The organism is Streptomyces sp. NPDC058773 (assembly GCF_042746015.1).
Taxonomy (GTDB): Bacteria; Actinomycetota; Actinomycetes; order Streptomycetales; family Streptomycetaceae; genus Streptomyces.
The window spans coordinates 110666-168168 of sequence record NZ_JBHYPE010000005.1; the positions used below are offsets into that span (position 1 = coordinate 110666).

The following is a 57503-nucleotide window of genomic DNA, read 5'->3' on the forward strand; positions in this document are numbered from 1 at the left end:
GGCGAAGCGCAGGACGAGCTGCGGGGCGCCGGAGAGGGCGATGCCGAGGACGGCGGCGAGGCCGATGGCGGTGGCGAGGGGGGCCGGGATCGCGGCGCGGGACGGCCGCTGTTCCGCTTCGGCGGCGTCGGTCCCCTCAGGCGCCGCTTCGGCGGCCTCGGCTCCCCGGAAGAGGACCGCGGTCCACTGCAGGTAGTAGTAGAGCGCGATCACGACGTTCACGGCCATGATCACCGCAAGCCAGGCCAGGCCCGCGTCGACGGCCACGGAGAAGACCGTGACCTTGGCGAACAGGCCGATGACGCCCGGCGGCAGCCCGGCCAGGCACAGCAGGAAGAAGCCCAGGGCGAGCGCGGCCAGGGGGCGGCGGGCGTACAGCCCCCGGTAGTCGGTGAGGCGGTTGGCGGGGCGCGTACGGGCCACCAGGGCGGCGACGGCGAAGGCGCCGAGGTTCACGGCCGCGTACATCAGCGCGTAGGCGACGGTGGAGCCGATGGCGTGCGCCGGGTCCCGGGTGTAGCCGGCCGCCGCGAGCGGCACCAGGAGGTAGCCGGCCTGGCCGACCGACGACCAGGCGAGCAGGCGTACGGCGCTGTGCGCGCGGCGTGGGTCCTGGCGGAGGGCCGCGACGTTGCCGACGGTCATGGTGAGCCCGGCGAGGACGGCCAGCGCCGGGCCCCAAACGTCCGCGTACGACGGGAAGCCCTGGACGGTGACGAGGATCAGGCCGGAGAAGCCGACCGCCTTGCCGACCACGGAGAGGTAGCCGGCAATGGGGAGCGGCGCGCCGACGTAGGTGTCCGGCACCCAGAAGTGGAACGGGGCGGCGGCCGTCTTGAAGGCGAAGCCGACGAGGGTGAGCGCGACGCCGGCGCTCGCCAGAGTGGCCAGCCGCGGATCGGGGAGCGCGGTGAGGGCGTGCGCCACCCGGGAGAGGTACAGGCTGCCGGTGGTCGCGTACAGGAAGCTCACGCCGAGCAGCATCACGGCGGTGGCGGCCACCGAGGACAGGAAGAATTTCAGCGCCGCCTCGGAGGAGAGCCGGTCGCCGCGCCGCAGCCCGACGAGCGCGAAGGCGGGCAGCGAGGCCACTTCGAGGGCGATGACCAGGGTGGCGAGGTCCCGGGAGGCGGGCAGCAGGGCGGCGCCGGCCGCCGAGGACAGCAGCAGGAACCAGTACTCGCCCGTGGGCAGGTCCTGGTCCCTGATGGTGTCGATGGACAGCAGGGCGGTCAGCAGCGCCCCGCCGAGCACCAGGAACTGGATGACCAGGGTGAACGGGTCGGCCACATAGCTGCACACGTCCGGGTGGGCGGGCAGGCAGAAGGTTTTCCTGCCGCCCCCCAGGAGGGGCAGCAGGAGAAGCGCGGAGGCCGCGAGTCCCGCCGTGGCGATCCAGCCCAGCAGCGGCTTGCGGGCCGCCGGGAGGAAGAGGTCGGCGACGAGCACCACCAGGGCGACGGCCGCGGTGAGGGTGGGCGGCGCGAGGGCGAGCCAGTCGACGGACTGGACCAGAGGGGTGATCGAGCTCATCACTTACCGCCTCCGAGGAGCTGCTGGACGGCCGGGTCGGAGAGGCCGAGGAGGGCCGCGGGCCACAGTCCGGCGAGGACGGTGAGGAAGGCCAGGGGGGTCCAGGCCGCGTATTCGTAGCGGGCGATGTCGGGGATCGCGGGGACCGGTGCGGGCTGTCCGGACGGGTCCTCACCGTCCGGGTCGGCGGCGCCGAGGGGTGCGGTCGGGGCGAGGTGCGGGGTGCCGCCCATACAGACGCGGCGGACGACGAGCAGCAGATAGGCCGCCGTCAGCAGGGTGCCGAGACCGGCCAGCACCATGAACGTCAGGAAGGCGGGGCGGCTGAGGCCGTCGGCCGGCCGGAAGGCGCCGAACATCGCCAGCATCTCGCCCCAGAACCCGGCGAGTCCGGGGATGCCCAGTGAGGCGACGGCGCCGAAGGCGAGCAGCCCGCCGAAGCGCGGCGCCCGGCCGTAGAGGGCGGCGCCGGTGCTGCCCGCGAGGGCGTCGAGGTCGGTGCTGCCGTAGCGGTCCTTGAGCGCGCCGACCATGAAGAAGAGCAGGCCGGTGATCAGGCCGTGGGCGATGTTGGCGAACAGCGCGCCGTTGACGCCGGTGGGGGTCATGCTGGCGATGCCGAGCAGGACGAAGCCCATGTGGCCGACGGAGCTGTACGCGATCAGGCGCTTGAGGTCGCCCTTGGCGCCCTTGCGGACGAGGGCGAGGCAGGCGAGCGATCCGTAGACGATGCCGACGGCGGCCAGCGCGGCGAGGTACGGCGCGATGGTCTGCATGCCCTCGGGCGTGATGGGCAGCGCGATCCGCACAAAGCCGTAGGTGCCCATCTTCAGCAGCACGCCGGCCAGCAGCACCGAGCCGACGGTGGGGGCGGCGGTGTGCGCGTCGGGCAGCCAGCTGTGCAGCGGCCACAGCGGCGACTTGACGGCCAGTCCGATGCCGACGGCGAGCACCGCCAGCACCTGAACCGTGTGGCTGAGCTGGGCATTCGGGCCGTTGTCAGTGGCGAGTGCCACCATGTCGAAGGTGCCGGATTTCACGCCGATGAGGAGGAGGCCGAGCAGCATCACGACGGAGCCGAGCAGCGTGTAGAGGATGAACTTCCAGGCCGCCGCCTGCTTCCCCGCCCCGCCCCAGCGGGCGATGAGGAAGTACATCGGGATGAGGACCGTCTCGAAGGCGAGGAAGAAGAGCATCAGGTCGAGGACGGCGAAGGTGGCGAGGGTGCCGGCCTCAAGGGTGAGCAACAGGGCCACAAATGCCTTGGGGGACGGGCCCGTTGGCATGTGGAAGTAGGAGTAGAGCGCGCAGAGGAAGGTCAGGAGCGCGGTCAGGACGACGAGGGGGAGCGAGATGCCGTCGATGCCGAGGTGGACGCGGATGTCGAGCGCCGGGATCCAGCTGAGGTCGGTGGTGGCCTGCATACGGGCCGGGTGGGCGCGGTCGAAGCCCACGGCCAGCGCGATCGCCGCGGCGAGCACGACGCCGGTGACGGTCACTCCGTGGCGCAGCACGGCCTGGTCGGGGTTCTTGCCGCGCAGGCCGGGCGGGGCCGGGAGCAGTGCGGCGAGCGCGCCGACCAGGGGGAGGACGACGACGGCCGCGAGGAGAAGCTGCATGGCGGTGTGATTCACGGGTCAGGCCCTCCTGCGGGGTTCGGCTCCGGCGAGGCAGGCCACGAGGGCTGTCGGCTGGGGGTACGGGGGGCGGCCCCCGGGGGATGGCAGCACGGTCAGGCTCCCGTGCCCGTGGCGACCAGGACGGCGGCGACGGCCAGGACGAGCGAGCCCGCGAGCAGCGCGCCCAGGTAGGTCTGCACGTTCCCGGTCTGGGCCCGGCGGACGGCGGCGCCCAGCCAGCCCGGCGCGGCGCCGGCGCCGCGGACGTAGGTGTCGACGACCTCGCGGTCCAGGAAGCGGACGAGCGTGGCGGCGGCGCGTACGGGCCGGACGAACAGCGCGGAGTAGACGGCGTCGAGGTGGAAGCCAACGGCGGCGTGCGGCTGCAGCGGGCCGAGGAGGAGGCGGCCGGGGTCGGCCGGGTCCGGGGCGCCGGCGACGCTTCCGTAGACCGGGGCGTGGGTGGCGATGGCCGTCTCCTCGGCGAGGCCGGGCGGGGCGTCCGGGTCGGTGACGACCGCGCCGAGGGGGGTGCGGGCGGCCAGGGCCGTGGTGTGGCGCCAGGTCGCGTAGGTGACCAGGCCGCCGACGAGGGCGATGCCGGTGCCCAGGACGGAGGTGGTAAGGGTCGGCGCGAGCGAACGCCCGTCGAACCAGTCGGGCAGCAGGGGGGCGGCGAGGCCGAGCGCGACGGTCGGGGCGAAGAGCACCCACAGGACGGCGTTCATGACGACCGGCTGCGGGCCGTGGTCGGGAACCTCGACGCCCTTGCCCCGGAAGGCCAGCAGCCACAGCCGGGTGGCGTAGGCCGCGGTGAGGAGGGCGGTGAGCAGTCCGGAGACCAGGACGGTCCAGCCGGCCGCGCCGGGGATGCCGTGCGCCGCACCGGTCGCGGCGTGCTCGGCGGCGCCCAGGACGGCTTCCTTGGAGAAGAAGCCGGCGAACGGCGGGATCGCGGCGAGCGCGAGCAGCGCGACGGTCACGGTCCAGTAGGCATCCGGGATGCGCCGGGGCAGGCCGCTCATCCGGGACATCGCGGCCAGCGAGTTGGTGCCCGCGGCGTGGATGATCACGCCCGCGCCGAGGAAGAGGAGGGCCTTGAAGGCACCGTGCGAGATGAGGTGGAAGACGGCGGCGCCGCGGTCGCCGACGGCCAGCGCGCCGAGCATGTAGCCGAGCTGGCCGACCGTCGAATAGGCCAGGACGCGCTTGATGTCGTCCTGGGCCAGCGCGGCGAGACCGGAGCCGACCATGGTGATCGCGGCCATGACGGCCATCACCACCAGCGCTGTCGCGGAGGCGGCGAAGACGGGGAGGAGACGCGCCACGACATAGATACCGGCCGCCACCATCGTCGCGGCGTGGATCAGCGCCGAGACGGGCGTCGGGCCGGCCATCGCGTCCGGGAGCCAGGTGTGCAGCGGGAACTGCGCCGACTTGCCCGCGACACCGGCCAGCAGCAGCAGCGCGATCAGTGTCGGGTGGTCCAGGCCGCCGCTGGTGACGGTGCCGAGGATTCCGGTGATGCGGAAGGTTCCGGCGTCGGCGGCCAGCGCGAAGATGCCGAAGAGGAAGGGGACGTCACCGAGCTTGGTGACGAGGAAGGCCTTGAGGGAGGCGGCGCGGGCGGCCTCGGTCTCCCAGTAGTGGCCGACGAGGAAGTAGGAGCACAGGCCCATGACTTCCCAGCCGACCAGCAGCAGCATCAGGTCGCCGGTGTAGACGACCAGCAGCATCGCGGAGGTGAAGAGCGAGACCAGCGCGGCATAGGAGGGGTAGCGCGGATCGTCGCGCAGATAGGCCGTGGAGTAGAGCTGCACACAGGACGCCACGACCCCGACCAGGACGGCCAGCAGCGCGGCGAAGCCGTCGATGTGCAGGGCCAGGTCGATGGGGATCGAGCCGGTCGGGGTGAGCTGAGTGGCGATGTCGGTGGCCGGGCCGGTGCCCTGTCCGATCGCGACGGTCACCGCCAGCGCGGCCGTGGCCAGCGTCGGCAGCACGGCCAGCGGCCGGACGAAGCCGGGCGCCCGGCGGCCCAGGAGGAGACCGGCGACGGCCCCGAGGAAGGGCAGGAGGGGAACGAGAACGGCAGTGGTCGTGAGGGTCACGCGGCGGCCTCCGCCGTGGTGTCCGGCCGCGGCTCCCCGTCCCCGGCGTCCGCCTTCTCGGCGAGGTCGCGGAGCCGGTCGATGTCGGAGCTGCCGCGGTTGCGGTAGACGAGCAGCACGATCGCCAGCCCGATGCCGATCTCCGCGGCGGCGATGGCGATGGTGAAGAGGGTGAGCGCCTGTCCGCTGTGCAGGGTGTCGCGCAGCCAGACGTCGAAGGCGACGAGGTTGAGGTTGACGGCGTTGAGCATCAGCTCGACGGACATCAGCACCAGGATCGCGTTGCGGCGGGCGAGCACGCCGTACAGGCCGGTGCAGAAGAGGAGGACGGCGAGGACGGCCGGATAGGCGAGATGCATCAGCGCTGGTCCTCTCGTGGGGCGGGGGCGGACGGAGCGCGGGAGGCGGTGTGCGGGAGGTCCGCCGCCGCGGCCCTGCCCTCCCCCGTCCTGCGGGACAGCACGATCGCCCCGACGAGCGCGGCGAGCAGCAGTACGGACAGCGCCTCGAAGGGCAGCACCCAGTACTGGAAGAGGCTGCGCCCGGAGGCTTCCGTGGAGCCCTGTGCGGCGCCGCCGAAGCTGATCCAGGTGGCGCGGAAGGCGTCCACGACGACCCAGACCAGTGCGGCGGCCGAGGCGAGGGCCACCGCGAGCGCGGCCCAGCGGTTGCCCGAATCGGCGTCCGGGGAACGGCCGATGGGCGCCTTGGTGAGCATCAGCCCGAAGAGCAGCAGCACGACGACCGAGCCGACGTAGATCAGCACCTGTACCCAGGCGATGAACTCGGCCGTGAGGAGGAGGTATTCGACGGCGATCCCGCCGAGCGCGACGACCAGCCAGAGGGCGGCGTGCACCAGCTGCCGGGTGGTGACGGTGATGACGGCCGCGCCGAGGGTGGCGATGCCGACGAGGACGAAGGCGATCTCGACACCGGTGGGCGACAGGAAGCCCTGGCCGGCTGCGGTGGCGGCGAGCGTCACGTGCCCTCCCCTGGGGTGTCCGGTCGGTCCTGGTCCCCGGCCGCGGCCTCGGCCCGTGCCTCGGCCTCCGCGGCCTGCTGGGCGGCGAGCTTGTCGGCGGCCTTACGGGCGGCACCGAGCTCCTTGGGCTCCTCGGCCGCCGGGTCGAGCGCCGGCGGTTCGGGCACCGTCCACATCCACTCGCGGAGCTTGTCCCGCTCGTGGGTCAGCTCGCGGATGTCCGTCTCGGCGTACTCGAACTCCGGTGACCAGAAGAGCGCGTCGAAGGGGCAGACCTCGATGCAGATGCCGCAGTACATGCACAGCGCGAAGTCGATCGCGAAGCGGTCCAGGACGTTGCGGCTGCGCTCGCGGCCTCCGGGGGCGGCCGGCGGCACCGTCTCCTTGTGGGAGTCGATGTAGATGCACCAGTCCGGGCACTCGCGGGCGCACAGCATGCAGACCGTGCAGTTCTCCTCGAACAGCCCGATGACGCCACGGGTCCGCGGCGGGAGGTCGGGCTGGACGTCCGGGTACTGCGCGGTGACCGATCGTTTCGTCATCGTCCGGAGGGTGACGGCCAGCCCCTTGGCGAGGCCGGAACCGGGGAAGCTCATGACGAGATCACCACCTTGACGACGCCGGTGAGGGCGATCTGGGCGAGGGCGAGCGGGATGAGGACCGTCCAGGCGAGCTTCTGCAGCTGGTCCTCGCGCAGCCGCGGATAGGTCACCCGCAGCCAGATGACGCCGAAGGCGAGGATCACGGTCTTCAGCAGCGTCCACAGCCAGCCCAGGCCGTCGGCGCCGAACGGGCCGTGCCAGCCGCCCAGGAAGAGGACCGAGGTCAGGGCGCAGAGGACGACGATGCCCGCGTACTCGGCGAGGAGGAAGAGCGCGAAGCGCAGTCCGGTGTACTCGGTGTACGCGCCGAAGATGATCTCCGAGTCGGCGACCGGCATGTCGAACGGCGGCCGCTGGAGCTCGGCGAGCCCCGCGGTGAAGAAGACCACGCCGCCGACGATCTGCCACGGCACCCACCACCAGTGGAAGGCCTCGATGATGCCGGGCAGCGAGAGCGTGCCCGCCGCCATCGCGACGGAGGCCGCGGCGAGCAGCATCGGCAGCTCGTACGCCAGCAGCTGTGCGGCCGTCCGCAGACCGCCGAGCAGCGAGAACTTGTTCGCCGAGGCCCAGCCCGCCATCAGCGAGCCGAGCACCCCGACGCCCATGACGGCGAGCACGAAGAAGATCCCGGCATCCAGGGCCTGGCCCACGGCGTTGTGCGGGCCTATCGGGATGGCCACCAGGACCAGGAGGTACGGCAGCAGCGCGACGGCGGGCGCGAGCTGGAAGATCCGCCGGTCGGCACCGGCCGGCACGATGTCTTCCTTCTGCGCGAACTTCACACCGTCGGCGACGAGCTGGGCCCAGCCGTGGAACCCGCCCGCGTACATCGGCCCGAGCCGGCCCTGCATATGGGCCATGACCTTGTGCTCGGTCTGCCCGATGACCAGGGGGAAGACCAGGAACACGACGAAGACGGCGAGCAGGCGCAGCGCGATGTCGAGTGCGTCGCTCATGGGGTGTCGCCTCCTGCCGGGTCCTGGGGGGTGGGGTCGGGCTCAGGGGTGGCGGCCGGTTCGGACTCCGGCTCCGTGGTGGGCGCCGGTTTCGGCTCCGGCTTCCGCTCGGGCGCCGCCTTCGGCTCGGAATCCGGCTTCGGCTCCGGCTTTGCCTCCGGCTCCGTCTTTGCCTCCGGCTCCGGCTTTGCCTCCGGCTCCGGCTCCGGCTTCCGTTCCGGCTCGTCGAAGGCCGGGCGGGCGTGATGCCAGGGCGCGTCGGAGGAGCGCGGGGGCGCCGCCTTCGCGGGGGTCTCCGTGGGGGACGTCTCGGGGGTCGCCGCGGCCGCTTCCGGCGCCGCTTCGGCGGTCGTTTCCGCGGCCTGCTGCTGACTGGCCGACCCCTGGCTCGCCGAACGGGTACGCCGTGCCGGACGCTCCGGGCGCTCGGCACGGGCCGGGGCCGCCGGGGCCGCCGGAGTTCCGGCTGCCTCCCCCGCCGCCTGCTGACTGGCCGAGCCCGCGCCCGCCGTGCGGGTACGCCGTGCCGGGCGCTCGCCCGCCGCGCCGCCGGCCGCCCGCGCACCCCGTGCCGGACGTGCGGGTGCGGGCGGCAGCTGGCCCTTCAGCGGGCCCCACTCGTTCGGGTCCGGGACGCCCGGGGGCAGCATCTGCCGCCGCTTGGGCCCGCCGTGCTCAGGCTCCCCCGGCTCCTTGGCTCCGGGCCATGCCTTGGCAACGCGCGCCGCCAGCACGAAGTCCTTGCGCAGCGGGTGGCCTTCGAAGTTCTCCGGGAGCAGCAGCGGAGCGAGGTGCGGATGGCCGGTGAAGTCGACCCCGAACATCTCGTGGGTCTCCCGCTCGTGCCAGCCCGCGCCCGCGTACACACCGACGGCGGTGGGCAGCGCGGCCGCATCATGCGGCACGGTCGTCCGTACGATCAGCCGCCGCACGGTGCCGGGGCGCGCCACGTCGGCGAGGTGGGCGCAGATCCGGAAGCCGGTGCCGGGCTCGTCGACGGCGCTCAGCCAGTCGAAGTAGCGGCAGGCCAGGGCGTCCCGGGCGGCGGTCAGCGCGGTGAGCCAGCTGTTCACGGGGACGTCGACGGTCAGCAGGTCGTACGCCAGCTCCGCGGTGGCTCCGGGGCCGAAGATCTCACTCGCCGGGCCCGGCAGCCAGCCGACGACCGGCTCGGCGGGGGTCTGCTCGGCGGGGGCCTGCTCGGCCGCCGTCGGCTCGGGCTGCACGCTCGCCGCGTCCCGCTGCTCAGGGGTGTGCGGCGGCTGCTCGGGCTGCTGCTCGCTCATCGGGGTTCCTCCCCCGCGGGCTTCGGTGCGTCCGCGGACGGCGACGCGTCCGCCGGCTTCGGCGCGGGCGGCGTGACCAGCCCGCTGCGCAGCGCGGCGGCCGAGGGCCGGGCGGCGCCGCCCTTCGCGTACCGCTCGCCCAGCGACTCGCGCGCGATCTTCTCCTGGAGCTTGAGGATGCCCTGCAGCAGCGCCTCCGGCCGCGGCGGGCAGCCCGGGACGTACACGTCCACCGGGATGATCTGGTCGACACCCTTGGTGACGGAGTACGAGTCCCAGTAGGGGCCGCCGCAGTTGGAGCAGGCCCCGAAGGAGATCACGTACTTCGGCTCCGGCATCTGCTCGTAGAGCCGCTTGACCGCGGGCGCCATCTTGTCGGTGACGGTGCCGGACACGACCATCAGGTCGGCCTGGCGGGGGCCGGGCGCGAACGGGATCACGCCGAGCCGGATGAAGTCGTGGCGCGCCATGGAGGCGGCGATGAACTCGATGGCACAACAGGCCAGGCCGAAGTTGAAGACCCACAGGCTGTAGCGGCGGCCCCAGTTGAGGACCACCTTCATCGGTTCCGGCGCGAGCCGGGCGAGGGTGCCCAGGCGCCGGGGCTCCGGCAGGAACTCGGGGGCGGCGCCTGCGGCCGCGGCCGCGGAGCTGTTGGCGGCGGGGGTCACGTCCATTCCAGGACGCCCTTCTTCCATGCGTAGAGCAGGCCGACGGCGAGGAAGCCGAGGAAGATGAACATCTCCACCAGCGTCACGCCGCCGAAGCCGGGGGCGGCGAAGACCGTTGCCCAGGGGAACAGGAAGATCGAGTCAACGGCGAAGATGACGTAGAGGAACGCGTAGACGTAATAGCGGACCTGGGTGTGCGCCCAGCCTTCGCCGACCGGGTCCACACCGCACTCGTACGTCAGCAGCTTCTCCGGCGTCGGTACCACGGGCCGCAGCAGCCGCCCCGCCCCGAAAGCCACGGCGACAAAGAGCACACCGATCACGGCGATGAGCCCGACGACCGAGTAGCCCTGGAAGTAGTCCGCGGCGACGGTGGTGCGTACGGTCGCGTCCGGCACGTCCGCCCCTCGCTCCCTGACTGTGATTGTTCAACGACTTCGACGATCTGTACGGACCGGAGTCTAGGCCCTGCCCCGGCCCCGGTGAGCAGCCGCATCGTTGCGGACGACGGGGTTGTCCCCACTTCGCCCCACCTGGGTGGCCGGCAGCGTAAAGGGAGCGCCCGGTTGTCTCAGAACCTGTCTCACGGACCGGACGGGACGCGGGGCGGGAGACGGGCCGGGAGACCGGCGGGAGCGCCCTGGATCAGCCGACCGGGCCACCGTCGAACGGGCTCCGGTTGTCGGGAGGGGTGGGTGCGGTGGGAGTGGTTGGTGTGGTGGGGGCGCCGGGGCCTCCTGGGGGGCCGGCGGCTTCCGGGGGCGCCGCCGGGGTCGTCGGCATCGGCATCGGCTGCGGCGCCGGGGCCTGAGGCTGCGCGGACGCCGGGGCCTGAGGCTGCGCGGACGCCGGGGCCTGGGGCTGCGCGGGAGCCGACGACCGCGGCGGAGCGGGGGGCTTCGCGAGAGAAAGCGGCTGCGCGGGCGCCTGGGCCTGGGGGTGCGGCGGGTACTGGTGCGGTGCGGGGGCGGTGTGTGCGGGGTGCGCTGCCTGCGGCGGGTAGTTCTGGGGCTGCGGGCCGGCCGGCGGTTGCGGTGCGGTCGGTGCATGACCGGCCGGCGGCGCCGGCCTGGCCTGCGCCTGAGAGCCGGTCGGCGACACCGGGCCCCCCTGAGCCGGCGGACCGGCCTGGGCCTGCGGGCCGGGCGAGGGCTGTGGCGGCTGCGGCTCCTGGTAGGGCGCGGGGACGGTTGCCTGCCCCGGGACGTACACCGGCGGCTGCCCCGGCGGATGCACCGTCGTCTGCCGCGGCTGCTGCCGCCGGCCCGGTTCCCGGGAGAGCGCGCGGTCCATCACCTCGGCCGCGATCCGCGCCGCCGCCTCCCTCGTCCGTTCGCCGAGCAGCTCCGTACGGATGGCGCCGCCGGCCGCCAGATGCCGGTCGTAGGGCAGCGGGAGCACCGCCGCACCGCCGGCACCGAGGTGTTCGGCGGCCCGGCGGACATCGACGCCGCTGTCGGGTGAGGTGTGGGTGAGCACGACGACCGTGGTGGGCAGCAGGCCGGAGTGCAGCCCACCGACCCAGTCCAGTACGGAGCGGGTGGCCGCCACGCCCTCCGGGGTCGCGGGGGTGACAAGGACGCGCGCCTGTGTGGTCACCAGCGCGGTGCGCGCCACTTCGGCGGGCAGCGTCTCGCAGTCCACGACGGTGGCCGCGAAGTGGCGGCGGAGCGAGGTCATCACGACGCGGTAGGTGTCGAGGTCCAGCCGGGTGCCGATGGCGCCCTGACTGCCGGGCAGCAGCCAGCCGCCGCCCGCGAACGGGAGCAGGTAGCCGGTCAGATCCGTGATCAGCATCGACGGGTCGACGATCTGCGCCAGATCGCTGCCCGACCACCGCACCTCGCGGGCGCCGAGCCGGTGCGGCAGCGTGCCGAGCGCCGGATCGGCCTCGACGGCGAGGACCGGGTCGGGGCGGTAGTGCGCGAAGGTGAGCGCGAGCAGGGCGGCGACGGTGGACTTGCCGGCGCCGCCGCGGATGCTGGACACGGCGATCTGCCGGCCGGTGGTCACGGGCTGCTGGATGGCGTGCGCGGCCTGGGTGAGCGCGGCCGTTTCGGCGGCCGGGGACGAGGCGAAGACCCGGCGCAGCGCACGGCCCGCCCGCCGGGCCAGGGGGTCCCCGCGGCGCGGCCGTGGTTGGCCGTCGGCCAGTTCCGGCGGCAGCAGGGGCACGGAGAGCGGCGTCCGGGCCGGCAGCCCGGGCCGCCCGTAACGGCCGGGCGCCGGGGCGGAGGGGGCGGGCATGGAGGGGGCCGGCATGGGAGACCCGGACACGGGAGGCCCGGACTCGGAGGAGGGCGCGGAGGCCGACGGGGCGGGCGGCGCGGGAGCGGCAAACGTGGGGGCAGCGGGCCCGGGGGCGGGGGCGGGGCCTGGGCCGGCCGGCTGGACCGGCCCGGAGGGCTGAAGAGGCGCGGCCGACTGGACCGGCGCCGAGGTCTGCACTGGTGCCGAGGGCTGAGGAGGCGCGGCCGACTGGACCGGCGCCGAGGCCTGCACTGGTGCCGACGGCTGAGGAGGCGCGGACGACTGGGTCGGCGCGGACGACTGCCCCGCTGCCGAGGACGGAACCGCTGGAGACGGCTGAACCACTACGGACGGCTGAACCGCCGCCGAAGGCCGGCCATGCACCGACGACTGGACCGGCGCATCCGCCGCCATGGGCAGCGCACCGGCCGCCATAGGCCTCGCATCAGCCGCCACAGGCATCGCACCGGCCTCAGGCAGCACCCCGGGCAAGGCCCCCGGCAGATCCCCGGGCACGCCCGGACGCGCCGGAAATCCCGGCGCCCCCGGCGCAGTTCCCTGCCCGGCGGCCGGACCGCCGCCCGCCTCGTTCATCGCCGCTGCCTCGCCCGTCATTTCACACTCGCCGCTCTCGCCCGTACTTCCCACCGCACCCAACTCCCCCGCCGTATACGTTCCAGGAGCCACATTCGCCGCACGCACCGCATCCACACCCCCGCTCCGTCCCGCCCCCGCTCCCGCTTCGTCCGGATCCGGAGTGCGCTCCGCCGATGACATGGCCCCTCCACCGCCTCTCCGGGTCAGGATGCGCCGAACAGCGAGCCGTAGAGCCCGAAAGCCCCGAGCGTGACCGGGATCAGCGCCACCACTCCCGCCGACTCGGCGAGGTCCAGCCACCGTCGCAGCCGGGCGCGCGTCGCCTCCGGCACCCGCACCGCGAGCACCGCGACCGGCAGCACCGCCAGCAGCCCCAGTACGGACAGCGCGGCCGCCGGCGCCCCGCCGTCGGTGGCCCAGAGCACCACCAGCCGTACACAGACCGCCACTCCGGCGGCCAACAGCGCGACGACCTCCACCGCCAGCGGATACGCGCGCGCCCGTGAGCACAGCAGCCCGCACAGCAGCAGCGCGGCGAGCACGGTCCAGAGGCCGGGGCTCTGCACCGCGACCACCCCCGCCGCACCGGCCGAGACCGCCGCGACCGTGGTGGCCGGGACCAGCTCCCGGTGGCCGGCGCCCAAAGCACCCGCCACCCGGTGCCGGCTGACCGGTGTGCCGCCGGAACGCAGATCGTCGAGCCGGGTCAGGCCGGCGGTCCGCAGCGCGAGCCGCGGCAGCTGTCCCAGGACGAGGACGGAGACGAAGCCGACCACAACTCCCGTACGCGCGGGGGCGGTCAGCGCCAGGCCCAGCTCCCAGACGCCCACCGCGAGCGCGAGCGAGGCGGCGCCGGTCAGGCCGCCGCGCACCGGCCCCGTGCGGAGCCCAAGGAGGGCGAGCACGGCGGCCACGGTCAGTCCGACGGCGGCCAGTCGGGCGGCGCCGCCCGGGACCGCCTGCCAGGCCGCGGCCACCCCGAGCACCCCGCCGAGCAGCAACAGCGCGGCTCCCGGGGCGTGCTGCCCGTGCCGCGCGGTGAGCGTGCCGACGGCCGCGCCGGCGGCGGTGACGAGGACGGCGGCGGCACCGAGCCAGAGGGCGACGCCCCCGTCCGGGTACCAACTGGCCGCGCAGACCCCGGTGATCGCCGCGAGCAGCACACTCGCCGTCACCGCCGCCCAGCCCCTGGTCCGCTCGCCCCAGCCCCAGCCGCGGATGTCGAGGGGGGCGGCCACCGCGTCGGGGAGGTCCCGTGTGCCGGTGCGGTCCGGTGTGGCGGTGAGATCCCGTACGCCGTCGCGGTCCGGTGTGGCAGTGACATCCCGTGTGGCGGAATCCGGCCGGCCCGCGGCGTCATCCGGCTTCAGCAACCGGCCGTCGTAACCCCGCGCCATCGCCCCTCGCCCCTCCCGTTGTGCATCGCCACACCTTACGGTCCCGTCGGCGCGCCGTGTCCACCACACCGGCAACGGGAACGGCGCTGCGCCGCGCCCCCGGCCCGCCCCGGCGCAGGCGCTTTGACCTGCAACGGGACGTTCGGTGCCGGAAGCAGAAGGGGGCAAACCCCACCCCGGTCCCGCCGGTTACCCCATGGCACCGGGGGCGGTGGCCCGGCAGGCTGGGGCGCATGACCGCGAGTTCCCCTTCCAGCGCCGCCGAAGACGCCCTTGACGGCGCCTCACCACCGCCGCCACGCGCGCCGCTCAGCGGCACGACCTGGCGGGAGATCGCCTATCTGCTGGCCAACTTCCCTGTGGGCGTCGTGGCGTTCGCGGTGCTCATGGTGTGGGTCGGGGTGGGGACCGGACTGTCCTTCATCGTGATCACTCTGCCGCTGCTGGCGTCCGGGCTGACGGCGTGCCGCTGGTACGGGAGGCTGGAGCGGGCCCGTGCACGGGCGTTGCTGGGGGTGCGGGTCGAGGAACCGAGCCGGCTGAGGGCGGTGTCCCCGGGGGTCCTGCCGTGGTTGTGGACGGCGCTGAAGGACCCGGTCGCCTGGCGGCATGCATTGTTCACGTTCATCCGGCTGCCGTGGGCCTTCCTCACCTTCACGGTGGTCTTCCTGCTGTTCTTCCTGGGGTGGCCGGCCCTGCCGTGGGTGGCGCGGTGGCTGTCCGACGTGGACCGGGCGATGGTGCGCGGGCTGCTCTCCCCGTCCGACGAACTGGAGCGGCGGATCGCCGAGCTGGAGTCGGACCGGGTGACGGTCACCGATACCGCGACCGCCGACCTGCGGCGCATCGAACGGGATCTGCACGACGGCGCCCAGGCGCGGCTCGTGGCGCTCGCCATGGGGCTCGGCCTGGCGAAGGAGAAGCTGCTGGAGGGGCAGGCCGACGCCGATGTGGCGGCGATGGTGGACGAGGCGCACGGTGAGGTGAAACTGGCGCTCCAGGAGCTGCGGGATCTGGCCCGGGGCATCCATCCGGCGATCCTCACCGACCGTGGGCTGGGGCCCGCGCTGGCCTCCCTGGCCGGACGCTGCACGGTGCCGGTCACCACAGCCGTCGACCTGACCGAGCGGCCCGCGCCCGCCATCGAGGGCATCGCCTACTTCACCGTCTCCGAACTGCTCCAGAACGTCTCCAAGCACAGTGCGGCGCGGCAGGCATCCGTCGAGGTGTGGCGGGTCGAGGGGGACGGGCGACGGGCGGGCGACCGGCTGCTGATCCAGGTGTCGGACGACGGGAAGGGCGGGGCGCGGCTGGACGGCGGCAGCGGGATGGCCGGGCTCGCCGAGCGGCTGGGGTCGGTGGACGGGCTGTTCGTGCTGCATTCGCCGGAGGGCGGGCCCACGCGGGTGACGGCGGAACTGCCGTGGCGGGCGCGGACGGAGAACGGGGACGGGGGCGGCGCGGACGGAAGCCGGGGCCGGGCCGGCGCGGACGGAAGCCGGGGCCGGGCCGGCGGGGCGACGGGGGCGATGACCTGAGGGTTGGCGCGGGCCGGCCGGGCGGCGGCCGGCCGCGGGGCCTCGGGCGGCGGCCGCCCGCACAGCCGCCGTGGCAGCCAACTGCCGCTCGGGGGGTGGGGATAACCCCCGGGAAGGACGGTGAGTAACTCCATGGTGCGGGGGTCGCCGTTCACGGACGCTGGTCATGGCGGAAAAGCCGCGCGGAGCGGCTGAACAGACAGCGGCGCAGGCAGGGCAGGTGGCCGCACCGGCAGAACGGACGACCGACGATGGACACCGCATACGCACCCCCTTCCCGACCCCACTCCCCTCCCCGCGGCTCGCGCTCCCGGGTACCCGTGGGGCTGCGCGCCCCGTTTTCCGGGCGCACCTGGCGGGAGTTCCTCTACCTCTTCCTCAGCTTCCCGATGTCGGCCCTGATGTTCACGTACGCGATCACGGTGCTCTCGCTGGGCGCCGGTCTGCTGGTGACGTTCCTGGGCATCCCGGTGCTGGCGGGCGGACTGGCGGGCAGCCGTGCGCTGGGCGTTCTGGAGCGGGCGCGGGCCCGCGCGCTGCTGGGGCTGGACGTCGCCGATCCGGAGCCGCCGCGGGCCGCCAAGCCGGGCCTGATGGGGTGGGTCGGTGCCGTGCTGAAGAGCGGGGTGTCCTGGCGGCATGTCGTCTACTCCGTACTCCATCTGCCGTGGGCGGTCTTCGCCTTCACCTTCTCGGTGACGTTCTGGTCCATCGGCTGGGCGCTGCTGGCCTATCCGCTGTGGCGCTGGACGTTCCCCGCGTATCTCGACCAGCCGGGCGCCCTGCTGTGGGGCGACGGCCACGGCAACGGCTTCTACCTCGAAACCCCGGCGGAGATCGGGTTCACCAGCGGGTTCGGGCTGCTGCTGGTCCTGGCCGGGCCGTGGGTGATCCACGGGCTGACACAGGTGGACCGGGTGCTGGTCCACGGCCTGCTCGGGCCCTCCCCGCTCGCCACCCGGGTGTCGCAGCTGGAGTCGGACCGCGGGGTGGTCGTGGACACCGCGGCGGCCGACCTGCGGCGCATCGAGCGCGATCTGCACGACGGGGCTCAGGCCCGGCTGGTGACGCTCGCCATGGACCTGGGCCTGGCCAAGGAGAAGCTGACGGACGATCCGGCGGCCGCGGCCAGGATGGTGGACGAGGCACACGGCGAGGTGAAGGTCGCGCTCCAGGAGCTGCGCGACCTGGCCCGCGGGATACACCCGGCGATCCTCACCGACCGGGGGCTCGGCCCGGCCCTGTCGGCGCTGTCCGCGCGGTGCGCGGTTCCGGTGACGGTGACCGTGGACCTGGACCGCCGGCCGGCCGCGGCGATCGAGGGCATCGCCTACTTCACCGCCTCCGAACTGCTGCAGAACGTCTCCAAGCACGCCCGCGCCACCGGCGCCACGCTGGACGTCTGGTGCACCGCGGACCGGCTGATGGTGCTGGTCGCGGACAACGGCCGGGGCGGCGCGCACACGGACAGCGGCACCGGCCTGGCCGGCCTCGCCGAACGGCTGGCTGCCGTCGACGGCCTGCTGATAGTCGACTCCCCCGTCGGCGGCCCGACCCGCGTCACCGCCGAACTCCCGTGGCGCGGCTGACCACCGTGCGGCACTGAACGGCGCCCGCCCGGCCCGCCCCGGGCCCCGCGCCCCAGCAGCCCCCCACGCCGTGGGCCGCCACCCCTCCGCTCGCCCCCGCCGGGCATCCGACCCCGTTTTCCACAGCCTCCCCTCCCCCGCCTCGCTTCCGTCCGGATGCTGGGATGCTGGGGTCCCGCAGGGACGCTACGGGGTGACATATGGGGGGATCGGAACCGTGGAGGACAAGGTACGGGTGGTCATCGCCGAGGACTCGGTGCTGCTCCGGGAGGGCCTGACCAGGCTGCTCACCGACCGGGGGCACGAGGTCGTGGCGGGTGTCGGGGACGCCGAGGCGCTGATCAAGGCGACCGGCGAGCTGGCGGACGCGGGGGCGCTGCCGGACGTGGTGGTGGCGGACGTACGGATGCCGCCGACACACACCGACGAGGGGGTGCGGGCCGCCATCCGGCTGCGCCGGGACCACCCCGGCCTGGGCGTCCTGGTCCTCTCACAGTACGTCGAGGAGCAGTACGCGACGGAACTGCTGGCCGGTTCGACCCGGGGCGTCGGCTATCTGCTCAAGGACCGGGTGGCCGAGGTGCGGGAGTTCGTCGACGCGGTGGTCCGGGTCGCTGGCGGCGGCACCGCGCTGGACCCCGAGGTGGTGGCGCAGCTGCTGGGGCGCAGCCGTAAGCAGGACGTGCTGGACCGTCTGACACCCCGGGAGCGGGAGGTGCTGGGGCTGATGGCCGAGGGCCGGACGAACTCCGCCATCGCCCGGCAGCTGGTGGTCAGCGACGGAGCGGTCGAGAAGCACGTCAGCAATATCTTCCTGAAGCTGGGCCTGGCGCAGAGTGACGGGGATCACCGCAGAGTGCTTGCGGTACTCACCTACCTCAACTCCTGAGGATCTGACACTCTGCCAGATGGGCTGCTCGCGACGTTTTCCACCCAGGTCGAGGACTTTGGGCGTAGAACCAATGGAGGAGTCCGGAGCGTCATGAATAAAGGGGCCACGGGGGCGGTGATTTCATGACAAAACGCACCAGACTGCCGTCTCATGCCGACGTCCACCATGCGATCGCCCCAGGGAAGGCCACCCTTACCCACGTACGATGGTTATGGGACAACCGGTCGGTACGACACGTCCCGAGCCCTGCCTCCGGCGGGGACGCCGCACCCCTCGAGGGAGGTCCGAAGCAGTGACCAGCCAGGTCAGTAGCCCAGCCGAGCAGACCGACGCAGCGCTTGTCGGGGAACAACGCGCGTCCGGTAACGGGGGTGAAGGCAAAGAAGTCCGACGTCTGGACCGGGTGATCATCCGGTTCGCCGGTGACTCCGGTGACGGTATGCAGCTCACCGGCGACCGGTTCACCTCCGAGACGGCGTCGTTCGGCAACGACCTGTCGACGCTGCCCAACTTCCCCGCCGAGATCCGGGCCCCCGCCGGGACCCTGCCGGGCGTCTCCAGCTTCCAGCTGCACTTCGCCGACCACGACATCCTCACGCCCGGTGACGCGCCGAACGTGCTGGTCGCGATGAACCCGGCCGCGCTGAAGGCGAACCTCGCCGATGTGCCGCGGGGCGCGGACATCATCGTCAACACCGATGAGTTCACCAAGCGCCCGATGGCGAAGGTCGGCTACGCCACCAGCCCGCTGGAGGACGGCTCGCTGGAGGCCTACAACGTCCACCCGGTGCCGCTGACCACGCTGACGATCGAGGCGCTCAAGGAGTTCGGGCTCTCCCGCAAGGAGGCCGAGCGCAGCAAGAACATGTTCGCGCTGGGCCTGCTGTCGTGGATGTACCACCGGCCGACCGAGGGCACCGAGAAGTTCCTGCGGGCGAAGTTCGCCAAGAAGCCGGACATCGCGGAGGCGAACGTCACCGCGTTCCGGGCGGGCTGGAACTTCGGTGAGACGACGGAGGACTTCGCCGTCTCCTACGAGGTCGCACCGGCCACGAAGGACTTCCCGACCGGCACCTACCGCAACATCTCCGGCAACCTCGCGCTGTCCTACGGGCTGATCGCGGCGGGCCGGCAGGCGGATCTGCCGCTGTATCTGGGCTCGTACCCGATCACCCCGGCCTCCGACATCCTGCACGAGCTCTCCAAGCACAAGAACTTCGGTGTGCGGACGTTCCAGGCGGAGGACGAGATCGCCGGTATCGGCGCGGCGCTGGGCGCGGCCTTCGGCGGCGCGCTGGCGGTGACCACCACCTCCGGCCCCGGTGTGGCACTGAAGTCGGAGACCATCGGCCTGGCGGTCAGTCTCGAACTCCCGCTGCTGATCGTGGACATCCAGCGCGGCGGGCCCTCGACGGGTCTGCCGACGAAGACCGAGCAGGCCGATCTGCTCCAGGCGATGTACGGCCGCAACGGCGAGGCGCCGGTGCCGATCGTGGCGCCCCGCACGCCCGCCGACTGCTTCGACGCGGCGCTGGACGCGGCCCGTATCGCGCTCACCTACCGCACCCCGGTCTTCCTGCTCTCCGACGGCTATCTGGCCAACGGCTCCGAGCCGTGGCGGATCCCCGACATCGAGCAACTCCCCGATCTGCGGGTCCAGTTCGCCTCCGGCACCAACCACCAGCTGGCGGACGGCACCGAGGTGTTCTGGCCGTACAAGCGCGACGAGCAGACGCTGGCCCGCCCGTGGGCCGTGCCGGGCACGCCGGGCCTGGAGCACCGCATCGGCGGCATCGAGAAGCAGGACGGCACCGGCAACATCTCCTACGACCCCGCCAACCACGACTTCATGGTGCGCACCCGCCAGGCGAAGGTGGACGGCATCGAGGTCCCCGACCTCGACGTCGACGACCCCGCCGACGAGAGCGGCCAGGGGGCCAGGACCCTTGCCCTGGGCTGGGGCTCGACGTACGGGCCGATCACCGCGGCGGTCCGGCGCGTCCGGGGCGCGGGCGGCCGCATCGCGCAGGCCCATCTGCGCCACCTCAACCCCTTCCCGCGGAATCTCGGCGAGGTCCTGGCGCGTTACGACAAGGTGATCGTGCCGGAGATGAACCTCGGACAGCTCGCCACTCTGCTGCGCGCCGAGTACCTCGTCGACGCGCACTCGCACACCCAGGTCAGCGGCATGCCGTTCAAGGCCGAGCAGCTCGCGGAGGTCTTTAAGGAGGCCATCAATGACTGAGGCGATCTCGGAGAGGCCCTCGCAGATCGAGGCGCTCTCCCTGGTGCCCAAGGCCGACGCCAAGCAGTCCATGAAGGACTTCAAGTCCGATCAGGAAGTGCGCTGGTGCCCCGGCTGCGGTGACTACGCCGTCCTCGCCGCCGTGCAGGGCTTCATGCCCGAGCTCGGTCTGGCGAAGGAGAACATCGTCTTCGTCTCCGGCATCGGCTGCTCGTCCCGCTTCCCGTACTACATGAACACCTACGGGATGCACTCCATCCACGGCCGCGCCCCGGCCATCGCCACCGGCCTGGCCTCCTCGCGGCGCGATCTGTCCGTGTGGGTGGTCACGGGTGACGGCGATGCGCTGTCCATCGGCGGCAACCACCTCATCCACGCCCTGCGGCGCAACGTCAACCTCAAGATCCTGCTGTTCAACAACCGGATCTACGGGCTGACCAAGGGCCAGTACAGCCCCACCTCCGAGGTCGGCAAGATCACCAAGTCGACACCGATGGGCTCGCTGGACGCGCCGTTCAACCCGGTCTCGCTGGCACTCGGCGCCGAGGCGTCCTTCGTGGCGCGCACCGTCGACTCCGACCGCAAGCACCTGACATCGGTGCTGCGCGAGGCCGCCGCTCACCCGGGCACGGCGCTGGTGGAGATCTACCAGAACTGCAACATCTTCAACGACGGCGCCTTCGAGGCCCTCAAGGACAAGGAGCAGGCCGAGGAGGCGGTGATCCGGCTGGAGCACGGGCAGCCGATCCGCTTCGGCGCGCTGGCCCCCGACGGCTTCGGCTCCAAGGGCGTGGTCCGCGACCCGGCCACCGGCGACCTCAAGGTCATCGACGTCCGGGAGGAGGGCACCGGCGGCGTGCTGGTCCACGACGCCCACAACCCCTCGCCCACCACGGCGTTCGCGCTCTCCCGGCTCGCCGACGCCGACACCCTGCACCACACCCCCATCGGTGTGCTGCGCAGTGTCGACCGGCCGGTCTACGACACCCTGATGTCCGACCAGCTGGACGCCGCCATCGAGCAGAAGGGCAAGGGCGACCTCGCCGCGCTGCTGGCGGGCAATGACACCTGGACGGTCGTCGGCTGACCGACCTGCTTCACGGGTGCCTCCGGAAGCGTCGTACGGCGCCTCCGGAGGCACCCGTCTGTCGTTCGCCGTGCTCACGGCGGCCCGACGGCGGCTCCGGAGCCGTGCCGGTGACGCGTCGGCGGGCGATGCTGAAGGGTGATCCCGCAGCAGCAATCCGTACACCCGTCATAGACGATCGTCTAGCGCAGGCGTACGGTCGGGTCCTCAGCCAGCGTCGCCCACTGGGGGTACCTTCATGAGCTTCGTCGTCACCGGCGCCACCGGGGCACTCGGCCGGCTCGTCATTGAGGAACTGCTCCGGCGCACCGCACCGGGCGAGATCGTCGCCCTCGCCCGCGACCGGACCAAGGCCGCCGGTCTCGCGGCCCGCGGGGTGGAGATCAGGACCGCGGACTACAGCCGGCCCGAGTCCCTCGAGGGCGCCTTCGCGGCCGGTGACCGGGTGCTGTTCATCTCCGGGAACGAGGCGGGACAGCGCCTCACCCAGCACCGCGGCGTCATCGACGCCGCACGGGAGGCGGGCGTCGGACTGCTGGCGTACACCAGCGTGCTGGGCGGACCGACGGCCACGTTCTCCATCGCCGAGGAGCACCTCGCCACCGAACAGGCGCTGCTCGCGTCCGGAGTGCCGTACTCCCTGCTGCGCAACGGCTGGTACCACGAGAACTACACGGGCGCGCTGGCCACCACCCTCAGGACCGGCGCCGTCGTCGGCAGTGCGGGCGAGGGCCGGGTGGCCACCGCCGCGCGCCGCGACTACGCCGAGGCGGCCGCCGTGGTCCTCACCGGAAGCGGCCAGGAGAACACGGTCCACGAGCTGAGCGGCGACACCGCCTGGACGATGGCCGAGTACGCGGCCGAGGTCTCCCGGCAGACCGGCCGGCGCATCCCGTACCGCGATCTGCCGCCGGAGGAGTACATCGCGCTGCTGGTGGAGGCGGGCGTACCGGCGCTGGGCGCACGGCTGGTCGCCGACGCGGACGCCGGGATCGCCCGCGGCGAGCTGGCCGCGACGCCCGGGGACCTGTCCCGGCTCATCGGCCGTCCGACCACTCCGATCGCCGAGGCGATCGCGGAGGCGCTGAAGGGGCTGGAAGGGCCGTAGGGGCGCCCGCGCCTGCCTGTCATGACCGTATGCCAAGACAGGCATGACAGCCGGTCCGGGCGGCGCTACGTTCGCAGAGCCGCCGCAGCACCACCGGGAGGGTCCCTTGCAGCCTCGAAGCGATCAGCACGCCGGACTCGCCTACGGCATCGCCGCCTACACCATGTGGGGTCTGCTGCCGCTCTACTGGCATCTGCTGGACGGCGCCGCGCCGTCCGAGATCCTGGCCCATCGCATGCTGTGGTCGCTGCCGGTCGCCGTCGTGCTGCTGGCCGTGCTCCGCCGCTGGTCCTGGACCGGGCCGCTGCTGCGGCAGCCCCGGCGGCTCGGGCTGATCGTGGTCAGCACCCTGGTCATCTCGGCGAACTGGTTCCTCTACATCTGGGCCGTCAACTCCGGGCACGTGCTGGAGGCGTCGCTCGGCTACTTCATCAATCCGCTGGTCAGCATCGCCTTCGGCGTCCTGGTGCTGCGTGAGCGGCTGCGTCCGCTCCAGTGGACGGCGGTGGCGGTCGGCGCCCTCGCCGTCGTCGTGATGACCGTCGCCTACGGCCGGATACCGTGGATCGCGCTCGCGCTGGCCTTCTCGTTCGCGACGTACGGGCTGGTCAAGAAGGGCATCAAGCTCGACGGGATCGAGGGCTTCAGCGCCGAGACGGCTCTGCAATTGCTGCCCGCGCTGGGCTTTCTGGTCTTCCTCGGCCTGCGCGGTGAGTCCGCCTTCGTGAGCGGCGGGGTGGGGCAGGCGCTGCTGCTGTCGGGCTGCGGTGTGGCGACGGCGGTGCCGCTGATCTGCTTCGGCGCCGCGGCCGTACGGCTGCCGCTGACCATGATCGGGATGCTGCAGTATCTGGCCCCGACCTTTCAGTTCGTACTGGGGCTCACGGTCTTCGACGAGGCGATGCCGCCGGAGCGCTGGGCCGGGTTCGCGCTGGTGTGGCTGGCCCTGGCGGTGCTGACCTGGGACGCGCTGCGCACCACGAGGCGGGCGCGAACGGCGCTGGCCGAGGCCGCGGCCAGGGCCGGGGAGACGGCCGCGGCCGGGGAGACGGCCGCGGCCGGGGTGGCGCAGGCAGCGGGGACGGCACCCGCCACCGAGGCGGCCGACGCGTCGGCACCAGCCCCGCAGGCCGCGGAAGAGCCCGCGGCGCCGCCGGCTCCCGGCCTCACGCAGTGATGTCCCGGGTGGTGAAGCGCGCCCAGGCCGCCGAGCCGAAGACCAGGGCGTACAGCGCCTGGAGGCCGAAATTCTTCTGCAGCTGGTCCCAGTAGACGGGGTCGCGGAGCAGATCCGCGAAGGACAGCCAGTAGTGCGGGAAGAGATACGGCTGGACGGCGTGCAGCTGCGGGAGGGTGTCCAGTATCTGCACGGTGATCAGCAGGCCGACCGTGGTCGCCATGGCCGCTATGCCGCTGGTGGTGAGCGTCGAGACGAACAGGCCGACGGCGGCCAGCCCGGTCAGGGACAGCGCCACCGCGACCGCGATGGCCAGCGCCCGTAGCAGTCCCTCGCCGAAGGACACGGTGGTGCCCGACAGCAGGGGGACCTCGCCCACGGGGAAGAGCAGCGCGCCGGTCACCACGGCGGAGAGCGCCACGACCAGGGTGCCCACCAGGCAGAACGTCAGCGTGGTGGCGTATTTGACCAGCAGCAGACGGGTGCGGCCCGCGGGGGCGACCAGCAGATAGCGCAGCGTCCCGCCGTGCGCCTCACCGGCGAGGGAGTCGCCCGCGATCACGCCGACGGTCATCGGCAGGAAGAACGGCAGGGTCACCGCGAGCGAGGTGAAGACCAGGAAGAGACCGTTGTGGGTGACCTGGGAGAGGAACGCCGGACCGCCCTCGCCGCCGGCGCCGCCACCGCCCTCGCCGCCACCGGTCTCGACCCGGACGGCGATGCCCACCAGCACCGGTACGCCCGCGAGCACCGCCAGCAGTGCGAGGGTGCGCCAGCGGCGGAACGTCATGGCGATCTCGCTGCGCAGCAGCCCCAGCGACCACAGCGGCCGAAGCGCGGGCCGCACCGCCTCAGCCTGCGACATCGAAGCCCTCCCCGGTCAGCTGCACGAAGATGTCCTCCAGCGAGGCGCGCGCCGTGCCGAAGCCGCGCACCCGCACCCCGGCGTGCACCAGCGCCGCGTTGATGTCCGCGATCTCCCGGGGCGCGGCACCGTCGGGAGCCGCGTCACCCCTGCGCGCACCGTCCGGCCCGCCCATGAGGCCGCCCGGGGCCGGGAGTTCGCCCGTCACCCGGTCGTCGGTGACCGCCACACCGGTCACCCCGAGTTCCGTCAGCACCCGGGCCGCGTCCGCGGTGTCGGGTGTGGTGACCGTGAGCCGGGCGTGGCCGGGCGGGCCGAGGACGGTGGCGGAGAGGTCGGCGACCGTGCCCTGGGTGAGCAGCCGGCCGCGGGCCATCACCGCGGCATGGGTGCAGACCTGCTCGATCTCGTCGAGGAGATGGGAGGAGAGGAAGACGGTGGTGCCGTCCGCGGCCAGCTCACGGACCAGGGCCCGGATCTCCCGCATGCCCTGCGGGTCCAGGCCGTTGGTGGGCTCGTCGAGCACCAGCAGCTCACGGGGCCGGAGCAGCGCCGCGGCCAGACCGAGGCGCTGCTTCATGCCGAGGGAGTAGGCGCGCGCCTTCTTGCCGGCCGCCGCGGCCAGGCCCACCCGCTCCAGCGCCCGGTCCACCCGGGCGGGGCGGGTCCGGGGGTCGGCGGCCGGGTCGGCGGCGTCGAACCGGCGGAGGTTGTCCCGCCCGCTGAGGAAGCCGTAGAGCGCCGGGCCCTCGATGAGCGCGCCGACCCGGGGCAGCACCCGGCGGCCCGCGGCGGGCATCGGCTGCCCGAGCACCCGGGCGTGGCCGGCGGTCGCCTCGATCAGGCCCAGCAGCATCCGGATGGTGGTGGTCTTGCCGCAGCCGTTGGGGCCGAGGAAGCCGAAGACACTGCCGCGCGGGACGGCGAGATCCAGGCCGTCGACGGCGAGCCGCCCGCCGCGGTACGCCTTGGTCAGCCCCTGTGTCTCGATCGCCAGGTCCCCGACGGGCGGGCGGGGGGCCGCGGGCCGGTCAGCGGGCGGGCGCACACCGTCGGGCCCCGGGGCGTGCGGTGCCGGCATCGGTGTCCCCCCTCCATGTCGTGCGGATCGCCCACGGGAGGCGCCGCGCCCCCCGTGACGGGGTGGCGCGGCGGTCCCGCGAGGCGCTGGTGGCCCCTTACTTGGCGGCGTTGGCCGCGTTGATCAGGGTCTGCTTGTCGACGGCGCCGACGTAGACGGTGCCGTTGTCCGTGATCAGGGCGTTGACCAGACGGGTGCTGAAGACCCGGCCGGAGCCGAACTTTCCGTCGACCTTGTCGCCGATGCTGTCCATGAACTTGCCGACGTCGCCGCCCGCGCCCTTGTCCTTGTCGCTGCCCTTGCCGGCCGGCAGACCGCCGCCCTCGCCCTCGATGGTGGCGATGGACGTCCAGCCCTTGCCGATGACGTCCAGCCCGTCCATGCCCGTGGCCAGGTCCTTGGCGGCCGGGGCGTCCTTGCCGTGCTTGCGCTCCGCCGCCGCGTGCTCCTTGTCGCCGTCGACGACCTTGGCGCCCTTGGGCGGGGTGAAGGAGAACGTGCTCGCGGCGGGCTTGGCGAAGTCGACATTGGTGTAGCCGACGTCGACCGCGGCCGCGCCACCGCTCTTGGGGGTCAGGGTGAACTTCAGCGGCACGCCGTTCTCGGCGTCCACCGCGACCCGGATCGAGCCGACCGTGGAACCGGCCTGCTTGGGCTTGATCAGCAGCTGGTAGGCGTCCCGTCCGGCGACCTTGGCAGTGCCGTCGACGGTGACCGAGGTCGTGTCCCCGGCCGCCTCCAGGGCCTGCTTCGCGAGGTCCTGCGGCGTCGCGCTCTTCAGGTCCTTGGGCAGGCCCTCGGGGGCGCGGTGCGCCTTGCCGGAGCGGCCTTCCGACGCGGTGCTGTGCAGAGCGGTGTTGCTGCCGCTGTCGTACGCCCAGACGTCCTTGCCGTTGTGGACGAGGCTGTACTCGGCGGCCTTGTCGACGATGGACACCCGCTGCTTCTCGGGGCCGTCGACCGCGACGCGCAGCGTGTGCGCACCGGACGCCAGCTCCATCAGCTTGCTCTGGGGTGCGGCGGATGCGCCGTCCCCGCCCTGCTCGCCCCCGCCCTGGGGGCCGCCGAAGCCGGCCGCTCCGCCGCCGGCGCCCGGCAGCGACGGCAGGCCGAGGTCGGTGGTGACCCGGACCGTGCCGGACAGCTGCTCGACATCCGACTTGGCGACCTTGGCTATCAGCTCCTGTGCCGAGATCTTCGGCAGGTCCGGAGCGGAGCCGGCGAACGCCGGGACCAGCCCGATCGTGGCCGCCGCCACTCCCGCCACCGCGACCGGCACGCCGTACCGCACCGCCTTACGGCGCCTCGGGGAGCGCTCCCCGCCCCATCCGTCGGTGACCTCGGTCGGTTCGTTCCGCGGCATCTGCCCTACCTCCGTCGTGTGCGGCGGCTGCTGTGCTGTCCACGCGTTCCCCCCTGGGGCCCATGGTGACCTGCCCGCCGTGCTCAGGTGGTTCCATCTCACCAAATCGCCTGGCGCAAAACGTCAGCCCGCGGGAGCAACTCGTCGTACTGCTGAGGTATGACGCACGATCACCTCAGGTCGGAGGCCGTACAACAGGAGGCTGACCGGTCCCTAGGGGATACCGGAAGCAGGCATGGGGGATGCGGGCACAAGCACAGGGAATGCCGCGGCCGGCCGCGGGGGCCGGCGCCGCGGGAGGGCCTCAGCCCGCCCGGTGCACCACCGCGTCGCAGAGCCCCTCCAGGGCCGACTTGGCCATGCACGAGGGCAGCGGCGCCAGCATCGCGCGGGCCTCCTCCGCATAGCGCACGGTGTCGCGGCGGGCCTCTTCGAGCGCCGGGTGGGCTCGCAGCCCGGCCAGCGCCTCGGCGTGCCGGGCGTCGTCGGTGAGGTCGCCGGCCAGCAGCTCGCACAGCGCCCGGTCCTCGGGGGTGCCGGCCGCGCTCTCGGCCCGCGCCCGCAGCCGCAGCACCGGCAGCGTGGGGATGCCCTCGCGCAGGTCCGTGCCGGGCGTCTTGCCCGACTCGTGCGAGTCGCTGGCGATGTCCAGGACGTCGTCGGCCAGCTGGAAGGCCGTGCCGAGCCGCTCGCCGTACTGGGTGAGGATGTTGACGGTCGCCTCCTCGGCGCCCGACATCATCGCGCCGAAGCGGCAGGCGACGGCGACCAGCGAGCCGGTCTTGCCCGCGAGCACGTCCAGGTAGTGGTCGATCGGGTCGCGGCCGTCGCGCGGGCCCGCGGTCTCCAGGATCTGGCCGGTCACCAGGCGCTCGAACGCCTCGGCCTGGATGCGGACCGCCTCGGGTCCGAGGTCGGCGAGGATGTGCGAGGCGCGGGCGAACAGGAAGTCGCCGGTGAGCACCGCGACGGAGTTGCCCCAGCGGGTGTTGGCGCTGGCCACCCCGCGGCGCACCTCGGCCTCGTCCATCACGTCGTCGTGGTAGAGCGTCGCCAGATGCGTGAGCTCCACGACGACGGCGGAGGGCACCACACCCGGGCTGTAGGGGTCACCGAATTGGGCGGCCAGCATCACCAGCAGCGGCCGGAACCGCTTGCCGCCCGCGCGCACGAGATGCTGCGCGCTCTCGGTGATGAACGGCACGTCGCTTTTGGTGGCCTCCAGCAGGCCCTCCTCGACAGCCGCCAACCCGGCCTGGACATCGGCCTCAAGAGCCTGGTCCCGCACGCTCAGCCCGAAGGGCCCGACGACGGTCACGAGGGGTACTCCTGTCTGCTGACGATCAAACTGAATGTCGATCTGTCGCTGTCTCCACCATTGGCCAGCGTATCCGGTCGCAGTTCGATCACCGTGAGCGCCCGCCCCCCGAACCGCCCGGGAAGCACGGCGACCCCCGGCCGGGGAGTTCCGGCCCCATTGTTGACGCGGGTACGACGTGGACCAGCAGGACCGGCGAACGCGGCGGCGCGACCGGCGACGGCAAGCATCCCCGGTCCGCTTCCGCTCCGGCAAGGCCCCGCGAACCGGGCATGGCCGGAAACCCGCCACCCCGTCACCACCCGTCACCAGCGGGGACCCGCCGGGACACCGCCCTCGCCGAAATCACCACGCGCCAGGACGACTTCCGCGGTCACCGCGGCGCCGGCCGTCTTGGCCGGACGGGGCAGCCCCCGGCATACGGGGCACCGGCGGCCGCTCCGTACGCGGGCGCTACGTCGCCCCCGTACGCGGGCCGCTCACGCGGCCGGCCGCCCCGCCTCACCCGTACGCCCGCACCACCGCCCGCGCCAGCCGCGGCGAGGCGAACTCCGTACCGCACACGAAGCGCAGCACCGGCCCGAAAGAGGCGGCCGCCGGCAGCCCCGTGAAATACAGCCCCGGCACCGACGAGCCGAAACCGGCGTCCAGCAGCGGACCGCCGGCCCGCGTCACGATCCCGGTGCGCAGCCCCTGGCCCAGGAAGTCCAGCGCCGCCAGATCCATCCGGTAGCCGGTCGCGGCCAGCACATGGTCGGCGACGACCTCCCCGCCCTGCCCGTCGGCGCCGCGCAGCGCCAGTACGGGCCGGCCGTCGCGGACCGTGGCCCGTACGATCCGCCGCCCCTGCACCACCCGCACCCGGTCGGTGAAGCGCTCCCGCAGCCACCACGCCCCCCGCGGGCGGGGCACCCGGCGCCCCAGATACCGCCGGGCGAACACCGGCAGCCGGCGGAAGGCACCGGCATGGTGCGTCAGCACAGGCAGCGACCGGGCAGGGCCGAGCGGCGACGGCGGGCGCCGCCGCGGGCGGCCGTCCGGGGGCGCGCCGAAGCCCACCGCGGCGGGGCCGCGCGCCACCACCCGGACGGCCGCCGCGCCCGCCTCGGTGAGCAGCACCGCGCTCTCCAGCGCCGACTGCCCGGCGCCGAGCACGACCACGTCCCGGCCGGCCAGCGCGGACAGATCGTGGTGCTGGGAGCTGTGCGAGACCGGCCCGGTGGCGGAGGGGCCGTCCGGGAGCGCGGCGCCCAGCTCCGGCGGCAGCTGGGCCAGCCCGGTCAGGCCGGTGGCGACGACCACTGCCCGCGCGCCGGCCTGCTCGCCGCTGTCCAGCTTCAGCTCGAAGCCGTCCCCGCGCCGGTCGACCGAGACCACCCGGACCTGCTCCAGTCCGGGGACCAGCCGCCGCTGCACCCACTGCCCGTACCGGACATAGGTCTCCACGGGGATCAGGTCCCGGTCCGAGGCGTAGGGCCCCTCCCCCGCCGCCGCGCAGAAGTCGCCGAGGGTGTGGCCGGGCTCCGGGACGGCGATGCCCGACGCCGCGGGCGCCGAGGCGAGCAGCATGCCCGCGGGCATCCCGGTGCGCCAGCTCACCATCGGCTCCCCGAAGACCCGCACCGGCAGACCGCGCGCCCGGAGGTGCGCCGCCGCGGAGAGGCCGTACGGACCGGCCCCGATGACCGCTACCGGAGTGCTCACGTCGGTCCTCCCTCGCGCGCGGAACGGCGGCCGCCCCCGGCCAGGGAAGGAAGTTAGGCCTGAATTGCGCAGCGCGGCAAGGCTTTTCCGGACATGACGGATGCGTGGGGCGCAGCGCACCGCGCGGCCACCCACCGTCTGCGTACGTATCCGCGCCCCCGCGCCCCGGGACCGCCCCGCCGGTCCCCGCCCGGCCGTAATCTGATCGTCGGCCCCACGGCCCGCGGGCCGACCAGGCCCCGGCCGCCCACCGGCGACGACGCACGCGAGGAGCTGTCCATGCCCGAGCAGAGCCCGTTCGACCTGGCGGAAGGCGATCCCTTCGGCCCGCACAACCTCCCCTACGGCGTCTTCAGCACCACCGACGCACCCGGACGGCGCCGCCTCGGCGTCCGCTACGGCGGCCACGTCCTCGATCTGAGCGCCCTGCCGAGCGCGCTGCCCGCCGCCATCCACCCGCACGCCGAACTGCTCGCGGCACCGACCCTCAACCCGCTGCTGGCCGCCGGCCGTCCCGTATGGCGGCAGATCCGCGCGGCCGTCCACAGCGCCGTGACCGACCCCGCGCACCGCGACGAGGTGGCGCCGCTGTTCCATCCGCTGGACGAGGTCGCGCTGCACCTCCCCTTCGAGGTCGCCGACTACGTCGACTTCTACGCCAGCGAGCACCACGCCACCAACGTCGGCCGGATCTTCCGGCCGAACGACGCGGCGCTGACCCCCAACTGGAAGCATCTGCCGATCGGTTACCACGGCCGGGCGGGCACCGTGGTCGTCACCGGCACCCCGGTCGTCCGGCCGCACGGCCAGCGCAAGGCCCCGGCGGACGAGGCGCCCGCGTTCGGCCCGTCCGTCCGCCTCGACATCGAGGCCGAGGTCGGCTTCGTCGTCGGCGCACCCTCCACGCTCCACGAACCGGTCGCCCTGGAGTCCTTCCGCGACCATGTCTTCGGCGTCTGCCTGCTCAACGACTGGTCCGCGCGCGACATCCAGGCCTGGGAGTACGTGCCGCTCGGCCCGTTCCTCGGCAAGTCCTTCGCCACCTCGGTCTCCGCCTGGATCACCCCGCTCGACGCCCTCGACGAGGCCCGTACGCCGCCGCCCGCGCGGGACGTCCCGCTGCTGCCCTACCTCGACGACGCGGGGGCGGAGCCGGGCGGTATCGACATCCGGATCGAGGTGCGGATCAACGGCGAGACGGTCTCCCGGCCGCCGTTCTCCACCATGTACTGGACGGCCGCCCAGCAGCTCGCCCATATGACCGTCAACGGCGCCTCGCTGCGCACCGGCGATCTCTTCGCCTCCGGCACCGTCTCCGGGCCCGACCCCGACCAGCTCGGCTGCCTGCTGGAACTCACCCAGGGCAAGGGCCCCTACCTCCAGGACGGCGACGAGGTCACCCTCAGCGCCTGGGCGCCCGGCCCCGACGGCGCCCGGATCGGCCTGGGCGAGGTCACCGGCCGCGTCCTGCCCGCGGGCTGATCCCGAACGCGCCCGCGGCGGGCCGCCGCGGGCGCCGCTTCGTCACAGCCGCACACCAACTCCGTACCGGCGCCGCCGCAATCCGGGCGACCGCTCGGAGGCGGTCCGAGCCCGCTGCTAGCCTCACCTGTCCTGTCCCATAACGGAGGAGACGTACGTGCGCAAGGCAGCGCAGATCGCCGGGGCGGCAGCCATCGCCGCGATGCTGCTCAGCGGTTGCGGAAGCAGCGGCGGCAGCGACAAGGGCAACGACGGCAAGCCGAGCAAGTCGCCGGAGCACGCGCCGTCGGCTCCGGACAAGCCCGCGGACTCCGCCGCATTCGAGGGCGCCTGGAAGGCGGGCACCGAGAAGAGCCCGCTGATCCTCGTGATCCAGAAGGGCACCGTCGCGTTCAGCAACGGTCACAAGGCCGCCTGCCTGGGCAAGGTCCAGGAGATGGGCGGGATGACCATGGCCGCGGTCAAGTGCACCGACGGGGACACCACCCGCACCATGGGGACCCTCAAGCCCGGCGCGGACGGCAAGACCCTGTCCGTCGACTGGAAGAACGGCCCCACCGAGAAGTACACCAAGACCAGCGACGGCAGCGTGAAGATCCCCGACATGCCGGAGATGCCGAGCGGGATGCCCAAGAGCTGACCGCAGCGCCCCGCACACGGCCGCCGCCCGGAACCCCCCGAGGGCTCCGGGCGGCGGCCGTTGCCGTACCGCGCCGCGCGGGTGCTCAGCGCACGAAGACGCCCGCCTGGCCGGCCAGGTCGAGGAAGTACTGCGGCGCCAGGCCGAGCACCAGGGTGACCACGACGCCGAGGGCGATGGCGGTGGTGGTCAGCGGGCTGGGCACCGCCACGGTCGGGCCGTCCGCCTTGGGCTCGTTGAAGAACATCAGCACGATGACCCGGATGTAGAAGAACGCGGCGATCGCCGACGAAAGCACACCGACCACCACCAGCCAGCCCGCGCCGCTCTGCGCCGCCGCCTTGAAGACCGCGAACTTCCCGGCGAACCCGGAGGTCAGCGGGATGCCCGCGAAGGCCAGCAGGAAGACCGCGAAGACCGCGGCCACCAGCGGCGAACGCCGCCCGAGCCCGGCCCACTTGGACAGCTGGGTGGCCTCACCACCGGCGTCCCGCACCAGGGTGACGACGGCGAAGGCGCCGAGCGTCACGAAGGAGTAGGCGCCGAGGTAGAAGAGCACCGAGGAGATGCCCTCCTCGCTGGTGGCGATGACACCGGCGAGGATGAAGCCGGCGTGCGCGATGGAGGAGTAGGCCAGCATCCGCTTGATGTCGGTCTGGGTGATGGCGACGATCGCCCCGCCGAGCATCGTGACGATCGCGACGCCCCACATCACCGGCTGCCAGTCCCAGCGCATCCCCGGCAGGACGACGTACAGCAGACGCAGCAGCGCGCCGAAGGCCGCGACTTTGGTGGCGGCCGCCATGAAGCCGGTGACCGGGGTCGGGGCGCCCTGGTAGACGTCCGGGGTCCACATGTGGAACGGGACCGCGCCGACCTTGAACAGCAGCCCCATCAGCACCAGCGCCGCACCGATCAGCAGCAGCGCGTCATTGCCCATCGTGCCGGCCAGCGCCGGATCGATCTGCTTGGCGCCGTCCGCAATCACCTCGGCGATCCCGCCGTAGGTGACCGTGCCCGCGTAGCCGTACAGCAGGGCCACGCCGAACAGCAGGAAGGCGGACGAGAAGGCGCCGAGGAGGAAGTACTTCACCGCGGCCTCCTGCGACAGCAGCCGCTGGCGGCGGGCCAGCGCACACAGGATGTACAGCGGGAGGGAGAAGACCTCCAGCGCGATGAAGAGGGTCAGCAGGTCATTGGCCGCCGGGAAGACCAGCATGCCGCCGATGGCGAAGAGCGCGATCGGGAAGACCTCGGTGGTGGTGAACCCGGCCTTGACCGCGGCCTGTTCGGCGGCACCGCCCGGGACGGCCGCGGGCTGCGCGGCGAACGAGTCCACACGGTTGCCGTGCGCCGCCGGATCGAGCCGGCGCTCGGCGAAGGTGAAGACCGCGACCAGGGACACCAGCAGGATGGTGCCCTGCAGGAACAGCGCGGGCCCGTCCACCGCGAGGGCGCCCATGGCGGCGATGTGCGCCTTGGCCGAGCCGAAGCCGCCGGCCGCCAGACCGATCACCGCGGCGAACGCGGCGGCCAGCGCGACCAGCGTCAGCAGCAGCTGGGAGTGGTAGCGGTGCCGGCGCGGGACGAACCCCTCGACGAGGACGCCGAGCACCGCCGCGCCCAGGACGATCAGCGTCGGCGCCAGCTGGGCGTACTCGATGTGCGGCGCCGGGATCTTGCCCGGTGCGCCCGCCGCTGTCCACAGGCTGTGGACACTTGCCACGGAACTCACTTCGCGGCCTCCCGGTCTTGATCATGCACGGCCTGGCCGGCCCGGCCTCCGCCGGGCTCGGCGTCCACCTGCACAGTGGGCTTGGGGTCCTTCTTGTCCACCACGGACAGGGTGTGGCCGACCGCCGGATTGACGAGGTCGGTGAGCGGCTTCGGATACACCCCGAGGAAGAGCAGCAGCGCGATCAGCGGCGCCACCACCACCAGCTCCCGCACCCGCAGGTCGGGCATCCGCTGCACCTCGGTCTTCACCGGCCCGGTCATCGTCCGCTGGTAGAGCACGAGGACGTACAGCGCGGCGAGGACGATGCCCAGCGTGGCCACGATGCCGATCACCGGAGAGCGGCTGAACGTGCCGACGAGGACCAGGAATTCGCTGACGAACGGTGCCAGACCGGGCAGCGACAGAGTGGCGAGGCCGCCGATCAGGAACGTCCCGGCGAGGACCGGGGCGACCTTCTGGACACCGCCGAAGTCCGCGATCATGCGCGAACCGCGGCGGCTGATCAGGAAGCCGGCCACCAGCATCAGCGCGGCGGTCGAGATGCCGTGGTTGACCATGTAGAGCGTCGCGCCGCTCTGGCCCTGGGTCGTCATCGCGAAGATGCCCAGGATGATGAAGCCGAAGTGGGAGATCGACGCATAGGCGATCAGCCGCTTGATGTCCCGCTGGGCGACCGCCAGCAGCGCCCCGTAAAGCACGCTGATCAGCGCCAGCACCAGGATGGCGGGCGTCGCCCAGCTGCTGGCCTCCGGGAAGAGCTGGAGGCAGAAGCGGAGCATCGCGAACGTGCCGACCTTGTCGACCACGGCCGTGATCAGCACGGCGACCGGCGCGGTGGACTCCCCCATGGCGCCCGGCAGCCAGGTGTGCAGCGGCCACAGCGGCGCCTTCACCGCGAACGCGAAGAAGAAGCCGAGGAACAGCAGCCGCTCGGTGCCGGTGCCGAGGTCCAGCTTGCCGGCCGCCCGCGCCTCGACGATCTGCTGGAGCGAGAAGGTGCCGGTGCCGAGCTGGTCGGCGGTGACGGCGTACAGCCCGATCACCGCGGCCAGCATGATCAGTCCGCCGGCGAGGTTGTAGAGCAGGAACTTCACCGCGGCGTACGACCGCCGGCCCGCGGCCTGCTCCTCGCCGTCCCCGCCCGCCCGGTCCCCGAAGCCGCCGATGAGGAAGTACATCGGGATCAGCATGGCTTCGAAGAAGATGTAGAAGAGGAAGACATCGGTGGCCTCGAAGGAGAGCACCACCATCGCCTCGACCGCCAGGATCAGCGCGAAGAAGCCCTGGGTGGGCCGCCAGCGCCGGTTGGGCGTGGCCTCTTCCAGGGGGTCGGCGTCATGCCAGCCCGCCAGGATGATGAACGGGATCAGCAGCGTGGTCAGCGCGATCAGCGCGACCGCGATCCCGTCCACGCCGAGTTCGTAGCGGACGCCGAAGTCGCTGATCCAGGCGTGCGATTCGGTGAGCTGGAAGGGGCCCTTCGCAGCGGGGTCGAAGCGGAACGCGACCACCAGCGCCAGCGCGAAGGTGACCAGCGAGAACAGCAGCGCGAGCCATTTGGCCGCGGTGCGCTTGGCGGCGGGCAGCGCGGCGGTGGCGACCGCTCCGATCGCCGGTACCACGGCCACCGCCGTCAGCAGGGGAAACGACATGGCTCAGACACCCCTCATCAGCAGGGTCGCGGCGACGAGAACGGCGGCCCCGCCCAGCATCTGGACCGCGTACGAACGGACGAATCCGGTCTGCAACCGGCGCAGCAGGCCGGAGAGTCCGCCCATCGACGCCGCCGTGCCGTTGACCGCGCCGTCCACGAGGGAGCGGTCGAGGCTGACGAGGGTGCCGGTGAGCTCCCCGCCGCCGCGCACGAACACGAGGTCGTTGAAGTCGTCCTGGAGCAGATCCCGGCGGGCCGCGCGGGTCAGCAGCGAGCCGCGCGGGGCCAGGGCCGGTACGGCCTTGCGGCCGTACATCGCCCAGGCGATGCCGACCCCGATGAGCAGCACCACCATCGTCGCGGCGGTGACCGTGGTGGCGCCGACCGGGGAGTGGCCGTGCGCGAACGAGGTGACCGGCTCCAGCCATGTCACGAAGGACTCGTTGATGCTGAACAGCCCGCCGGCGAAGACCGACCCGATGGCGAGCACGATCATCGGGAGCGTCATGACCTTGGGCGACTCGTGCGGATGCACCTCGGCGGGGTCCCAGCGCTTCTCGCCGAAGAAGGTCATCAGCATCACCCGCGTCATGTAGAACGCGGTGATCGCGGCGCCCAGCAGGGCCGCACCGCCGAGAATCCAGCCCTCGGTGCCGCCCTTGGCGAACGCCGCCTCGATGATCTTGTCCTTGGAGAAGAAGCCGGACAGCCCCGGGAAACCGATGATCGCCAGATAGCCGAGGCCGAAGGTGACGAAGGTGACCGGCATGTACTTCCGCAGACCGCCGTAACGGCGCATGTCCACTTCGTCGTTCATCCCGTGCATCACGGAACCGGCGCCGAGGAAGAGGCCCGCCTTGAAGAAGCCGTGGGTGACCAGATGCATGATCGCGAAGGCGTAGCCGACCGGGCCGAGGCCGGCGGCGAGGATCATGTAGCCGATCTGCGACATCGTCGAACCGGCCAGCGCCTTCTTGATGTCGTCCTTGGCGCAACCGACGATCGCACCGAAGAGGAGGGTGACCGCGCCGACCACGACCACCGCCAGCTGGGCGGTCGGGGCGGCATTGAAGATCGCCCCGGAGCGGGTGATCAGATACACCCCGGCGGTGACCATGGTGGCCGCGTGGATCAGGGCCGAGACCGGGGTCGGGCCCTCCATCGCGTCACCGAGCCAGGACTGCAGCGGCACCTGCGCCGACTTGCCGCAGGCGGCCAGCAGCAGCAACAGCCCCAGGGCGGTCAGCCTGCCCTCGGAGGCGTCGCCCGTGGAGGCGAGCACCGGGCCGAAGGCGAAGGTCCCGAACGTGGTGAACATCAGCATGATCGCGATGGACAGGCCCATGTCGCCGACGCGGTTGACGACGAACGCCTTCTTGGCGGCGGTGGCCGCGCTCGGTTTGTGCTGCCAGAAGCCGATGAGCAGGTACGAGGCGAGGCCGACGCCCTCCCAGCCGACGTACAGCAGAAGGTAGTTGTCGGCGAGGACGAGCAGCAGCATCGCCGCGAGGAAGAGGTTGAGGTAGCCGAAGAAGCGGCGGCGCCGCTCGTCGTGCTCCATGTAGCCGATCGAATAGATGTGGATCAGCGAGCCGACACCGGTGATCAGCAGGACGAACGTCATGGACAGCTGGTCGAGCTGGAAGGCGACGTCGGCCTGGAAACCGCCGACCGGAATCCAGCTGAACAGGTGCTGATGCAGGGCACGGTCCTCGGCGCCCTTGCCGAGCATGTCGGCGAAGAGCACCACCCCGATGGCGAACGACGCCACCGAGAAGAGCGTGCCGATCAGCTGGCCGGTGCGGTCGAGCCGTTTTCCGCCGCACAACAGCAGGGCCGCACCGACCAGCGGTGCCGCGATGAGCAGCGCGATCAAGTTCTCCACTTTGTGCGACCCCTTACAGCTTCATCAGGCTGGCGTCGTCGACCGAGGCCGTATGACGGGTGCGGAAGATCGACACGATGATGGCCAGACCGACCACGACCTCGGCCGCGGCGACGACCATCGTGAAGAAGGCGATGATCTGGCCGTCCAGATTCCCGTGCATCCGCGAGAAGGTGACGAAGGCGAGATTGCAGGCGTTCAGCATCAGTTCGATGCACATGAACAGCACGATGGCGTTCCGCCTGATCAGCACCCCCGCCGCGCCGATGGTGAACAACAGGGCGGCGAGATAGAGGTAGTTGACCGGGTTCATTTCTTGGCCCCCTCCTTGCGCTCGTTCGGCGCCGCGCCACCGGACGACGGCGGGCCGGGCTCGTCCTCGGAGCCGCGGCCCAGCCAGTCCTCGGAGCGCCGCTCCAGCGCCTTCAGGTCGGCGAGCGACGCGGCGGAGACATCGCGGATCTGGCCGCGCTCCCGCAGCGTCGGGTTGACGCTGAGCTCGGCCGTGGTGCCGTCGGGCAGCAGGCCCGGGATGTCGACGGCGTTGTGCCGGGCGTAGACACCCGGGGCGGGTAGCGGGGGTACCTGCTTGCCCTCGCGGACGCGCGCCTCGGACTGCTCCCGCTGCGTCTTCGCCCGCTCCGTGCGCTCCCGGTGGGTGAGCACCATGGCGCCGACGGCCGCCGTGATGAGCAGCGCGCCGGTGACTTCGAAGGCGAAGACGTACTTGGTGAAGATCAGCGCCGCCAGGCCCTGCACATTGCCGCCGGCATTGGCCTCGCCCAGGCCGTTGAACTCCTTGAGCGAGGCGTTGCCGATACCGGCGATCAGCAGGATGCCGAAGCCGAGGCCGGCGCCGGCCGCCAGCCAGCGCTGGCCCTTGAGCGTCTCCTTGAGGGAGTCCGCCGCGGTGACCCCGACCAGCATGACGACGAACAGGAACAGCATCATGATCGCGCCCGTGTAGACGACGATCTGGACGACGCCGAGGAAATAGGCGCCGTTGGCGAGGTAGAAGACCGCCAGGACGATCATGGTCCCGGCGAGCGACAGGGCGCTGTGCACCGCGCGCTTCATCAGGATCGTGAAGAGCGCGCCGAGGACGGCGACGGTGCCCAGGATCCAGAACTGCACGGCCTCGCCCGTGGATGTCATCGAGGCCGCGGCGGCGAGGGCGGTCATGCCTTCGCCTCCTTCGTCGAGGCGTCCCCGTCGGCCTTCTCGCCCTTGGAGGCCGCGGTCTGCCGGACGGTCCCCGGCGCGGCCTCGGTCACCAGGCCCTTGTAGTAGTCCCGCTCCGTCATGCCGGGGTAGATCGCATGCGGACTGTCGACCATGCCCTCCTCCAGGCCCGCGAGCAGCTCCTCCTTGGTGTAGATGAGCGATTCACGGGACCTGTCGGCGAGTTCGTACTCGTTCGTCATGGTCAGCGCGCGGGTCGGGCAGGCCTCCACGCACAGGCCGCACAGGATGCAGCGGAGATAGTTGATCTGGTAGACGCGCCCGTAGCGCTCGCCCGGGGAGTAGCGCTCCTCGGGGGTGTTGTCCGCGCCCTCCACATAGATCGCGTCCGCGGGGCAGGCCCAGGCGCACAGCTCGCAGCCGATGCACTTCTCCAACCCGTCCGGATGGCGGTTGAGCTGGTGCCGGCCGTGGAAACGCGGCGCCGTCGGCTTCTTCTCCTCCGGATACTGCTCGGTCAGCCGCTTCTTGAACATGGCCTTGAAGGTCACGCCGAAGCCGGCCACGGGGTTCTGGAACTCAGGCACCGTCGCCCCCCTTTCCGTCGTTTCCGATTCCGTCACGGACAGTGTCCGCCCCGCCACTGACAATCAGCTCCCGGTCCCGGCGCGGCCTGCGGCGCGGCACCGGCGGCAGGCTCTGTCCGGGCAGCGGCGGCACCGGGAAGCCGCCCGCCATCGGGTCGAAGGCCCCGTCGCCGTCCGGCTCCTCCTCCTTCTCGCCCCGCCGGAAGAAGTCGACGACGAGGGAGATCAGCAGCAAGGCGACGGCGCTGCCGGCGACGTACAGCACGATCTGGGAGAAGTTGTAGCCCTCGTTCTTCAGGGCCCGCACGGAGGCGACCAGCATCAGCCAGACCAGCGAGACCGGGATGAGGACCTTCCAGCCCAGCTTCATGAACTGGTCGTAGCGCACCCGGGGAAGGGTGCCGCGCAGCCAGATGAAGAAGAACAGCAGCAGCTGCACCTTGAGGGTGAACCAGAGCAGCGGCCACCAGCCGTGGTTGGCGCCCTCCCAGAACGTGGAGACGGGCCAGGGCGCCCGCCAGCCGCCCAGGAAGAGGGTGATCGCGACGGCCGAGACGGTCACCATGTTGATGTACTCGGCGAGCATGAACATCGCGAACTTGATGGACGAGTACTCGGTGTTGAAGCCGCCGACGAGGTCGCCCTCGGACTCCGGCATGTCGAACGGCGCGCGGTTGGTCTCGCCCACCATCGCGACGATGTAGATGATGAAGGACACCGGCAGCAGCAGGATGTACCAGCGGTTCTGCTGCGACTCCACGATGGTCGACGTCGACATCGACCCGGAGTAGAGGAACACCGCCGCGAACGACATCCCCATCGCGATCTCGTACGAGATCATCTGCGCGCACGAACGCAGCCCGCCCAGCAGCGGATAGGTCGAGCCGGAGGACCAGCCCGCCAGCACGATGCCGTAGATGCCGACCGAGGCCGTGGCCAGGATGTAGAGGACGCCGATCGGCAGGTCCGTCAGCTGCATCGGGGTACGGACCCCGAAGACGGAGATCTCGTTGCCCGCGGGCCCGAAGGGGATCACCGCGATCGCCATGAAGGCCGGGATGGCCGCGACGACCGGCGCGAGGAGGTAGACCACCTTGTCGGCCCGTTTGACGACCAGGTCCTCCTTCAGCATCAGCTTGATGCCGTCGGCGAGGGACTGCAGCATCCCCCAGGGCCCGTGCCGGTTGGGGCCGATGCGCAGCTGCATCCAGGCGACGACCTTGCGTTCCCAGACGATCGAGAACAGCACCGTCAGCATCAGGAACACGAAGCAGAAGACCGCCTTGATGACGACGAGCCACCACGGGTCGCGGCCGAACATCGACAGGTCTTCCTGGGCCAGCGCGGTGCCCCCGGCGGCCAGTTGGCCGAACTGCTGGATCATGCGTCCACCTCCTCGGCTGGCTCGGGCGTGCCCGGGGCGGCGGAGATCTTCACCAGGTCACCGGGGCGGGCCCCGGTATCGGCGGCGACGCCACCGCCCGTGGAGTTGAGCGGCAGCCACACCACCCGGTCGGGCATCGGCGTGACCTGCAGCGGCAGCCGGACCGCACCGGCCGGGCCGGTGACCGCCAGCAGATCGCCGTCCTTGACGCCGGTCTCCCGCGCGGTGATCTCCGACAGCCGGGCGACCGCGGCGTGCCGGGTCCCGGCCAGCGCCTCGTCGCCTTCCTGGAGCCGCCCCTGGTCCAGCAGGAGCCGGTGGCCGGCCAGGACGGCCTCACCGCTGTCGGGGCGGGGCAGCGGACGCCCGGTCGCGGTGGGCTCGCCCGCGAACGGGCCGTCCCAGCCACCGAGCCGGTCCAGTTCGCGGCGTACGGAACGGAGGTCCGGCAGCGCCAGATGGACGTCGAGGGCGTCAGCGAGCATGTGCAGCACCCGGGCGTCCGGCAGCAGATGCCGCCGGGTCATCTGGTCCGGTTTGAGCGCGGCCTCGAACAGCCGCGCCCGGCCCTCCCAGTTGAGGAAGGTCCCGGCCTTCTCCACCACGGCCGCCACCGGCAGGACCACATCCGCCCGCTCGGTGACCTGCGACGGCCGCAGCTCCAGGCTGACCAGGAAGCCGACCCGGTCCAGCGCGGCCAGCGCCCCGGCCGGGTCCGGCAGGTCGGCCACCTCGACGCCGCCCACCAGGAGCGCACCGAGTTCGCCGGTCGCCGCGGCCTCGATGATCCGGCCGGTGTCCCGGCCGGGCCGGTCCGGGAGCGCGGCCACGCCCCAGGCCGCGGCGACCTCGTCGCGGGCCCGGGGATCGGTGGCCGGCCGCCCGCCCGGCAGCAGACCGGGCAGCGCGCCCGCCTCGACGGCGCCGCGCTCCCCCGCCCGCCGCGGAATCCACACCAGGGCGGCGCCGGTGGCCGACGCCAGCCGGAGCGCGGCGGTCAGCGCACCGGGCGCCGCCGCCAGCCGCTCACCGACCACGATCACCGCGCCGTCGGTGCGCAGCGCCTCGGCCGCGGTCCGGCCCTCGCCGTCCAGGCCGACCCCGCCCGCGAGCGCGTCCAGCCATTCGGTCTCGGTACCGGGCGCGGCCGGCAGCAGCGTGCCGCCCGCCTTGATCAGCCCGCGCGAGGCATAGGCGGCCAGCCCGTAGGTGCGCTGTCCGCTCTTGCGGTGCGCCTTGCGCAGCCGCAGGAAGACGCCCGGCGCCTCCTCCTCGGCCTCGATTCCGGCCAGCAGGACGGCCGGTGCCTTCTCCAGCGCGGTGTACGTGACGCCCCGCCCGTCCAGGTCACGGCCGCGGCCGGCGACCCGGGCCGCCAGGAAGTCGGCCTCCTCGGTGCTGTGCACCCGGGCCCGGAAATCGATGTCGTTGGTGCCCAGCGCGATCCGGGCGAACTTGGCGTAGGCGTAGGCGTCCTCGACGGTCAGCCGGCCGCCGGTCAGTACGCCGGTGCGCCCCTTGGCCGCGGCCAGCCCGCGGGCCGCCGCCGCCAGGGCCGCAGGCCAGCTCGCCGGCTCCAGCTCACCGGACTCCGGGTCGCGTACGAGCGGGTGCTCCAGCCGGTCGCGCTGCTGCGCGTACCGGAAGGCGAACCGCCCCTTGTCGCAGATCCACTCCTCGTTGACCTCGGGGTCGTCGGCCGCCAGCCGCCGCATCACCTTGCCGCGCCGGTGGTCCGTACGGGTCGCGCAGCCGCCCGCGCAGTGCTCGCACACCGACGGCGAGGAGACCAGGTCGAAGGGGCGGGAGCGGAAGCGGTACGCGGCGGAGGTGAGCGCGCCGACCGGGCAGATCTGAATGGTGTTGCCGGAGAAGTACGACTGGAAGGGGTCGCCCTCCCCGGTGCCGACCTGCTGGAGGGCGCCGCGCTCGACGAGTTCGATCATCGGGTCGCCGGCGATCTGGTTGCTGAAGCGGGTGCAGCGCGCGCACAGCACACAGCGCTCGCGGTCCAGCAGCACCTGGGTGGAGATCGGCACCGGCTTGGCGAACGTGCGCTTCCGGCCCTCGAAGCGCGACTCCGGGTCGCCGACCTGCATCGCCTGGTTCTGCAGCGGGCACTCGCCGCCCTTGTCGCAGACCGGGCAGTCCAGCGGGTGGTTGATCAGCAGCAGCTCCATCACCCCGCGCTGGGCCTTCTCGGCCACCGGCGAGGTCAGCTGCGACTTGACGACCATGCCGTCGGTGCAGGTGATGGTGCAGGAGGCCATCGGCTTGCGCTGGCCCTCGACCTCCACGATGCACTGCCGGCAGGCGCCCGCCGGGTCCAGCAGCGGGTGGTCGCAGAAGCGCGGGATCTCGATGCCGAGCATCTCGGCGGCGCGGATCACCAGCGTCCCCTTGGGGACGGAGATCTCGATGCCGTCGATCGTCAGGGTGACGAGGTCCTCCGGCGGGATCGCCGCACCGCCGCCTCCCGAGGGACGCGCGGCGGAGCCGCTGTCCGACCCCGTGGTCGTCACGGTCATGCCTTCACCCCCAGGTGAGCGTCGTTGTCGGCCCAGAGGGTCGACCTGGCCGGGTCGAAGGGGCAGCCCCTGCCGTCGAGGTGCTGCTCGTACTCCTCGCGGAAGTACTTGAGCGAGGAGAAGATCGGCGAGGCGGCGCCGTCGCCGAGGGCGCAGAAGGACTTGCCGTTGATGTTGTCCGCGATGTCGTCGATCTTGTCGAGGTCGCCCGGCTGCCCCTTGCCGGCCTCGATGTCCCGCAGCAACTGCACCAGCCAGTACGTCCCTTCACGGCAGGGCGTGCACTTGCCGCAGGACTCGTGTGCGTAGAACTCGGTCCAGCGGGTGACCGCCCGGACCACACAGGTGGTCTCGTCGAAGCACTGGAGCGCCTTGGTGCCGAGCATCGAACCGGCCGCGCCGACGCCCTCGTAGTCGAGGGGGACGTCGAGGTGCTCGTCGGTGAACATCGGCGTCGAGGAGCCGCCCGGCGTCCAGAACTTCAGCCGGTGGCCGCGCCGCATCCCGCCGCTCATGTCCAGCAGCTGGCGCAGGGTGATGCCCAACGGGGCCTCGTACTGGCCGGGGCCCGCGACATGCCCGCTGAGCGAGTAGAGCGTGAAGCCCGGGGACTTCTCGCTGCCCATCGAACGGAACCAGTCCTTGCCGCGGTTCATGATCGCGGGAACCGAGGCGATGGACTCGACGTTGTTCACGACAGTGGGGCAGGCGTACAGGCCCGCCACCGCCGGGAAGGGAGGACGCAGCCGGGGCTGTCCGCGACGGCCCTCCAGGGAGTCCAGCAGCGCGGTCTCCTCACCGCAGATGTACGCGCCCGCGCCCGCGTGCACGATCACGTCCAGGTCGAGCCCCGAGCCCAGGATGTTCTTCCCGAGGAAGCCCGCCGCATAGGCCTCGCGCACGGCCTCGTGCAGCCGCCGCAGGACGGGCACGACCTCACCGCGCAGATAGATGAAGGCATGCCGGGAGCGGATCGCATGGCAGGCGATCACGATGCCCTCGATCAGCGAGTGCGGGTTCGCGAAGAGCAGCGGGATGTCCTTGCACGTCCCGGGCTCCGACTCATCGGCGTTGACGACGAGGTAGTGCGGTTTGCCGTCGCCCTGCGGGATGAACTGCCACTTCATCCCGGTCGGGAAGCCGGCGCCGCCGCGGCCGCGCAGTCCGGAGTCCTTGATGTAGGCGATGACGTCGTCCGGGGGCATCGCCAGCGCCTTGCGCAGCCCCTCGTAGCCCTCGTGCCGGCGGTAGGTCTCCAGCGTCCAGGACGCGGGCTGGTCCCAGAAGGCGGACAGGACGGGCGTCAGAAGCTTCTCGGGGTGGTCCCCGCCGGTCTCGCGCCGGGAGGCACCGCCGTGTTCGGCTGCCACCGTCATCACTCCCCCTCCTCTGCTGTGGGACCGGCCGTCTCGTTACCGCGAGGCGAAGCCTCTCCATCCGGGGTGGCGGGAGAGGGGCTGGCCTCGTCGGAGGCCGACGTCTGCTGCGGTGCGTCATGGGAGCTGGGGTGGCCGGAGGGCGCCTCCTCGGCGGGGTGCCCGGACGGGGGTTCGTCGGTGGGCGCGCCGTCGGCCGTGCTCCGCGGGGAGACGACGTGGTCGGCGCCGCGGCCGGGAGCGGCCTCGCCCCTGGCCAGCCGCAGCCCGGTCAGCGAGGCGGGTCCGGCGCCGCCGGTGGCCTCCACGGCGCCCGGCCGCTCGTCCGGGAAGCCGGCCAGCATCCGGGCCGTCTCCTTGAAGGTGCACAGCGGCGCACCGCGGGTGGGCTCGACGGTCCGCCCGGCCCGCAGGTCGTCGACCAGCCGCCGGGCGGTCTCCGGCGTCTGGTTGTCGAAGAACTCCCAGTTGACCATCACGACCGGGGCGAAGTCGCAGGCCGCGTTGCACTCGATGTGTTCGAGGGTGACCCTGCCGTCCTCGGTGGTCTCGCCGTTGTCGACGCCGAGGTGCTCCTTGAGATCGGCGAAGATGGCGTCGCCGCCCATCACCGCGCACAGCGTGTTGGTGCAGACCCCGACCTGGTAGTCCCCGCTGCTCCTGCGGCGGTACATGGAGTAGAAGGTCGAGACGGCGGTGACTTCCGCGGTGGTGAGGTCGAGCATCTCGGCGCAGAAGCGGATGCCGGTGCGGGTGACGTGCCCTTCCTCGGCCTGTACGAGGTGCAGCAGGGGCAGCAGCGCCGAGCGCGCGCCGGGGTAGCGGGCGATCACCTCCCGGGCGTCCGCCTCGAGCCGGGCCCGTACGTCCGCCGGGTAGTCGGGGGCGGGGAGCGCGGGCATGCCCAGCTGCACGTCCTGGTTTGCCGGAGTGGCGTTCACCGGTCGACGCCTCCCATCACGGGGTCGATGGACGCGACGGCGACGATGACGTCGGCGACCTGGCCGCCCTCGCACATCGCCGCCATGGCCTGGAGGTTGGTGAAGGACGGGTCGCGGAAGTGCACCCGGTAGGGGCGGGTGCCGCCGTCGCTGACCGCATGCACGCCCAGCTCGCCCTTGGGCGACTCGACGGCCGCGTAGGCCTGTCCGGGCGGGACCCGGAACCCCTCGGTCACCAGCTTGAAGTGGTGGATCAGGGCCTCCATCGAGGTGCCCATGATCTTCTTGATGTGGTCGAGGGAGTTGCCCAGACCGTCCGGGCCGAGGGCCAGTTGCGCGGGCCAGGCGATCTTCTTGTCCGCGACCATCACCGGGCCCGGCTCCAGCCGGTCCAGGCACTGCTCGACGATCCGCAGCGACTGCCGCATCTCCTCCAGCCGGATCAGGAACCGCCCGTAGGAGTCGCAGGTGTCGGCGGTCGGCACCTCGAAGTCGTAGTCCTCGTAGCCGCAGTACGGCTGGGACTTGCGCAGGTCGTGCGGCAGTCCGGCGGCCCGCACGATCGGCCCGGTGGCGCCGGTGGCCATGCAGCCGGCCAGGTCCAGATAGCCGATGCCCTCCATCCGGCCCTTGAAGACCGGGTTGCCGGTGGCGAGCTTGTCGTACTCGCCGATGTTCTTGCGCATCTTCTTGACGAACTCACGCACCTGGTCGACCGCGCCCGGCGGCAGGTCCTGGGCGAGGCCGCCGGGCCGGATGTAGGCGTGGTTCATCCGCAGGCCGGTGATCAGCTCGTAGAGGTCGAGGATGAGTTCCCGGTCGCGGAAGCCGTAGATCATGATCGTGGTGGCGCCCAGCTCCATCCCGCCGGTGGCGATGCACACCAGGTGGGAGGAGAGCCGGTTGAGCTCCATCAGCAGGACGCGGATCACCGAGGCGCGGTCGGGGATGTCGCCGGTGATGCCGAGCAGCTTCTCCACGGCCAGGCAGTAGGCCGTCTCGTTGAAGAAGGGCGTCAGGTAGTCCATCCGCGTCACGAAGGTGGTGCCCTGCGTCCAGGTCCGGAATTCGAGGTTCTTCTCGATCCCGGTGTGCAGGTAGCCGATCCCGCAGCGGGCCTCGGTGACGGTCTCGCCGTCGATCTCCAGGATCAGCCGGAGCACCCCGTGGGTGGACGGGTGCTGCGGCCCCATGTTGACGATGATCCGCTCGTCGTCGGCCTTCACGGCGGCCGCGGCGATCTCGTCCCAGTCGCCGCCGGAGACGTTGTAGACGGTGCCCTCGGTGGTCTCGCGGGCCAGGGACTCCTGGGTGTCGAAGTCGCTCGAGGTGCGGTGGCCGGACGAGGAGTGCGAGTGCGGTGCAGTAGTCATCAGCTGTACGACCTCCGCTGGTCGGGAGCCGGGATCTGGGCGCCCTTGTACTCGACGGGGATGCCGCCGAGCGGGTAGTCCTTGCGCTGCGGGAAGCCCTGCCAGTCGTCCGGCATCATGATCCGGGTCAGCGCCGGGTGGCCGTCGAAGACGATCCCGAAGAAGTCGTAGGCCTCCCGCTCGTGCCAGTCGTTGGTCGGATAGACCTGTACGAGCGAGGGCACGTGCGGATCGCTGTCCGGGGCGGAGACCTCCAGCCGGATCAGCCTGTTGTGGGTGATCGAGCGCAGGTGGTAGACGGCATGCAGCTCACGGCCCTTGTCGCCGGGGAAGTGCACTCCGCTCACGCCCGTGCACAGCTCGAAGCGCAGCGCCGGGTCGTCGCGCAGGATGCGGGCGACCGCCGGCAGGTGACCGCGCTCGATGTGGAAGGTCAGCTCGTCGCGGTCCACGACGGTCTTCTCGATGACGTTCTCGGGGACCAGCCCCTGTTCGTCGAGGGCACCCTCCAGCTCGTCGGCGATCTCGTCGAACTCCCCGTAGCCTCCCCCACTCTCGGCTCCGCTCGAGCGGGAGGTGCCCCCACCGCCGCCGCGCGGTCCGCCGTACGGCCGCTGGGCGGCGCCGGGCAGCCGGACGGTGCGGACCAGGCCTCCGTAGCCGCTGGTGTCGCCGCCGTTGTCAGCGCCGAACATGCCGCGGCGGGTGGCGATCGCCTCGCCGGTGTCCTCGCGCTGCGCGGGCACCGCCTCGTCCGGGCCGTCCGCCCCGGAACCCTCGGGGTTCTTCTGCTCACTCACCGCAGCAGCCCCTTCATCTCGATGAGCGGCAGCGACTTGAGTGCCGCTTCCTCCGCCTCGCGGGCGGCCTGCTCCTGATTGACCCCGAGCTTGGTGTTCTGGATCTTCTGATGGAGCTTGAGAATGGCGTCCATCAGCATCTCGGGACGCGGCGGGCAACCCGGCAAATAGATGTCGACGGGAACAATGTGATCGACGCCCTGCACAATCGCATAGTTATTGAACATTCCGCCCGACGAGGCGCAAACCCCCATGGAAATCACCCACTTCGGGTTCGGCATCTGGTCATAGACCTGCCGCAGCACGGGCGCCATCTTCTGGCTCACCCGGCCGGCCACGATCATCAGATCCGCCTGTCGCGGCGAACCGCGGAAGACCTCCATGCCGAAGCGGGCGAGGTCGTAGCGCCCGGCGCCGGTGGTCATCATCTCGATGGCGCAGCAGGCCAGCCCGAAGGTCGCGGGGAAGACCGAGGATTTGCGCACCCAGCCCGCGGCCTGTTCGACAGTGGTCAGCAAAAAGCCGCTCGGCAGCTTCTCTTCAAGTCCCATGTGTGACCCCTAGTCCCATTCCAGGCCGCCACGACGCCAGACATAGGCGTAGGCGACGAAGACGGTGAGCGCGAAGAGCAGCATCTCGACGAGCCCGAAGAGCCCCAGGGCGTCGAAGGTGACGGCCCAGGGATAGAGGAAGACGATCTCGATGTCGAAGACGATGAAGAGCATCGCCGTCAGGTAGTACTTGATCGGGAAGCGGCCACCCCCGGAAGGTTGTGGCGTCGGCTCGATTCCGCACTCGTACGCCTCGAGCTTGGCCCGGTTGTAGCGCCTGGGCCCGACGAGGGTGGCCATCACGACGGAGAAGATCGCAAAGCCTGCCCCGAGGGCTCCCAGTACGAGGATGGGCGCGTAAGCGTTCACCGTCCTCGCTCCCTTCAGTCGACGATGACTGGATGGCGGTCCGCACGGGCCCTCCGGCTGCCCCATGGAGATCGTGCTCATGTGAGGCAGTTCACAAGCCCGAGCCGCCTGCATCTTATGCCCGCTGGTCTGTGATCTGCGACACGGGGGTGAACAACGCCTTTGTGATCTCCACCACCCGGCGAAGGATCATGAAGTCGGATGAGCGGTGATCTTCATACGCGAAGCGCGCGAGTGATCACGAGAGGTGACATTCACTGGTGTTACCGCTGGTCAGCGCGGGGTTGCCAATATCAAGTGGTTGCCGCCGCAAGCAAATTGGCGCTGGACGCGGCCAACTGCTATAAGCCGCGGGCCCGGAGAGAGGACCCTCTCGTGAACCGATCGTGATCGTCGGTACGTGCTTCCGTTCACGAGCGACCGGCACGCGCCAGGTCACGGGAACATAACGGACACTCAAGAGTGACCTATCCCACGCTATTTCCAGCACTAAGCGCTTGACGTCCGGGAAGCCTTGGCGTGGCGGACGCGGAAGTGGTAGGCGCCCGCCGGACCCGCATGAAGCAGCAAATGCCATGCGTAGGAACATGATCGAGAAATGCGGACATCCCGTCGCCGGCGCGAGGGGCGAGGCAAAAGTCCGGTTTGTTCGCCGCGTACACGTCAAGTGTGGCGCACTGCACCTTTCTTGGCAGCAACCAGTGGCTCCTGATAGCCGTTATTGCCATGTCCCCGAACGCACTCATACCCAGCCACCGGAAGCCCCGCCGTCCTTCCGCGTCCTCGCGGGCGCTGCGGGCGGGCGTGACCGGTGGCTTCCTCACCCTCGCGGTGACCGGTGCCACCGTGCCGGCCAGCGCCGCGGAAAAGCCCGTCTCCGAAACCCAGGAGATGCCGACGATCACGACGGCGCTGGCCACCAGCGCCGCCAAGAGCGCCGACACGGCCGAGCAGGTCGCGTTCAACTACGAGCGTCAGGCGCTCCAGGACAGTGCCTTCTCGCAGGCCGCCAAGGCCGCGGAGAAGCACAAGGCCGAGGCCGTGAAGAAGGCCAAGGCCGAGGCGAAGAAGAAGGCCGAGGAGGCCCGTAAGGCCAAGGAGGCCGCCGAGGCCCGTGCCTCGCGCTCCTCCGAGCGTTCGACCCTGTCCGCTCCCACGTCCAACGCCACCGGCAGCACGGCCACGCTCGTCTCCTTCCTCAAGGCGCAGCTCGGCAAGGCCTACGTGCTGGGCTCCAGCGGCCCCTCGTCGTACGACTGCTCCGGTCTGACGCAGGCCGCGTTCAACCAGATCGGCATCGACCTGCCGCGGGTCTCGCAGGACCAGTCCACCACCGGCACCCAGGTCGGGCTGGACAACCTCCAGGTCGGCGACATCCTCTACTGGGGCAGCGCGGGCAGCGCCTACCACGTCGGCGTCTACGTCGGCGGCGGCAAGTTCATCGGGGCCCAGAACCCGAGCACCGGCATCGTCGAGCGCCCGCTCGACTACGACATGCCGACCGGTGCGGTGCGCGTCCTCTAGGACCGCCGCGCCCACGGATCCCAAAAGGACCGCCCCTCTCGCCGCTCGGGAGGGACGGTCCTTTTCGTGTGCGGTGAACCGGGCCGTCGCCGGGCCGGCTGACTGACGGACCGCTCACCGGGGGCCGGCCGTCCGGGCCGGCCCCTCCGGTGTCACGCCTTCGGGGTCACGCCTTCGGGGCGACCTTGCTCAGCCCGTTGATGATGCGGTCCATCGCGTCGCCGCCCGTGGGGTCGGTGAGGTTGGCGAGCATCTTGAGGGTGAAGCGCATCAGCAGCGGGTGGGTCAGACCGCGCTGGGTGGCGACCTTCATGACCTTCGGGTTGCCGATCAGCTTCACGAAGGCGCGGCCCAGCGAGTAGTAGCCGCCGTAGGTGTCCTTGAGGATCTTCGGGTAGCGCTGGAGCGCCAGCTCGCGCTGGGCGTACGTGGCGCGGGCGTGCGCCTGCACGATGACCTCGGCGGCGATCGCCCCGGACTCCATGGCGTACGCGATGCCCTCCCCGTTGAACGGGTTGACCAGCCCGCCCGCGTCACCGACCAGCAGCAGGCCCTTGGTGTAGTGCGGCTGGCGGTTGAAGGCCATCGGGAGCGCGGCGCCGCGGATCGGGCCGGTCATGTTCTCCGGCGTGTAGCCCCAGTCGGCGGGCATCGAGGCGCACCACGCCTTGAGGATCTCCCGCCAGTCCAGCTCCTTGAAGGCCGAGCTGGAGTTGAGGATGCCGAGGCCGACGTTGCTCGTCCCGTCGCCCATGCCGAAGATCCAGCCGTAGCCGGGCAGCAGCCGGTCCTGGGCGCCGCGGCGGTCCCACAGCTCCAGCCAGGACTCCAGGTAGTCGTCGTCATGGCGGGGCGAGGTGAAGTACGTACGGACGGCCACGCCCATGGGGCGGTCCTCGCGCCGGTGCAGCCCCATGGCCAGCGAGAGCCGGGTGGAGTTGCCGTCGGCGGCGACCACCAGCGGGGCGTGGAAGGTGACCGGGGTCTTCTCCTCGCCCAACTTGGCGTGCACACCGGTGATGTGGCCGGTCAGCTCGTTGACGATCGGCGCGCCCACGTTGCAGCGCTCGTACAGCCGCGCCCCGGCCTTCTGCGCCTGCCGGGCCAGCTGCTCGTCGAAGTCGTCGCGCTTGCGGACGAGTCCGTAGTCCGGGTACGAGGCCAGCTCCGGCCAGTCGAGCTGGAGCCGGGAGCCGCCGCCGATGATCCGCAGGCCCTTGTTGCGCAGCCAGCCGGCTTCCTCGGAGATGTCGATGCCCATCGCGACCAGCTGCTTGGTGGCGCGCGGGGTCAGCCCGTCACCGCAGACCTTCTCGCGCGGGAAGGCAGTCTTCTCCAGAAGGAGGACGTCCAGACCGGACTTGGCGAGGTGATAGGCGGTGGCGGAGCCGGCCGGGCCGGCACCGACGACGATCACATCCGCGCTGTGCTCCGATCGGGCGGGGGTCACGGAATCGGTCACGGACGCGGACTCGGTCACGGCGCTGTCTCCCGGAAGTCGATGGGGAATTCGGGTGCCGACCGGCACCGGGCAGGTGCAGTCTATGGGGGCTGTGGTGATCAGAACCTGAAGGGTTGTGCCGTGAAATCTGTGAACACCCCGCCCGCACACCGGCCGCTTCCCGCCATCGAACTGCGCGTGCCCACCGAGGAGGACGCGCTGAACTGGCACCGGGTCTTCGACGATCCGGACGTCATGGAGTTCCACGGCGGCGCACCGGCCGAGCTCTCCGTCTACGAGGAGCTCACCTCGCGCCAGCGCAGACACCACGCGGAGCTCGGATTCTGCCTGTACACGCTGGTGGACCCGGCGGACGGCGCGGTCCTCGGCTTCACCGGCGCCCAGCCGTGGCCGTGGGACTGGGGCCCGGCGGGCGAGATCGAGATCGGCTGGCGGCTCGGCCGTGCCTCGTGGGGCAAGGGCTACGCCACCGCCGCGGCGCAGGCGGCGCTGGCCTCCGTCCGCGCGGCCGGCGTCCGCCATGTGGTCTCCCTGGTGGATGCCCGTAACGAGCGGTCGATCGCGGTGACCCGGCGGCTGGGGATGCGGCGGGCGGAGAAGGTGATCACGCCCGAAGGGAAGCGGACGGCGTACTGCCACCGGCTGGAGGTGTGAGCGTCCCCCGGCGCGAAGGAGCCGGGGCGCGGAGCATCGCCCCCCGGCCGCTTCTGCCCTCCGGCCGCCCTGCCGCGCGGGCACTCCCGCCGCCCGGCACATTGGCCGACCGGACACCGGGCCGCGGACGGGCCGCGGGCCCGGCGGTCAGCCCTCGGCCGGCCGGCGCCCCCGGTGCAGCGCCACGACACCGCCGGTCAGATTGCGCCAGGCCACCTCGGTCCAGCCCACGCCCTGGAGGCGGGCGGCGAGTTCGGGCTGGTTGGGCCAGGTGCGGATGGACTCGGCGAGATAGACGTAGGCGTCCGGGTTGCTGCTGACCGCGCGGGCGACCGGCGGCAGCGCCCGCATCAGGTACTCGGTGTAGACGGTCCGGAACGGCGCCCAGGTCGGCTCGCTGAACTCACAGATCACCACCCGGCCCCCGGGCTTGGTGACCCGGTACAGCTCCGCCAGCGCGGCATCGGTGTCCTGGATGTTGCGCAGCCCGAAGGAGATGGTGACGGCGTCGAACACCCCGTCCGCGAACGGCAGCCGGGTGCCGTCACCGGCCGTGAACGGCAGCCACGGGTGCCGCTTGTGGCCCTCCCGCAGCATGCCGACGGAGAAGTCGCACGGCACCACGTACGCCCCGGCCCTGGCGAACGGCAGCGAGGAGGTGCCGGTACCGGCCGCGAGGTCGAGCACCCGCTCGGCGGGCCGTGCGGCCACCGCACGCTCCACCTCCCTGCGCCAGAGCCGCGCCTGCCCCAGGGAGAGCACGTCGTTGGTGAGGTCGTACCGCGCCGCCACGTCGTCGAACATCGCGGCGACTTCGTGCGGCTGCTTGTCCAGGGATGCTCGGGTCACCCGGCCATTGTCCACCGTGGCCCGGCCGGCGGGCGCACCGGGCACGGCCCCGTCCCGTCCCGTCGTCAGCGCCGGCGGTACACCAGCCTGCCGCCCAGCACCGTGACGAGGCAGCCGCCGTCCTCGGCGAAGACCGCGAAGTCGGCCGGGCCGCCGGCGGTCAGCGCACGGGGGCGGCCGCCGGACGGCTCCGCGAGGCCGGACCGCCGGACCGCCGTACGGACCGCGGGGCGGGTGAACGGCCCGGTCAGCGACGTCGTCCCGGCGGCCAGCAGACGCTGCAGACCACGGCGGGCACTGCCGCCCCAGCGGGTCTCGGTCATGTCGAGGGCGGCGAGCGCGGCGCCGGTGAGCGGCTCGCTGCCGAGCGCGTCGGCCTCGCGCGGATCGGGGTGGTAGGCCGCCTCCAGCAGGGCGGCGCCCTCCGGTTCGTGCCGGCCGGGCGTCAGCACCCCGTCCCACTCCCGGACCCGCGCCCTCCCCCAAGCTTTCGGCTCCGCTCCAGCAGGGGGGACCCCCATGCCGTAGGTGGCCCACAGCTCCTCGTACGGCCCGAGGGCGGCGATCCGGGCGCCGTCGACCACGACCGCGTGCCCGGGAAGAGGCTCCCCGTCCGGGCCGGGCCGGACACCGCGGACGCGGTGAAGTGTCAGCATCCGGGGCTCAGTTGGCCTCGACCAGCTTCAGCTCCGGATGGGCCGTGCCGCCCTCGATCGCCGTCGACGACAGATGCGAGACGACCTTGTCGTCGACGGGGTCGTGCGCGGGGTCGTCATGCACGACCAGGTGCTCGTAGGTGGTCGCGCGCTGCGCCGGGACCCGGTCCGCCTTGCGGATCAGATCGATGATCTCCATGCGGTTGGAGCGGTGCTTGGCGCCGGCCGAGGAGACCACGTTCTCCTCCAGCATGATCGAGCCGAGGTCGTCCGCGCCGTAGTGGAGCGAGAGCTGGCCGATCTCCTTGCCGGTGGTCAGCCACGAGCCCTGGATGTGCGCGACGTTGTCGAGGAAGAGCCGGCCGATGGCGATCATCCGCAGGTACTCGAAGAGGGTGGCCTGCGTCTGGCCCTTCAGGTGGTTGTTCTCCGGCTGGTAGGTGTACGGGATGAAGGCGCGGAAGCCGCCCGTACGGTCCTGGACGTCGCGGATCATCCGCAGGTGCTCGATCCGCTCGGCGTTGGTCTCGCCGGTGCCCATCAGCATCGTGGAGGTCGACTCCACGCCCAGCTCGTGGGCCGTCGTCATGATCTCCAGCCAGCGCTCGCCGGACTCCTTCAGCGGGGCGATGGCCTTGCGGGGGCGGGCCGGCAGCAGCTCGGCACCGGCACCCGCGAAGGAGTCGAGACCGGCGGCGTGGATGCGCTGGATCGCCTCCTCGACGGACACCTTGGAGATCCGGGCCATGTGCTCGACCTCGGAGGCGCCGAGGGAGTGGATGACCAGCTGCGGGTAGGCCTTCTTGATGGCGGAGAAGTGCTCTTCGTAGTACTCGACGCCGTAGTCCGGGTGGTGGCCGCCCTGGAACATGATCTGGGTGCCGCCCAGCTCGACGGTCTCCGCGCAGCGGCGCAGGATGTCGTCGAGGTCGCGGGTCCAGCCCTTGGCGGTGTCCTTGGGCGCGGCGTAGAAGGCGCAGAACCGGCAGGCCGTCACACACACATTGGTGTAGTTGATGTTGCGCTCGATGATGTACGTCGCGATGTGCTCGGTGCCGGCGTAGCGGCGGCGGCGTACGGCGTCGGCGGCCCTGCCCAGCGCGTGCAGCGGAGCCGAGCGGTACAGGTCGAGCGCTTCCTCCGGCGTGATGCGGCCGCCCTGCGCGGCGCGGTCGAGTACGGACTGGAGGTCGGCGTTCTCGGTCACCGGGGCGTCCCTTTCGCAGGCGGGCATCACGAACTGAACCAGCGTACGTCAGGGGTACGACAGCCCCGCTGGCGGCCGGACCGGCGCCCGGCCGCCCGCCGTGCGGGCCCGGCACCGGCGGCCGGTGCCGGGCCGCGGCCCGCTCAGCCGCGCGCGGCCGCCGGCTCCAGCAGGTCCACCGTCACATCCGCCGGGAACCCGGTCGTCGGCCCCACCCGCCGGGCGAACTCCGTGACCCCCTCCAGCTGCGCCGCCCCGAAGCGGAAGTCCAGCGTGGTGAAGTACCGCTCCAGAACGGGCTCGTCGAAGGTCTCCCAGCGGGCCGCCTGCTCGGCGACCTTGGCGACCTCCTCCAGCGACAGATCACGCGAGGCGAGAAACGCCTCGTGCACCTTCCGCACCACGGCCGGCTCGCGCTCCAGGTACTCACGCCGGGTCGCCCAGACCGCGAAGACGAACGGCAGCCCCGTCCAGTCCTTCCACATCTGGCCGAGGTCGTGCACCTCCAGGCCCAGCTTGGGCCCGTCGTGCAGATTGGCGCGCAGCGCGGCATCGCCGATCAGCACCGCCGCGTCCGCCTCCTGCATCATGAGACCGAGGTCCGGCGGGCAGGTGTAGTAGTCGGGCCGCACCCCGATCCTCTCGGCCAGCAGCAGCTGCGCCAGCCGTACGGACGTCCGCGAGGTCGACCCGAGCGCGACCCGGGCGCCGTCCAGCTGGTCCAGCGGTTTCTGCGAGACGATCACGCAGGACATGACCGGGCCGTCACACCCGACGGCGAGGTCGGGGAAGGCCACGAGGTCGTCCGCGGCGCGCAGGAATTCCACGAGGGTGACCGGCGCGATGTCGAGTTCCCCGCGGACCAGCTGCTCGCTGAGCTTCTCCGGCGTGTCCTTGGTGAGATCCAGATCGAGCAGGGTGCCCGTACGGGCCAGGCCCCAGTAAAGGGGCAGGCAGTTCAGGAACTGGATGTGGCCCACTCGCGGCCGGCTGCGACGGCGGCCGGCGTCGGCTCCCGCGGGTGCGTCTCCGAAGGTTGAATTGTCCACATGCGGAGGCTAGACCTGTCTCCCCGGGCCCGACGCGGCGGGTCACGGTATGGACGTTAGTGCGGTCGGTTAAACGTGATCTTTGGCTCTTCCACCTCACGACGGCCCCATGCTAAGCTCAGCGCAAGTTGCAGTTTGGTTTCCCTTGCAGTACAGAGCCTGCGGAGCATGTGACCCGCAGGCTTTTGTAGTTTTCAGACTTGTTTGCAGGTTCTGGAGCAGGGCAACCCTTTGGCCCAAGGAGGGCTTATGGCTACCGGAACCGTCAAGTGGTTCAACGCTGAAAAGGGCTTCGGCTTCATCGCCCAGGACGGCGGCGGCCCGGATGTCTTCGTCCACTACTCGGCGATCAACGCCTCTGGTTTCCGCTCCCTGGAGGAGAACCAGACGGTGACCTTCGACGTCACGCAGGGCCCGAAGGGTCCGCAGGCGGAGAACGTCACTCCGGCATAAGTTGCCCGGCCCGGAATTCTTTCCAGGTCGCCTCTAGCAGTACCCAAGGAGCCCCGCTCCGCCACTTCGGTGGCGAGCGGGGCTCCTGCCTTTTGCCCCGGACACCGACACCCGCCCCCACAAATGTCGTCCACATGAATTCCCACCGTCCGGAACATGACACACCCGAATGCCGCATCCTCTCCGGAATTCCCGGGCCAATGACTGCCGGATCGGCTGATACCCGTGCTGTCGGAGCGGGAGACTCCGGATGCCGCGGAGGCAATGGGAAATCCGGGGCGGTGTCCCCCGTACCCGCGCCCGGCACACCGCTCACGGATATGCCGGAACGCGCCGCTTTCGCCCGCTAACGGTCGGGAAGCCACCCGAGCTGCACCAGGGGGGTGCCGCGCTTGCGGGAAACGAAGTGGGCCCGGCCCGGAGGCATCGGGTGGGGGCGGGTGGTGCCCAGGATGTCGCCCTCGTGAGGGTCGCCGGAGAGGATCAGTCCCTGGGCGCCGAGCTCCTTGACGCGCTGAAGGAAGGGCTCGAAGAGGGCGCGGGACACCCCGGCCGAGGTGCGGGCGATGAGGAAGTGGATACCGGCGTCGCGGGCGAAGGGGAGGTGGTCGGTGAGGACCGCGAGGGGGTTGCCCGTGGAGGAGGTGATCAGGTCGTAGTCGTCGATCAGGACGAAGAAGCGGGGGCCGGTCCACCAGCTCCGGTCGCGGAGCTGCTGGGGGGTGACCTCGGGGCTCGGCCTGCGGCGCTCCATGAGAGCGGCGAGGGCCTCCATGTGGACGGTGAGCGCCGCGTCGGTGGGGGCGTATTCGAGGAGGTGGCCGGGGGAGACCGCATCGAGCAGGGTGCGGCGGTAGTCACCGACGACGATCTTGGCCTCGTCGGGGGTGTATCGCTCGGAGATCTTGTGGGCGAGGTGGCGCAGGGCCGCGGTCTTTCCGGACTCGCTCTCGCCGAAGACGAGCAGGAAGGGATCGGTTTCGAAGTCGACATAGACCGGTTCGAGGCCGGTCTCGTCGATGCCGATGGGGACGCCGCGGTGCGGGTGGTCGGAGCCCTTGGGCAGGTCACCGGCCGGGACCTCACGGGGCAGCAGACGGACGGGCGGGGCGGAGGGGTGCTGCCAGGCCTCGTCGGCCGTTCGGACGAAGTCGGCGGTGGCGGCGCCGAGTTCGACGGCGGGGT

General features: G+C 71.9%; 49 protein-coding genes (2 of these 49 running past the window's edge). 12 read left to right on the plus strand and 37 right to left on the minus strand.

Translation table 11 applies throughout. The features are described 5' to 3' along the window. The 12 genes from ACFW5B_RS06700 to ACFW5B_RS06755 form a co-directional block, all read right to left on the minus strand. Nucleotides 1-1533, minus strand: partial view of an NADH-quinone oxidoreductase subunit N gene (locus tag ACFW5B_RS06700; RefSeq protein ID WP_386434222.1) — the 5' portion only. Its footprint begins 18 nt before the window's first position; 1533 of the gene's 1551 nt are visible here — the first part of the coding sequence; it begins with the start codon at nt 1531-1533; its stop codon lies off the left edge, out of view. Next, entirely contained in the window at nt 1533-3152 is a 1620-nt protein-coding gene (locus ACFW5B_RS06705) for a NuoM family protein (protein WP_386434579.1), read from the minus strand. Before ACFW5B_RS06705 ends, ACFW5B_RS06700 begins: the two co-directional genes overlap by 1 nt. Before the next feature lie 113 nt (nt 3153-3265). After that, the gene (locus ACFW5B_RS06710) at nt 3266-5263 is read right to left on the minus strand and encodes an NADH-quinone oxidoreductase subunit L (RefSeq protein ID WP_386434224.1); all 1998 of its coding nucleotides are present in this window, start codon (nt 5261-5263) and stop codon (nt 3266-3268) included. Further along, complete coding sequence (nuoK, locus tag ACFW5B_RS06715) at nt 5260-5622, minus strand: NADH-quinone oxidoreductase subunit NuoK (RefSeq protein ID WP_386434227.1); 363 nt, start codon at nt 5620-5622, stop codon at nt 5260-5262. Before nuoK (ACFW5B_RS06715) ends, ACFW5B_RS06710 begins: the two co-directional genes overlap by 4 nt. After that, a complete protein-coding gene (locus tag ACFW5B_RS06720; protein ID WP_386434229.1) occupies nt 5622-6245 on the minus strand; it encodes an NADH-quinone oxidoreductase subunit J in 624 nt (207 codons plus the stop codon). Before ACFW5B_RS06720 ends, nuoK (ACFW5B_RS06715) begins: the two co-directional genes overlap by 1 nt. Beyond that, complete coding sequence (locus tag ACFW5B_RS06725) at nt 6242-6841, minus strand: NuoI/complex I 23 kDa subunit family protein (RefSeq protein WP_386434232.1); 600 nt, start codon at nt 6839-6841, stop codon at nt 6242-6244. The genes ACFW5B_RS06720 and ACFW5B_RS06725 overlap by 4 nt, the downstream gene beginning before the upstream one ends. Beyond that, nucleotides 6838-7806: a complex I subunit 1 family protein gene (locus ACFW5B_RS06730; RefSeq protein ID WP_362605857.1), complete on the minus strand. Its 969-nt coding sequence runs from the start codon at nt 7804-7806 to the stop codon at nt 6838-6840. Before ACFW5B_RS06730 ends, ACFW5B_RS06725 begins: the two co-directional genes overlap by 4 nt. Next, nucleotides 7803-9092 (minus strand): NADH-quinone oxidoreductase subunit C, encoded by a 1290-nt coding sequence (locus ACFW5B_RS06735; RefSeq protein ID WP_386434236.1) that lies wholly within the window; start codon nt 9090-9092, stop codon nt 7803-7805. The genes ACFW5B_RS06730 and ACFW5B_RS06735 overlap by 4 nt, the downstream gene beginning before the upstream one ends. After that, the gene (locus tag ACFW5B_RS06740) at nt 9089-9769 is read right to left on the minus strand and encodes an NADH-quinone oxidoreductase subunit B (protein ID WP_386434239.1); all 681 of its coding nucleotides are present in this window, start codon (nt 9767-9769) and stop codon (nt 9089-9091) included. Before ACFW5B_RS06740 ends, ACFW5B_RS06735 begins: the two co-directional genes overlap by 4 nt. Further along, on the minus strand, nt 9760-10161 hold the full coding sequence (locus ACFW5B_RS06745; protein ID WP_386434242.1) for an NADH-quinone oxidoreductase subunit A: 402 nt from the start codon (nt 10159-10161) through the stop codon (nt 9760-9762). The genes ACFW5B_RS06740 and ACFW5B_RS06745 overlap by 10 nt, the downstream gene beginning before the upstream one ends. Nucleotides 10162-10408: 247 nt before the next feature. Next, nucleotides 10409-12010 (minus strand): hypothetical protein, encoded by a 1602-nt coding sequence (locus tag ACFW5B_RS06750; RefSeq protein ID WP_386434245.1) that lies wholly within the window; start codon nt 12008-12010, stop codon nt 10409-10411. An 803-nt stretch (nt 12011-12813) separates the two neighbouring features. After that, nucleotides 12814-14007, minus strand: coding sequence for a secretion protein snm4 (locus ACFW5B_RS06755; protein ID WP_386434248.1), 1194 nt, complete (start codon nt 14005-14007; stop codon nt 12814-12816). Between the two features lie 233 nt (nt 14008-14240). Between ACFW5B_RS06755 and ACFW5B_RS06760 the strand changes: the two genes are divergently transcribed. From ACFW5B_RS06760 to rarD, 7 genes are all read left to right on the plus strand, one after another. Next, nucleotides 14241-15545 (plus strand): sensor histidine kinase, encoded by a 1305-nt coding sequence (locus tag ACFW5B_RS06760; RefSeq protein WP_386434250.1) that lies wholly within the window; start codon nt 14241-14243, stop codon nt 15543-15545. Between the two features lie 251 nt (nt 15546-15796). Then, nucleotides 15797-17134, plus strand: a complete 1338-nt coding sequence (locus tag ACFW5B_RS06765; RefSeq protein WP_386434253.1) for a sensor histidine kinase — start codon at nt 15797-15799, stop codon at nt 17132-17134. 217 nt (nt 17135-17351) lie between these two features. After that, nucleotides 17352-18023 (plus strand): LuxR C-terminal-related transcriptional regulator, encoded by a 672-nt coding sequence (locus ACFW5B_RS06770; protein ID WP_386434256.1) that lies wholly within the window; start codon nt 17352-17354, stop codon nt 18021-18023. Nucleotides 18024-18318: 295 nt separating this feature from the next. After that, a complete protein-coding gene (locus ACFW5B_RS06775) occupies nt 18319-20271 on the plus strand; it encodes a 2-oxoacid:acceptor oxidoreductase subunit alpha (protein WP_386434259.1) in 1953 nt (650 codons plus the stop codon). Continuing rightward, nucleotides 20264-21358, plus strand: a complete 1095-nt coding sequence (locus ACFW5B_RS06780; RefSeq protein ID WP_386434262.1) for a 2-oxoacid:ferredoxin oxidoreductase subunit beta — start codon at nt 20264-20266, stop codon at nt 21356-21358. Before ACFW5B_RS06775 ends, ACFW5B_RS06780 begins: the two co-directional genes overlap by 8 nt. A 238-nt stretch (nt 21359-21596) precedes the next feature. Then, a complete protein-coding gene (locus ACFW5B_RS06785; RefSeq protein ID WP_386434265.1) occupies nt 21597-22466 on the plus strand; it encodes an SDR family oxidoreductase in 870 nt (289 codons plus the stop codon). Nucleotides 22467-22572: 106 nt separating this feature from the next. Beyond that, nucleotides 22573-23643 carry an EamA family transporter RarD gene (gene rarD / locus ACFW5B_RS06790; protein ID WP_386434268.1) on the plus strand — a complete coding sequence of 357 codons (1071 nt, stop codon included), beginning with the start codon at nt 22573-22575 and terminating at the stop codon, nt 23641-23643. Here the strand turns inward: rarD and ACFW5B_RS06795 are convergent. The 5 genes from ACFW5B_RS06795 to ACFW5B_RS06815 form a co-directional block, all read right to left on the minus strand. Further along, on the minus strand, nt 23633-24508 hold the full coding sequence (locus ACFW5B_RS06795; RefSeq protein WP_386434271.1) for an ABC transporter permease: 876 nt from the start codon (nt 24506-24508) through the stop codon (nt 23633-23635). The two genes, rarD and ACFW5B_RS06795, sit on opposite strands and share 11 nt — an antisense overlap. Then, the gene (locus tag ACFW5B_RS06800; RefSeq protein WP_386434274.1) at nt 24495-25589 is read right to left on the minus strand and encodes an ATP-binding cassette domain-containing protein; all 1095 of its coding nucleotides are present in this window, start codon (nt 25587-25589) and stop codon (nt 24495-24497) included. The genes ACFW5B_RS06795 and ACFW5B_RS06800 overlap by 14 nt, the downstream gene beginning before the upstream one ends. A 97-nt stretch (nt 25590-25686) precedes the next feature. Next, on the minus strand, nt 25687-26952 hold the full coding sequence (locus ACFW5B_RS06805; protein ID WP_386434277.1) for an outer membrane lipoprotein carrier protein LolA: 1266 nt from the start codon (nt 26950-26952) through the stop codon (nt 25687-25689). Nucleotides 26953-27256: 304 nt separating this feature from the next. Further along, complete coding sequence (locus ACFW5B_RS06810; protein ID WP_386434280.1) at nt 27257-28270, minus strand: polyprenyl synthetase family protein; 1014 nt, start codon at nt 28268-28270, stop codon at nt 27257-27259. A 501-nt stretch (nt 28271-28771) separates the two neighbouring features. Beyond that, entirely contained in the window at nt 28772-29974 is a 1203-nt protein-coding gene (locus tag ACFW5B_RS06815; RefSeq protein WP_386434283.1) for an FAD-dependent oxidoreductase, read from the minus strand. 279 nt (nt 29975-30253) lie between these two features. Here ACFW5B_RS06815 and fahA point away from each other — a divergent pair, with 279 nt between their 5' ends. Together fahA and ACFW5B_RS06825 are read left to right on the plus strand one after the other, a co-directional pair. Then, nucleotides 30254-31456, plus strand: a complete 1203-nt coding sequence (fahA, locus tag ACFW5B_RS06820) for a fumarylacetoacetase (RefSeq protein ID WP_386434286.1) — start codon at nt 30254-30256, stop codon at nt 31454-31456. A gap of 157 nt (nt 31457-31613) precedes the next feature. Next, nucleotides 31614-32096, plus strand: coding sequence for a hypothetical protein (locus tag ACFW5B_RS06825; RefSeq protein WP_386434288.1), 483 nt, complete (start codon nt 31614-31616; stop codon nt 32094-32096). 85 nt (nt 32097-32181) lie between these two features. On the opposite strand, the gene nuoN is transcribed toward ACFW5B_RS06825, so the two are convergent. Genes nuoN through ACFW5B_RS06895 form a run of 14 tightly spaced genes read right to left on the minus strand, consistent with a single transcriptional unit; the run spans nt 32182 to nt 48464 of the window. Continuing rightward, on the minus strand, nt 32182-33831 hold the full coding sequence (gene nuoN, locus ACFW5B_RS06830) for an NADH-quinone oxidoreductase subunit NuoN (RefSeq protein WP_386434291.1): 1650 nt from the start codon (nt 33829-33831) through the stop codon (nt 32182-32184). Then, nucleotides 33828-35486: an NADH-quinone oxidoreductase subunit M gene (locus ACFW5B_RS06835; RefSeq protein WP_386434294.1), complete on the minus strand. Its 1659-nt coding sequence runs from the start codon at nt 35484-35486 to the stop codon at nt 33828-33830. The genes nuoN and ACFW5B_RS06835 overlap by 4 nt, the downstream gene beginning before the upstream one ends. Before the next feature lie 3 nt (nt 35487-35489). Further along, nucleotides 35490-37373: an NADH-quinone oxidoreductase subunit L gene (nuoL, locus tag ACFW5B_RS06840; RefSeq protein ID WP_386434297.1), complete on the minus strand. Its 1884-nt coding sequence runs from the start codon at nt 37371-37373 to the stop codon at nt 35490-35492. Between the two features lie 13 nt (nt 37374-37386). After that, nucleotides 37387-37686 carry an NADH-quinone oxidoreductase subunit NuoK gene (gene nuoK / locus ACFW5B_RS06845; RefSeq protein WP_386434300.1) on the minus strand — a complete coding sequence of 100 codons (300 nt, stop codon included), beginning with the start codon at nt 37684-37686 and terminating at the stop codon, nt 37387-37389. Next, on the minus strand, nt 37683-38555 hold the full coding sequence (locus tag ACFW5B_RS06850) for an NADH-quinone oxidoreductase subunit J (RefSeq protein ID WP_386434303.1): 873 nt from the start codon (nt 38553-38555) through the stop codon (nt 37683-37685). The genes nuoK (ACFW5B_RS06845) and ACFW5B_RS06850 overlap by 4 nt, the downstream gene beginning before the upstream one ends. After that, nucleotides 38552-39142, minus strand: a complete 591-nt coding sequence (nuoI, locus tag ACFW5B_RS06855) for an NADH-quinone oxidoreductase subunit NuoI (RefSeq protein ID WP_386434306.1) — start codon at nt 39140-39142, stop codon at nt 38552-38554. The genes ACFW5B_RS06850 and nuoI overlap by 4 nt, the downstream gene beginning before the upstream one ends. Then, nucleotides 39135-40526, minus strand: a complete 1392-nt coding sequence (nuoH, locus tag ACFW5B_RS06860) for an NADH-quinone oxidoreductase subunit NuoH (protein WP_386434309.1) — start codon at nt 40524-40526, stop codon at nt 39135-39137. Before nuoH ends, nuoI begins: the two co-directional genes overlap by 8 nt. Next, a complete protein-coding gene (locus tag ACFW5B_RS06865) occupies nt 40523-43054 on the minus strand; it encodes an NADH-quinone oxidoreductase subunit G (RefSeq protein ID WP_386434313.1) in 2532 nt (843 codons plus the stop codon). Before ACFW5B_RS06865 ends, nuoH begins: the two co-directional genes overlap by 4 nt. Beyond that, complete coding sequence (gene nuoF / locus ACFW5B_RS06870) at nt 43051-44433, minus strand: NADH-quinone oxidoreductase subunit NuoF (RefSeq protein ID WP_386434316.1); 1383 nt, start codon at nt 44431-44433, stop codon at nt 43051-43053. Before nuoF ends, ACFW5B_RS06865 begins: the two co-directional genes overlap by 4 nt. Next, nucleotides 44430-45332: an NADH-quinone oxidoreductase subunit NuoE gene (gene nuoE / locus ACFW5B_RS06875; RefSeq protein WP_386434582.1), complete on the minus strand. Its 903-nt coding sequence runs from the start codon at nt 45330-45332 to the stop codon at nt 44430-44432. Before nuoE ends, nuoF begins: the two co-directional genes overlap by 4 nt. A gap of 35 nt (nt 45333-45367) precedes the next feature. Then, complete coding sequence (locus tag ACFW5B_RS06880) at nt 45368-46744, minus strand: NADH-quinone oxidoreductase subunit D (RefSeq protein ID WP_386434319.1); 1377 nt, start codon at nt 46742-46744, stop codon at nt 45368-45370. After that, the gene (locus ACFW5B_RS06885) at nt 46744-47544 is read right to left on the minus strand and encodes an NADH-quinone oxidoreductase subunit C (RefSeq protein WP_386434322.1); all 801 of its coding nucleotides are present in this window, start codon (nt 47542-47544) and stop codon (nt 46744-46746) included. Before ACFW5B_RS06885 ends, ACFW5B_RS06880 begins: the two co-directional genes overlap by 1 nt. Beyond that, nucleotides 47541-48095, minus strand: a complete 555-nt coding sequence (locus ACFW5B_RS06890) for an NADH-quinone oxidoreductase subunit B family protein (protein ID WP_362605786.1) — start codon at nt 48093-48095, stop codon at nt 47541-47543. Before ACFW5B_RS06890 ends, ACFW5B_RS06885 begins: the two co-directional genes overlap by 4 nt. Nucleotides 48096-48104: 9 nt before the next feature. Further along, entirely contained in the window at nt 48105-48464 is a 360-nt protein-coding gene (locus ACFW5B_RS06895) for an NADH-quinone oxidoreductase subunit A (protein WP_030262580.1), read from the minus strand. Between the two features lie 726 nt (nt 48465-49190). Between ACFW5B_RS06895 and ACFW5B_RS06900 the strand changes: the two genes are divergently transcribed. Beyond that, on the plus strand, nt 49191-49988 hold the full coding sequence (locus ACFW5B_RS06900) for a C40 family peptidase (protein ID WP_386434325.1): 798 nt from the start codon (nt 49191-49193) through the stop codon (nt 49986-49988). Nucleotides 49989-50154: 166 nt separating this feature from the next. Here the strand turns inward: ACFW5B_RS06900 and ACFW5B_RS06905 are convergent, their stop codons facing one another. Then, complete coding sequence (locus tag ACFW5B_RS06905) at nt 50155-51498, minus strand: geranylgeranyl reductase family protein (protein ID WP_386434585.1); 1344 nt, start codon at nt 51496-51498, stop codon at nt 50155-50157. Between the two features lie 72 nt (nt 51499-51570). Between ACFW5B_RS06905 and ACFW5B_RS06910 the strand changes: the two genes are divergently transcribed. Next, on the plus strand, nt 51571-52104 hold the full coding sequence (locus ACFW5B_RS06910; protein ID WP_386434328.1) for a GNAT family N-acetyltransferase: 534 nt from the start codon (nt 51571-51573) through the stop codon (nt 52102-52104). Nucleotides 52105-52251: 147 nt separating this feature from the next. Here the strand turns inward: ACFW5B_RS06910 and ACFW5B_RS06915 are convergent, their stop codons facing one another. The 4 genes from ACFW5B_RS06915 to ACFW5B_RS06930 form a co-directional block, all read right to left on the minus strand. Then, complete coding sequence (locus tag ACFW5B_RS06915) at nt 52252-52953, minus strand: demethylmenaquinone methyltransferase (RefSeq protein WP_386434331.1); 702 nt, start codon at nt 52951-52953, stop codon at nt 52252-52254. Between the two features lie 65 nt (nt 52954-53018). After that, nucleotides 53019-53609 (minus strand): hypothetical protein, encoded by a 591-nt coding sequence (locus tag ACFW5B_RS06920; protein ID WP_386434334.1) that lies wholly within the window; start codon nt 53607-53609, stop codon nt 53019-53021. 7 nt (nt 53610-53616) lie between these two features. Then, nucleotides 53617-54816, minus strand: coding sequence for a cyclic dehypoxanthinyl futalosine synthase (gene mqnC / locus ACFW5B_RS06925; RefSeq protein ID WP_386434336.1), 1200 nt, complete (start codon nt 54814-54816; stop codon nt 53617-53619). Between the two features lie 143 nt (nt 54817-54959). Continuing rightward, the gene (locus tag ACFW5B_RS06930) at nt 54960-55865 is read right to left on the minus strand and encodes a menaquinone biosynthetic enzyme MqnA/MqnD family protein (protein WP_386434339.1); all 906 of its coding nucleotides are present in this window, start codon (nt 55863-55865) and stop codon (nt 54960-54962) included. A gap of 249 nt (nt 55866-56114) precedes the next feature. Between ACFW5B_RS06930 and ACFW5B_RS06935 the strand changes: the two genes are divergently transcribed. Beyond that, complete coding sequence (locus ACFW5B_RS06935) at nt 56115-56318, plus strand: cold-shock protein (protein ID WP_030620150.1); 204 nt, start codon at nt 56115-56117, stop codon at nt 56316-56318. Between the two features lie 346 nt (nt 56319-56664). Here ACFW5B_RS06935 and eccCa read toward each other — a convergent pair whose 3' ends face one another. Beyond that, nucleotides 56665-57503, minus strand: the final stretch of a protein-coding gene (eccCa, locus tag ACFW5B_RS06940; protein WP_386434343.1) for a type VII secretion protein EccCa. The gene runs 3112 nt beyond the window's last position; 839 of the gene's 3951 nt are visible here — the last part of the coding sequence; its start codon lies beyond the right edge, outside the window — the gene reads right to left on this strand; it ends in the stop codon at nt 56665-56667.

Bases quoted from the DNA above. Each gene is read 5' to 3' on its own strand.
- ACFW5B_RS06705 (WP_386434579.1), bottom strand. From the start codon at position 3,152: ATGCAGCTTCTCCTCGCGGCCGTCGTCGTCCTCCCCCTGGTCGGCGCG.
- nuoK (WP_386434227.1), bottom strand. From the start codon at position 5,622: ATGCATCTCGCCTATCCGGCCGTCCTCGCCGTCCTCCTCTTCTGCACC.
- ACFW5B_RS06725 (WP_386434232.1), bottom strand. From the start codon at position 6,841: ATGAGCTTCCCCGGTTCCGGCCTCGCCAAGGGGCTGGCCGTCACCCTC.
- ACFW5B_RS06730 (WP_362605857.1), bottom strand. From the start codon at position 7,806: ATGAGCGACGCACTCGACATCGCGCTGCGCCTGCTCGCCGTCTTCGTC.
- ACFW5B_RS06735 (WP_386434236.1), bottom strand. From the start codon at position 9,092: ATGAGCGAGCAGCAGCCCGAGCAGCCGCCGCACACCCCTGAGCAGCGG.
- ACFW5B_RS06740 (WP_386434239.1), bottom strand. From the start codon at position 9,769: ATGGACGTGACCCCCGCCGCCAACAGCTCCGCGGCCGCGGCCGCAGGC.
- ACFW5B_RS06750 (WP_386434245.1), bottom strand. From the start codon at position 12,010: ATGCCCGCCCCCTCCGCCCCGGCGCCCGGCCGTTACGGGCGGCCCGGG.
- ACFW5B_RS06755 (WP_386434248.1), bottom strand. From the start codon at position 14,007: ATGGCGCGGGGTTACGACGGCCGGTTGCTGAAGCCGGATGACGCCGCG.
- ACFW5B_RS06760 (WP_386434250.1), top strand. From the start codon at position 14,241: ATGACCGCGAGTTCCCCTTCCAGCGCCGCCGAAGACGCCCTTGACGGC.
- ACFW5B_RS06765 (WP_386434253.1), top strand. From the start codon at position 15,797: ATGGACACCGCATACGCACCCCCTTCCCGACCCCACTCCCCTCCCCGC.
- ACFW5B_RS06780 (WP_386434262.1), top strand. From the start codon at position 20,264: ATGACTGAGGCGATCTCGGAGAGGCCCTCGCAGATCGAGGCGCTCTCC.
- ACFW5B_RS06785 (WP_386434265.1), top strand. From the start codon at position 21,597: ATGAGCTTCGTCGTCACCGGCGCCACCGGGGCACTCGGCCGGCTCGTC.
- ACFW5B_RS06795 (WP_386434271.1), bottom strand. From the start codon at position 24,508: ATGTCGCAGGCTGAGGCGGTGCGGCCCGCGCTTCGGCCGCTGTGGTCG.
- ACFW5B_RS06800 (WP_386434274.1), bottom strand. From the start codon at position 25,589: ATGCCGGCACCGCACGCCCCGGGGCCCGACGGTGTGCGCCCGCCCGCT.
- ACFW5B_RS06805 (WP_386434277.1), bottom strand. From the start codon at position 26,952: ATGCCGCGGAACGAACCGACCGAGGTCACCGACGGATGGGGCGGGGAG.
- fahA (WP_386434286.1), top strand. From the start codon at position 30,254: ATGCCCGAGCAGAGCCCGTTCGACCTGGCGGAAGGCGATCCCTTCGGC.
- ACFW5B_RS06835 (WP_386434294.1), bottom strand. From the start codon at position 35,486: ATGTCGTTTCCCCTGCTGACGGCGGTGGCCGTGGTACCGGCGATCGGA.
- nuoK (WP_386434300.1), bottom strand. From the start codon at position 37,686: ATGAACCCGGTCAACTACCTCTATCTCGCCGCCCTGTTGTTCACCATC.
- ACFW5B_RS06850 (WP_386434303.1), bottom strand. From the start codon at position 38,555: ATGACCGCCCTCGCCGCCGCGGCCTCGATGACATCCACGGGCGAGGCC.
- nuoH (WP_386434309.1), bottom strand. From the start codon at position 40,526: ATGATCCAGCAGTTCGGCCAACTGGCCGCCGGGGGCACCGCGCTGGCC.
- ACFW5B_RS06865 (WP_386434313.1), bottom strand. From the start codon at position 43,054: ATGACCGTGACGACCACGGGGTCGGACAGCGGCTCCGCCGCGCGTCCC.
- nuoE (WP_386434582.1), bottom strand. From the start codon at position 45,332: ATGCCCGCGCTCCCCGCCCCCGACTACCCGGCGGACGTACGGGCCCGG.
- ACFW5B_RS06880 (WP_386434319.1), bottom strand. From the start codon at position 46,744: ATGACTACTGCACCGCACTCGCACTCCTCGTCCGGCCACCGCACCTCG.
- ACFW5B_RS06890 (WP_362605786.1), bottom strand. From the start codon at position 48,095: ATGGGACTTGAAGAGAAGCTGCCGAGCGGCTTTTTGCTGACCACTGTC.
- ACFW5B_RS06900 (WP_386434325.1), top strand. From the start codon at position 49,191: ATGTCCCCGAACGCACTCATACCCAGCCACCGGAAGCCCCGCCGTCCT.
- ACFW5B_RS06920 (WP_386434334.1), bottom strand. From the start codon at position 53,609: ATGCTGACACTTCACCGCGTCCGCGGTGTCCGGCCCGGCCCGGACGGG.
- ACFW5B_RS06935 (WP_030620150.1), top strand. From the start codon at position 56,115: ATGGCTACCGGAACCGTCAAGTGGTTCAACGCTGAAAAGGGCTTCGGC.